The sequence below is a fragment of the Proteus sp. TJ1640 genome, from assembly GCF_003144445.1.
Lineage (GTDB): Bacteria > Pseudomonadota > Gammaproteobacteria > Enterobacterales > Enterobacteriaceae > Proteus > Proteus penneri.
Genome location: NZ_PENY01000031.1, coordinates 1 through 57,671 on the forward strand (window position 1 = coordinate 1; position 57,671 = coordinate 57,671).

Below are 57,671 nucleotides of genomic sequence, written 5' to 3' on the forward strand. Positions count from 1 at the left end.
TCCCCATGTGAGAGTAGGGAACTGCCAGGCATTAAATAAGACGAGAAAGCCAACCCAATGGGTTGGCTTTTTTGCGTTTGGGGGTTGTTAAACAGATCAATAAAACAAATCCACATTCAAGGTTTGATATTTTTAATCATTACTCTTGGACTTATAACCCATAATGTTTCGATATTAATATTATATTGCTGACTCATCATATCTTAAAGGAATACAGAATAGTTGTTCTATTATGAATACTATTTTGTGTTACTTTAATTGCTGATAAAGCAATGAACCCGCTACTGCCCCAGCAACATCGTAAGCAAAATCATGCCAGCTCCAACCAGTACCTTCAGGACGACTATCATAAAGCTCTTTCGCTACCCCTAGACTAATCGAAAACGAGAGTCCAATTAATAATCCCTCTCTATGACCATATTTTTGATGATCTGTATACGCATTTGCTCCCGCAGAGGCTGCCATAGAAAATAAGAAATGCTGAGCTTTATCTTTGCCTTGCCAATTATCATTGGCAAAATGAAATGATGTGCACCCATTTAAAGTCATTATTGATAATAAAATAATCAGAGAGCAATATTTGAGCTTTAATTTCATAAAAAATAAAAGCCTTTTCATTGATAAGAGTGTTTTTAATATAGAAGATTATTAAAGATAAAGGTTGATTTGAGAAAACAATATTATTAAACAAAAAAGCCTTGCTGTAATTTAGCAAGGCTTATCAAATGAAGCATTGGTTAAAGTATACGGCTAATTAATCTATCAACACGAATACGTCGTAACCGCTTGATTAATTTTTTCACTTTAAGTGGGTAAAGCTTAATGCTTTCTAACTCTTGGTAGTGTTTTACAATACGTGTTTTTTGGCGAATACAATCTAGCTCTTTATGCCGTTGTTCATGTAATTCATGTTTAGGATCATGAATTAATATCGCATTTTCTAAATCTAATCCCCATGCTCGTGGGTTAAGATTATTACCTGTAATCAATTGCCAATTATCATCAACCCACATACCTTTTAAGTGATAGGTATTATCACCGTCTTTCCAGAGCCTTACTGTTAACTGGTCATTATCAATAAACCGTTGGAAACGCTGGGTAAATTTACGCAGATTGATCTCATAGAGATAAGGTAGGGCTCCAATAATTTTAAACGGCTCTTCAGGTGGAATATAAAAGTCATTTGCCGTTTTATCACCAATAATAATTTCGACTTGTTTGCCATTTCTTAATAAATGGCTGATTTGACGAACAAGGATCGCTGGTAAATTAAAATAAGGTGTGCAAATAACTAATTTTTCTTCTGTAGAAGCCATTAGGTGAGAAATGGTCTTATTTAAGATATTTTTCTTACCTAAACCTACTAAAGGCGTGACGGCTAATTCATGATTAGAAGCATTGGTTTTAATATCATAGCCATCACGCGTGCGTAAATTAAAACGAAATTGACGTATGCAATTTTTTATTTCAGCACAACGAACTCTATCTTTAATATCAAGACGTTGAATCGCTTCAGATTGCAGAAGATCGTCCACAATAAACTGTTTCATTGTGGTTGCTAATTCACTATTTTGAATAATATGATATCGGTCATAGCGATATTTATCTAGCTTATGCAAATACACATTATTAATGCTTGCACCACTATAAATAACCGTATCATCAAAGATAAAGCCTTTAAGGTGTAATACACCTAGCGCTTCACGAGTATTAACAGGTATCCCATAAATAGGGAGCTCTATATCAGGATGCTGTTGTGCAACATGGTAATACCAATCTGCATTTGTCGCATCAGCAGAGACACCAATTCGCCCACGTTGAGCTCTGTGCCAGTCAACAATAACGGTAATGGATAATTCAGGACGTTGTTGTTTTGCGGTGTAAAGCGCATCAAGGATCTCTTCACCGGCCTCATCGTGCTCTAGGTAAAGAGCTGTAATAAAGATCTCTTTTTGGGCTTGAGCAATATATTTCAATAAGGTGCTGCGAAACGCGGATGTTTGATAAAGCGTTTCAACATCAGCAACTGACTGAGCTAATTTAGGCAGTTGTGCAAGGTGTTGTTGATGCTTAGCAAGTTTTAGTTTAGACAACATCACAGTGCTTAATTCTCTTGTTTATGATGGCAGATGGAGCCATCGTCCATGTGGATTTTCTTTAACCGATCTACTGATCATAACATTAGTTATATGGGATGTACGCATAAAATCATCATATATAGCTAATTTATCAAAGGATGCGTGAACAATCACATAAAGAAACTTTCTTTTATGATTATAGCATTAGGCTATTTTTTGATGGTTCAAGCTGCAAATCAAGATTGACTATTCCTTCATCAAATTGTACTTCAACAGAAAACCCTAGTTTTTTTGCTAAACTTATCATGTTGCGATTTTCAGGCATGGTTATTGCGGTTAAACGTTTAATGCCATGCTCTCTAGTATAGTTAATAAGTTTAGTCATAAGTTGATGGCCTAAGGTATTTCCTTTTAAATCAGAACGTACAAGGATAGCAAATTCTGCATGTTGATTATCTGGATCTGCCATTGCGCGGGCAACACCAATGATTTCAGGCTGATCTTCAGGATTTCGGATTGCGACAAAAGCCATTTCTCGATCGTAATCAATTTGCGTCATATTCGCGAGATCGTCATGTGTAAACTCACTGATTTCACTAAAATAACGATAGTAAAGATCTTCTTTTGTCACTTGATTAATAAACGTTTTTAGTAGAGGTTCGTCCTCAGGCAAAATAGGGCGAATAAAACAAGGATTGCTATCTCTTAAATAAAATATTTCTTCTAATTCATTAGGATAAGGGCGGATAGAGAGCCTTTGGTGAGGATCACCTTGCAGTGGAGCTAACTCCATTGCAACATCTAATAGTGTAAAATCATTGCCAGAAGCCAGTAATGGGTGAATATCTAGCCTAACTATTTGTGGACAATCTAAAAGTAGGTGAGAAACCTGTACCAAAAAATGGCTTAAACTTAAGATATTTAGAGGCTGTAAAGCACTTCTTGGTTGTATCTTTCCGCTTTTTATCGCATTAATAACCAGATAGCGAGCAAGCGCCATATTAAGAGGTGGCAAAGCAACTGCGGCTTTCGTTTCTATTTGCCACTCAACTCCCCCTTCACCTAATACAATTAATGGGCCAAAAATCGGATCTTGCTCTATTGCGACTCGTAGTTCTTGAGAGCCTGCTCGATTTGCCATACTTTGCACTAATAAACCCTGAATTTGAGCCTCAGGGTAGAGTTCGGTTACTCGTTCAATAATGGCATGGGCCGCTGATGAAACTTCAGTGCTGTCACGTAGGTAAAGCATGACACCTTGTACTTCAGATTTATGAGGAATATCAGGAGAACGTAATTTTAGTGCAACGGGATAGCCAATTTTTTCCGCTATATTTACAGCTTCTTGTGCATTATGAGCAATCCAAGTAGGAAGTGTATTAAAACCGTAAGCTTCCATAATGGGCTGAACTTGGTGTGTATCTAATCGATATTGCTTATTTTTTAATGCTTCTTCAATGCAACGATGTGCTTGTTGCGTATTCATTTTGACATCTAAAGGTAATGCTGGCGTTTCTTTTAACTGTTTCTGATTTCGACGATATTCCACCATATGCATAAATGCGGTAACGGCACCTTCGGGTGTTCGGTAGGTTGGAATTCCTGCTTCACTAAATAATTTACGCGATTGCTGAGATGAATATTCTCCACCCCAGTTAGTAAAAACGGTGAGCCATTTTCGTCTAGGATGCTGATTAATTGCTGCTATGACGCGTTGTGCTGTTTCAATACTAGGTGCAATAGCACTTGGGGTATGAATAAGTAATAAAGCGTCATGATCATGACTATCTAATAAGCAATTGAGCGTTGCAATATAGCGATCAACGGTTGTATCATCACCTAAGTTTAGTGGGTTACGAATGCTATTTTCTTCTTGAATAACATTTTGTAGTTTTTGCGTTGTTTCATCTGTCAGTTTCGCCAGCTTACCTGAATGCAAAAATAACTCATCTATCGCCATGGCCGCAGGCGCAGAGCCATTGCTCATAATCATCAATTTTTCGCCTTTTAAAGGCGTCATATAGCTAAGTGTTTCAACGGCAGAAAACATTTCATGGGTATCTTGTACTCGTAATAACCCCGCACGTTGAAAAGCTGCATCATAAGCGACGTCATAACTCGGCGTATCACCCAATAACAGTTGAGCTTTTTGAGTACGACCGCTTTTTATCACCAAAATCGGTTTGTTACGCGAAGCACTACGAGATGCCGACATAAAACGTCGTGCATCTTTGATATGTTCGAGGTGCAATAAAATAGCGCTGGTTTTACTGTCCCTTGCTAGAAAATCTAATAAATCATCAACTTGGATATCTTGGTTATCACCTAACGCAATAAAATAGGAAAAACCAATATTACGATAATAAGCCCAATCTAAAATCGTATTGGCGACAGCCGCTGATTGAGAAATAAACGCCAACTTTCCTTTTTTAACTGGCAAAGGTGAAAAGCTGGCATTTAAACCTTGCCACGGCGCTAACAGCCCCAAGCTATTTGGGCCAAGTAAGCGGATATGATATTGCTGGCAAAGTAATTTTATTGGTTGAAATTGTTCAGGTTGTGCGGAAAGCACAATAACGGCTTTACAACCCGATTCACCTAATTGTTTTAGTAGCTCAAGGTTGCGGCGATGATGTGTACAAATAATCGCGAGATCAGGGATCTGAGGTAATTTATCAATAGAAGGATAAGTAAAAACACCAGAAACAGAGCCACGAGAGGGATTAATCGGAAATACTGGACCATTAAACCCGCCGCTGAGCAGGTTTCTCATCATTGTTGTTCCTGCTCGACCCAATTTTTCAGAGGCACCGATCACTGCAATAGATTTAGGACGTAATAGTGCTTCAAGACCTCGTTGGCTCATATTCACTCCAGCGTTTCATTATCAACTGCTATTCAATGTAGCTGATTTGCTCTTCTTTTGCCTGACTTCGGTCTGGTTTTCCAAGTAAATATTGTTGACGAAAGTAACTAAAATGAGAAAAAAGTTGTTGTGAAGCTTGAATATCGCCGACATTCTCTAAAATAGAAGCCGCAACTTCTGCAGTACAATGTTGATCCTCCCTTGCTGCTTGGCGAAGTACATAGTCACATTTGCTGGCTTCATTTAAAGAGAAGATGGGCAGAGCATCAAGATAGGGGCTTTTGCGAAACATTTTTCGTGCTTCACTCCAAGTACCATCAAGAAGGATAAATAAAGGTGGTTTGCTATTTGCAGGGAGTTGGTTGTATACAATACGTTCTTTTGATGCATAGCTTTCAGGGAAGACAACATAAGCTTGCCTATCTGGTGTATTGATTAGATCAAGCAAGGCCGGTTCTTGAGTCGTTCGGGACCATAAAAAAGCCTGTGTGTCTGGTAGTACATCGGCAATTAATTTCCCCGTATTACTTGGCTTCATCACTTCAGTATCATACATCAATAAACAAAATCGGCTTTTTGCTGGTTGATTGACAATTGTGTCACAAAGACACTGTTTTTCTGGTAATAAGCAAAAAGTGCAACGTTTTGTACGAAAACCTCGCGCTTTAAAAGGGCGAGTTGAAATTGAAAGTCGATATTGACGAAGTCGAGAGACTGCATTGTCGTGCATAACAGATTGACCAATACTGATAAAAAAGAATCGAATATTATCATGATACCCAAAGGTCTACTATCAGTTGTTTTTTTTATGAAAGCTAATTTACAGGATGGCAATAGGATTATTATTATTTAATAAGTTGCGGGGATTTATGAACATAACACCAACTTCTTTCATCACTAATGAACAGAATATTGAAAGTAATGAAATTCAAAATTCATTTAATATCTTTGATATTGATCTTTGTAGTCTTGAAGTGGCCAAAAATCAAATAGATCAACTCGCTAATTCAGTAAGAAATCTAAGTTTAAAATATTTAGAAGATTTAGAATATTTAGCCAATATCATGTTTCATGAAAATAAAGAAATAAGCTTATATGCCACTAATCAACTCTATTTAATTTATTCAAAATTAAATAATACAATAAGAGGTGATATTAAAGAATTTATTAAATCACTCTATGAAATAAAAGTAAGAGACGATAAAGAATATTTCAAAGAGCGACCTTTATTAAGCGCCATGGCTTGTGGGGATGCGATTGCTGGGCAACAGGGAAAAGGGAATAATGTTTTTATCTCAGCGATTGATAATTATTTAAATATAGAATGTACTAAAAGCGTGTTTGCTAATAATGCTGAAAGCGTAAGTAATAATAATCGTTATATCTCTGCATCAGAATTACAGTCTTGGGTTTCACTTCAATCCTATCAATGTGATATTGGTCACTATGAAACAATACTTGAAAAAATAGAAAATAATAAAAAATCTGATGAGTTAAAAAATTATGTAGTTTTAGTCAATAATAACCATTGGGTTTCATTATTTACTTATAAAGATAACTGTTTTTTATGTGACTCATTGCCTTCAACCAAAGAAAAAAATGATGATCGTAATGAATTATTAACTAGGCTAGAAGAAAAAGGATTTAATACTTTTAATATAAAATTTAATTTACAAAAAAATGCACCTAATGGATGTGGCCTTTTTTCGCTTAATTATATTGATAGTTTACAAAATGAATTAAATAACTTAAATAATGGAAAAGAAAATGATTTAACATCCACAATAGAAACGGTATTACACAATACAGGGAAAAACTTTCTTAATCTGAGTGATGAAGAGCAAACTACATTTAATCATGATTTTAGGAAAACATTAATCATGGATACACTTTTCCATTTAGTTAAATTCAATGATAAATAACTCTCTTTCATGTTGATATATTGGTTGTTTTTTTGTTTATAAAAGGTTAAATCCAATCTTACTTTTAAAGCGAGAGTTTTTTGATATAGGTTTATCTCTTACTCTGCGTGATTCTCTCGGTGACAGTTGCTAAACTATCATGTAATCTGCGCCCCTATTGCAGTTGGAGAGACAAATGAACGATTCTTATGAAGGTAAAAACGGCAAAGTAAAAGTGATGTATGTCCGTAGTGAGGACAATGCCGATAATAAACCTAAAAAACCATCCCGTCGTCCTGAAGATGGTCGTGGAAATAGCCGTGACAACAGACGCGGTGATAGCCGTGATGATAAAAACCGCGATAACAGACGTGGTGATAACAAATTTTCTCGTCGTGATGACCGCGGTGCAGGTAAACCTTCAGGGCGTGGCACATCACGTAATGAATCAAAACCTTCTCGCGATAGCGAAGGCGGAAGTTTTTCTCCATGGAAAACGGTTTCTCGCCCTGCTGGTGAAGAGGCAATTAAAGAGCACGATGGCATTACTGGTAAGAGCCAAATCGATCCAGAACAGCTACGTCGCCAGCGTTTAGAAGAAACTCGCATTTATGGTGAAAATGCCTGTCAGGCAATGTTTAAAAATCGTCCTGACGCGATTGTTCGCGCTTGGTTTTTACAAGACGTTACGCCACGTTTTCGTGATGCACTAAAATGGATGGCTGCAAATCGTAAAGCCTATCACGTTGTTGAAGAAGAAGAGATGGTCAAAGCCGCCCGTACCGATCATCATGGTGGTGTATGCTTCTTAATTAAAAAACGTGTCGGTCATGATGCAGAAACTTATCTGAAAGATGCACCTGAACATGATTGCGTATTAGCACTTGAAGATGTGGGGAATCCACATAACGTAGGTGCAATTATGCGTAGTTGTGCGCATTTTGGTGTGAAAGGGGTTATTTCTCCTGATTCTGCTGTATTAGAATCTGGTGCGGCTGTTCGTACCGCAGAAGGTGGCGCTGAATATATCCAAGGTATTGATGCTGATAATTTTGCTCAAACTTTAGATAAATTTAAAAAGGCGGGTTATACACTAGTGGCAACATCAAGCCACAAAGGCAGTGTGCCATTATCAAAAGCACAATTACCAGCGAAAATGGTACTTATCTTAGGTCAAGAGAAAGATGGCTTAAGTGAAAGCACTTTAAATCAAGGTGATATGAGCATTTACATCGGCGGAACAGGGCACGTAGAGAGCTTAAACGTTTCTGTAGCTTCAGGTGTATTATTAGCAGAATGGTGGCGTCAGCACCAAGGCTAATCGCTTTATAGTGTTAAATAAAAAATGATAAAAAACCGCTTAGTCATGGTGATTTAAGCGGTTTTTTTATGTATAAGATCTACGTGAATTGCGTTATTTTCCTGGAGAGAATGGCGGTTTAGCAAACCAAACCACGATCATCATGATAAGGAAAATACCTGCAGCTAACCAGAAAATCTCATTGGCTGAAATAATTAATCCTTGTTCAGTAATGGTTTTCGCTAAATAGGCCGATGCTTGTTCATTTGAAAGACCAAGATCATTCATTTGCTGGAATGCCATTTGTGAATCAGGATCAAGTGGATTAATTTTTTCTACAAAGGTTTCATGGTGAAGTGATTCTCTTTGTGTCCAAATTGTCGTAGTTAACGATGCACCAATTGCCCCTGCCAATGTTCTTAAGAAATTTGAAAGACTTGATGCAGATGCCATTTTTTCTGGGGGTAATCCAGATAATGTCATTGTTGTTAACGGCATAAAGAAACATGCAACCGCTAAGCCTTGCCAAAATTGAGGCCATGCCACAGTGGCAAAATCCATTCCTGGTTCGAAGGTATAAGCTCGCCAATAAAAACATACAGAAAATATAATAAAGCTGAAGCTGATGATATAGCGTAAATCTACTTTACCACCAAACTTGCCTATAATCGGTGTGATAATTAAAGGCAATAAACCTACCGATGCAGATGCTAATCCAGCCCATGTTGCTGTATAGCCAAAGACTTCTTGTAAAAGTAGTGGCAGTAAAACAATGGTACCAAAATAGATCATATAGGCGAGACTGAGCGTGACACAACCAATGGTAAAGTTTCGGCTCTTAAAGAGTGAAAGGTCTATCACCGGATGGTCGTCTGTTAACTCCCAAACAATTAAGAAACTAAGTGCAACCACCGCCACAATGGTGAGAATTATAATTTCTGTTGAGTTAAACCAATCAAGCTCTTTACCCTGATCGAGCATGATTTGTAAAGCACCTATACCAACAACAAGTAAAACAAGACCAATGGTATCAATTGGTTTAATTTCGGTTTTTGTTTCTCGCCCAGCTAATGTGTTTGATATACACATAATAATCAACACACCAAATGGGACGTTAATAAAGAATATCCATCCCCAGTGATAGTTATCGCTGATATAGCCACCTAAAATAGGTCCTAAAATCGGTGCAACAACAATGGTTACTGACCATAGCGCAAGTGCCATATTTCGTTTTGCTGGTGGATAGTTATTCAATAACAGACTTTGTGATAAAGGAATAAGCGGTCCGGCAACTAAACCTTGAAGCACACGAAAGAAAATCAGCATTTCAAGGCTTTGTGAAATACCACAAAGCCATGAGGTTAACGCAAAAAGTGCCGTTGACCACATAAAAAGTCGAACTTCACCAATACGTTTTGCTAACCAACCTGTAATTGGGATAGAAATAGCATTTGCTACACCAAAAGAGGTAATAACCCAAGTCCCTTGTGAGTTAGAGGCACCTAAGTTTCCTGCAATAGTTGGAATGGCTACGTTAGCGATTGTAGAATCGAGAACTTGCATAAAGGTGGCCAACGCAAGAGCGATGGTCATTAAGGCAAGTTTTCCTCCTTGTAATGGCTCTTTAATCACCTTTACACCTCGCCTTTATTGTCCCGCATTCTGTTCAATAATTTCATTGATCAGTTTATTAATCGCTGACATATCAATAGTTAATGCATCAGTATGATAAGCAGGTACTTGGCGTTCACTGTGTGATAATACTTTTCCATCGAGGTTAATTGTATCAACGGTTACTTCAGAAGAAAGACCAATACGCAGTGGTTTTTCCGCTAACTCTTTTTCATCTAATGAAATACGAACAGGTAAGCGCTGAACAACTTTTATCCAGTTACCACTGGCATTTTGAGCAGGTAATAATGAGAAAGCACTCCCAGTTCCCATATCTAAACCTAATACAGTGCCATGATAAATCACTTTTTTACCATAAAAGTCAGTTGTAATTTTGGCTGGTTGGCCGATACGCATATTAGCGAGCTGAGTTTCTTTAAAATTGGCATCAATCCACATACCTGTTACGGGAACAATAGCCATTAAAGGTTTACCTGGTGCGACTTGTGCACCTACTTGAACGCTACGACGTGAAACATAGCCATCTATTGGACTTAAAATTTTAGTACGTTCTAAAGCGAGCCATGCATTACGAACATCGGTTGATGCTTGTAAAACGGAAGGTTGCTGTGCAATTGGTGTATTTAAGATAATTGCCTGATTAGCATTATATTGCTCTCTTGCAACTTCTAAAGCAGCTTTTGCAGTGGAAACAGCTTCTCTGGCGTGTTGAAGTTCTTCTTTACCAATCACATTGCGTTCGCCTAAAACTTCACGGCGACGAAGATCATTTTGTAATTTAGTGAGCTCCGTTTCGCGCAAAACGATGTTTGCTTTTAATTGGCGACCGTGGATGATTTGTTGATGCATTTGGCGAACACTATTCGCTAATGCTGTTTTTGCTTTTTCTAATGCCAGTTTTTCATCACTTGAATCTAATAAAACTAAGGGGTCTCCCGCTTTTACAAAATCGGTGTTATCCACATAAACAGTGGTAACAGAACCAGAAATCTGAGGCATTACCATGATTTGATTGCCAGTCACATAAGCATTATCTGTCGTTTCATGATGCCTTAGCACCATAAACCAATAAGCTGTGTAAGCTACGCCAGCAACAATAAATAAGATAGTTAGCAACAGTAGAACATTTCGGCGAGTTCGTTTTTTATTGCGAATGGGAGCCTGAGGGGGGGTATTTTCCTCATTAACACTCATTTAAAAGATCTCCATAAAACCAGAAAAACATCATTAGATATGTTTCCAGTATTAAAACTGGAAACATAATTATAAAGTCAATCTTAGAATAATTATTAGCGTGAGGGTAAATTATAAATGCTAATGGGTAAGTATGTTTGCCGATTTATGGCTTAAATAGGATTAGATCAATAAAACTATCTATTATGCTACTTATTCACAAGCTTTTTCAGCCAAAGTATCTAATTGTAATAATAGCTTACGCATTAGCGTTTCAAGCTGTCTTTGTTCAGATTGATCTAATACAGACCAGATTTGTTTTAAACACTGATGTTGCGGTGGTAATAAGCTATTTAAAAACTCTTCACCTGCATCAGTTAAATGGAGATGTAAACAACGACGATCATTATGACTTTCACGGCGTTCAATCCAACCTTGTTTTTCAAGCTCATCAGCAATACGAGTTGCGTTTGTTCTTGAAGAGCCTAAAGCCGCACTTAATTCTGATGGTTGAATACTACGATTTTCTGTCGTATCTAATATCATTAGTGCCATAAATAATGTCTCGTTAATACCCTGAGACTTCAACATATTATTACGACTTTCAAGAAGTTTGCTTTGAACATGCATAGAAAGTCGAGTTAACAAAATTTCTTGATAAGGAATATCTTTGTTAAGCGATTTCTGTTGTGTAGCGCGAGTGTTTAGTAATTCTTCTGTTGGCGTAAATGAGCTTTCCATTTTTAGACACCTTGTTAGTTTCGAAAATTAGGATAATGCTGTTATCAACATGTTAAATGGTATATTAAACACACAATTTAGCAATTTTTATTATTTATAGTCACTATGTTTTTTTGATTATGTTACCTGATTCATAAATTTTCTGAATGATAACACAAAAAAAAAGATAGGTACTTATCTCTTTGTTATAAGTTAATAAAATCAATTTATCACTTATCTGACAATGAATAGTAGTCTATTTACGAAAAAATGGATCATTTTTTACGATAAAACACGTAATAAATTTATTATCACTACCAATGGTTGTTATGCTTATGATATCGAAATGAAATTATTTATATAGTGCTTTATTGGGAAGATTGATATAATTTTCTTAATAAAGAATAGGATGATGATATACATTAATAGTAATCACGCTGTTAAAACATTCATATTTTATTCTGATTAGAGTAGGATTGAAGAAATAATATAACCCATCCTTGGGTCTGAAAATTATTCAGTGTGGATTATTGGATCATTTTTATAACCTAAAAACCAAACAATAAGACCAATAACACCAATGACTAATCCAGCGATAGAAACACCTGTCCATCCATATTGATGATAAGCATAGCCCGATAGTAAAGATCCTAATGCACCACCGATAAAATAGCTTGTCATATATGCGGCAGTTAGGCGGTTTCTAGCATCCGGTAAAATACGATATATGGTACTCTGATTGGTGACATGAACACCTTGAACCGCTAAGTCTAGCAGGACAACGCCAATAATAAAGCTGATGAGCCCAATCCAGTGATAATAAGGTGCAATAACGATAAAACCCCAAGAAAGAAAGAGGATGACTAATCCCACGGTAGTCGTTTTCTTGCCTTTTCCTTTATCAACTAATACACCCGCTTTACCCGCCATCAATGCACCTGCGGCGCCGACAAGACCAAATAACCCAATCACGGCATCTGAGTAATTAAAAGGATCAGAAGCCAATAAAAAAGCCATTGAAGTCCATAATAAACCAAAGTGAGCAAAAATAAGTGCACCAACTAATGAGCGAGTCCTTAACACGGGCGTTGTTGCAAATAATTTGAAAATAGAGCCTAGCAATTGGAAATAATTTAAGTCAGTTTCACTTTTATAAGTGGGTAAACAGCGCCATAAAGTGATCGCTAAAATGGCCAGAAAAATACTTGCCACCCAGAAAATACCCTGCCAATTAGTAAATGATGCCATTAACCCAGATGCAGTTCTCGCCAGTAAGATCCCGAGTAAAAGGCCACTCATAATCGTTCCGACGGCCTTTCCTCGTTGATGTGGCGCGGCAAGCGTAGCAGCAAAAGGAACAAGAATTTGAGCTACAACAGAGAACATACCTGAGAGCGCAGTTCCTATTAACATCACCCAAATATTAGATGCCATAGCGGTAATCAATAGACCACTCGCTGAAATTAATGTCATGGTAATAATGAGTGAGCGACGTTCAAAGATATCGCCAAGAGGCACTAATAACATTAACCCTATGGCATAACTGAATTGCGCTGTAGTGACAATAAATCCGGCCAAAGTAGCCGATATGTGGAAATAGTTTGCGATTGAATCAAGTAGAGGTTGTGCGTAGTAATTACTGGCAACAACCATGCCTGTGGCAACCGCCATAAGTAAAATAAGACTTTTACTTAGCGATGTTTGTGGTGCACTGTTTTCCATAATACTCATAACAAATCATTTGTAAGGTAAATGATAGTAACATGAGTCATTTTTTTGGGAAAAGAATTACTGTGATAGAAATGTTCAATTAATTTGATATAAACCTTTATATTTAATTGTTATAACATATTGTTTTATATAATAAATAAAGTTATTAACTGAGTCTTTTAATAACTAAAAAACGTAAAAAAGAGCATCGTCAAACACCATATCCATTGAACTGAAATACCAATCACAGCAACAGAAAACAGACGTTTAGTTCCTAACCAGCGGGCTTCCATAGTCTGTTTTTTCGGGCGTTTAGGAAATAATGTAGAGAGACTTTCATCAAAGCTAATATTGTCTTGATAGCGATAAAGAGCCTGAAAAAAATGACTATCAAGCCATAAACGAAAAAGATGATATTGCGTAAATAAAAATAAAAGAGAAGCACCAAAGAATGCTAATTTATTGTGAAAGTGAAGGCTAAAAACAGGCCATGTGTTTATATAAGGTAACAGTGATAACAGCAGTAAATAACGCCAACTTTGGGTTAAAGATACAATGACTTTACCGCTAGTTTTTGTTGTCAGCATCGTTACCTCGTGATCTATTTTGTTGGAAACGTGAATACCACATTTGTAATGCCTCTTGTGTTTCTAGATTTAAAATCACTTGAGGGCGAGTTTGATACACTTTTTTTATTGCGTCTTGCAAAGTATTTACTGTGCCATTATAAACGAGCCATGCAACCGCAATAGTTGCACTGCGTGAATAGCCTAATTTGCAATGAATATAAACAGTACCTGCTTGATTGAGTTGCTCCATTGATAACATTGCTTTGTTAATATCATCTGGAGATAAAGGCAATAAATCAATTTGAGGCTGTGCTAAATAAAGTTTATTTTGACTAAACTTATTTCTTGGCCATTCACAAGTTAAATCAAAGACAGCGTTCGCTTTTAATTTATAAAGAGGGCGTCCACCTAATAAAATACCTTCAGTGACTAAACTCGGTGTTTGGCACTGTTTTAAATAATAACGATAAGTACACCATGCAAAGAAGCGATAAGGTAATAGGATTATCTGTGCAGAAAGAGGGACTTCACCCTGCGCATTTTTTTGAAAAATAGAAGCTCCAGCACCTAAATAGCCTAACGTTACAAAAGTTAATGTGATTGCTGGCCATAGAAAGATCCAAAAGAATCCTTGCAAACCAAAAGATAACAGATAAAACACCATTGCGGATAACGCATAGTTTTTACCAATACGCAAACTACGTTTGCTACCAGTAAAATGCCATTTCCAACGCGAATTTATTGGTAATAAATAGCAAATAAATACGCCGACACCAAAACCCGTAATAATATCAATAAAGTGATGTTGCCACGTTGTTAGTACAGACACAGCAATAAGCAATGACCATAAATTTAAAAGCCATTGCCATGATTTTGGCGTATGAGCACGGAAACGTAACCAAATAATCCACAATAAAATAATATGTAAAGAAGGGGCTTGGTTATAAGGTAAATCGAACCCCTCTAATTGGGTAAATAACCAGCCAGAAAACCCTTCTGTTGTTGGGCGAATAAAGCTAAATTTTAAAGGGAATAATAAAAAACCAGTACAAGCAATAAGCGAGGCAACAATTAAACGTAGCCCATGTATAAATTGTTCTTTTAGCGTTGTACAAATAATCAGTGAAATACCATAGGCAATATTTACACTCCAATAAGGAATGATTGTCCAGGGTAAAAAGGGGATTGCTTTTTCCCACGAATAAACAAAAGAAGGAACATCAGATAAAGTGGAAGTATAAGTGTTAACTTGCATATAAGTTAAATAGAAAAATGGGGCAAGAAATAACAGCCATACAATACCAGCGAGCCAGATACTTTTTCTTGATGATGTTATTTGAGAGTGTTGGTTTCCCCCCATATAAAGATCCCTTTATTTGTTTATGTTTCTTTACAACGACTAAAAGCTATCACTATACAGTGACATATAGTGATAGCCCTGTATTGGTAGTGTATTATATTAGCGACGTTTTGCTATCGATACACTAAAAATCCCCCAATGATCAATTTGTTGATCTAACTTTTCAAATCCTGCTTCATTGACTAAAGCATCCATTTCACCTTGACTACGGCAACGCATGATCCAAGGTTGTCCGTTTTGGTGACTTGGTAATACGCGCGCAATCATTTCAAGTTGAGGGTGCCAAGGTTGACAGGTATAAATCAATAAGCCACCACTTGGAATGGCTAGCGAAAGTCCTTTTAAAGACTCTTTTAGCTGATGGTTTTCAGGGAATAATTCATAAAGTCCACTGACAATACCCAAAGTGGGTGAAGGTGAAACAGCACTCAAACTTTCTGCATCAAAAGCGTTACCTTCTTCAAAACGCACTTTGTCTTCTAAATGGCGTTCTTTAATGGCAAGTCGGCCTTGTTCAACATTAATCGGGCTATAGTCGCGCATTAAAATTGAATCGACCTTACCATAGTCATTAACCGCATCAAAAATATAACGGCCTTGTCCTGCAGCAATATCCATAATATGTACTGGCATATTATTTTGTGTTAATTGGCGAATAGCGTATCTGATCGTATTTTCAATATTGATTTTACGTTGGCGAATACCTTGCCAACCAATACTGTTTAAATATTGTTTATCAATGATACGACCAAATAAGCCTTTTCCCTGAGGTTGATTACGGTAGACATAATCCAGAGTCGATCCAGAATCAAAACCCTTATCGTAACCCAGTGCAACCCCTTCAGACGCTTTACCTAACGTGCTCATAGAACGGCTAAGTAATTTATAATAAAGTTTTTTTGGACAATATTTAGGAAGAGGGGTCTGTAATGCGCGATAAACATCAGCACTATGGCTCCATATATCTTCATTTTGATAATCGTGTTGATAAAGCGGTTGTGCAAATAATGTTTCAATAAAGTGACGCATTTTATTGATGGGGATTGCTCTGTCTTTCTCGCCCAATGTGTCGTGGTAAAAACCAGGTAAAACATGCTTTTCTTTAATAGAGGTATTTAAACGTTCATAGAAAAGATGTTGAGGTTTGGCGTGAACCACATGATCATTACCTGAAATAAATAATTGTGTTGGTAAAGTAATCGCACTTGCATCTTCAACCACGCGATCGGCCGTTTTATAAAGTTCTAATAAAATATTGACGGCAATAGGGCGAGTGATTAGCGAGTCTTGATTAAAAGAGTCGATACGACTTTGGTCATGGGTTAAGTATTTGGCTTTCACATATGAATTGACGTAAAAAAGGCCCCGAATTTTTTGCATTAAGGCGAGGCCGGTGCGTGCAAAAGGAACATATAACTTCACTTTAAATGCAGGAGAAGCTAACACCATACCACGGATCTTCGGGGCATAATCGTGTACCCAACCAGTAACTAAAACGGCACCGACACTTTGACCAACAACCAGAATATTCTCCATTGGAATACTATAGTTAGACGAAACGTAATGAACGAATTCGTCTATATCTTTTATTGATGTTCCCATTGATGGACTATAACCGCGAGCACCTTCATTTTTACCATGTCCACGAGCATCCCAAGCAAACATTGAAAAATCAGGAAGATCTAATTCATCAACTAGATGAGAAACACGCCCTGAATGTTCATGACCTCGGTGAAATAAAATAATTGCTTTTGATTCAGTGGTGATTTGAGCAGGCCAATGGCGATAATATAACGGTGTCTTATCGCTGGTGGTAAATTCAGACTCAATCATATTCCTTTGAGTTTGATATTGCGGTTGTTGATTCATAACGATGTATCCTTATCTTTATCTGTCATCGTTGCTTCTTTTAGTGCTCGATGAATACGGTGATAACAAGTCAACAAAAGTAATAAATTAATAATAATAAAAAGATAATGTATGTTTTCTGATAATGTCAGTGAGGGGAATATTCCGATAAAAAGCGCAATAGTACCGAAAATAAAGGCTCTATCACTTTTTCCCATGGGGCCATCATAACGACGAGACGCATGAATAGTTTGCGCAAGAACACCTAAAAATTCAGTCATTATCATTAAAAAAAGTGCCAGCATGATCCACCAGTAGGCCTGTGGAAAAATAAAAGCAAAAGGTAAATAGAGTGCAATGTCTGAAATAACATCGCTAGCTTCGTTTAATATCGCGCCAAGCGCACTTTTTTGATTATGTTCTCGCGCAAGCATGCCATCAATGGCATTAAGCGCCATCCGAAAAAAGAGGACAAAAGGGAGTAATAAAAATAAACGAGGGGAAGGATGAAGCAAAAGTAGTCCACCAACGGCAATGGATAAGAGTAAGGCAGAAAGTGTAACTTGATTTGCGGTGATCCCTTTTTTAAATAATTGTTTTACATAAGGGCGCAATAGAGATTGAAATTTGGGTTTTAAGTCATAAATTGTCATGACGCATCCTTGTGTTCAAAAGTACGTATACTATCTCAAAATTATTGATTTATTATTAGCTGATTTTTATCTCATTGAATATCTTTATTTCAAATATTTAATTTATTTACGATTTAGCCATAAAACTAATTTCTGAAATTTACCTGATTTAATAATTATTTAGCTCTAAAAATAAAACAAAAATCAAATGCATATAATTGTAATTATCGGATTGTTCTGTATTTGTGTTTATTTTTTTACTTTTAGAATGATTAATTTTTCTTTAGAAATGTGTACGTAATTATAATTAGAGAATTAAAAAGAAGGGGATGAAAATAAGGGATATTAAACAATTTATAACAGCTAATGAAGTAGTTTGATTTATTTTTAATGTATTGTTTTAAATATAATAGGAGTATTAATAGTGTAATCAATGAGTTACAGTGGCAAGATGTTTCGAATATTATGAAAATAAAAACGAATAAACCCCATAGATATTATGGAGTTTTATTGTCATTACGAGTTCATACTCAATATATTGAATTAATAACCTTGTGATGCAGAAGTTGCAATCATTGCCATCATGGTTGTGAAGAAGAAAATAAAGAAAAGAACAGCCATAACGATACTAATAATAAAGTAAACAAAGCCAGCTCTGTTCCATGTTTCTTGCACTTTCATAAAGGTTTCAACAGAATCGTAATCACCGTTTTTCCAAGCCCATTCATTTCCTTTAATACCACAGACAAAGATCCAAACCAGGTTAAGTAAAGGAACAAGCGCTAATAATGGAAGATAGGATTTATTACCAAAACCCCAAATAATATTAAACATGAAAGCACCCCAGTTCCAACGTTTAATTTCTTCAGGTACTGGTTTGTTAGTGTAAGACACAGTTTATTCCTTATCTAAAATAATAAATATAAAAATGAGAATGCCAAAATGGCAACTGGAGAAAACGATAATCATAATTGAAGAAATGAGAGAATGAAAGACAGGTATATCTTTGCCATTAATAAAAAGAATTATCTTAATAATGAAATAGTATTAAAATCTTTTTATTTTTATATAAATTAGCTCTGCCTAATTACATGTAATTATAGTTTTTTATAAATAAAAACAGGCCACAATAGTGTGACCTGTTTTGTGATAATCTTAATTTAAGATTATTTATTAATTACTTTGCAGCAGCCTGAGCTTGTTCAATCCAGCCATCAAAGGTTTTTTGATGTGCTTTGATCCAAGCATTAGCATGACGTTCAATATCTGCCTGCGATTTTTGACCATTATGCATACGTAAGTTTTGCGCATTAATATCGGCAACAGACACTTTCATGACTTCAAAGAGTTTTGCCGCTGCAGGGTTTTCTTCAGCCCATTTTTTATTCGCTGCGATATGCATAGTACTTGGCGGGAAACCATAGTTTTTACCATTTGCTAATGTAGTATCGGTTTTATCATCACCCGGTAATGAAGAGAAAGGCACTTGTAACCAAACAACATCTTTACCTGGTTTTAATACATCACTTATCCAGTAAGGCGTCCAGGTGTAATAAAAAATGGGTTTACCTTCTTTATAACGAGTAATGGTATCTGCCATCATTGCCGCGTAATTACCTTGGTTATGTGTGACAGATTTTTCTAATCCATAGGCTTTTAAGTGGTTGTTAATAGCTTCTTCACAACCCCATCCCGGATTACAACCCGTTAAATCGGCTTTGCCATCACCATCGGCATCAAAGAGTTTGGCAATTTTAGGATCTTTTAATTGCTCAATATTCGTAATGTTATATTTCTCTGCCGTTTTTTTATCAATCAAGTAACCTTGAGCGGCATTAACGACATAATCCCCTTTACGATAAAAGGTATTATCACCTCCTGCCGCTGCATATTGTGAATTATGAAGAGGAACCCAACTGACTGCCATAAAGGTCGCATCACCATTGGCGATAGAGGAGTAAGCAACGTTATAGTCTACTTCTTTAATTGGCTGAACAGTGTAACCTAATTGTTCTAATGCTTTGTTGACGATTAAAGTTTGAAAGGTTTCTTCAGAAATCGTACTTTGCACGGGTTGAACCGAAATCCCTTTTCCAGGTAAATCAGCAGCGGATAACTGGGTGCTTATCAGTGTGGCGGACAATACTGTTGCCCAGAGAACTGGATTACGCATAGTTTTTCCTTCTGTTGTTATGGTAAGAGATAAATAGCGACAGCGAACTGTCGCCTCTATTTCTTATATTGATTGAACGTGATGTTCTTTATTGATTTTTAATTAATAGTAAAATATTTATTACGATGCTTTTTTGCCAAAGAGTCGGCAAATTAAGCCAATAGGCCCTGTCATATACCAGCATCGATTGCCTTTATGACGGCTGTTTTGACCTAAAGATTGCGTTAATCGGTCAAGAATAATCGCGAGAATAACAATACCTGCGCCCCCTACAGCAGCAAGTCCCATATCAAGACGGCCTATACCGCGTAATACCATTTGACCTAATCCACCAACGGCTATCATTGATGCAATAACAACCATTGAAAGCGCTAACATCAGTGTTTGGTTTACACCTGCCATAATCGTTGGCATGGCGAGTGGTAATTGCACTTTAAACAGCATTTGGCGAGGACTTGCACCAAATGATTGTGCTGCTTCAATTAAATCTTCAGGGACTTGTTTGATCCCTAAAATGGTCAACCTCACAATAGGTGGCAAAGCAAAAATAATGGTGACCACAACGCCAGGGACGTTACCAATACCAAATAACATGACGATAGGCACTAAGTAGACAAACGCAGGCGTTGTCTGCATCGCATCCAGTAAAGGCCGGACAATTTTGGATGCTCTATCACTGTTAGCTAGCCATATCCCTAATGGAAGTCCAATAATAAGACAAAACAGTAATGAAGTGAGTACCAATGCAAGGGTAACCATGGCTTCAGACCAAGCACCTATTGCACCAATTAATATTAATGAGATAAAAGAAGCGACACCCATGGCTTTGCCTGAAAGTTGCCATGCAATCAGAGAAAACAGAATAATGGCGATAGGTGCAGGCATTGAGGTTAAGAAATTTTCAAAACCACTTAATACCAAATCAACGGGTACACGAATACCTTGGAAAACTGGGCGAAAGTGCAACACAATCCAGTCAATCGCATCGGTAACCCATGAATCTAATGGGATCAGTGTATTGTGAAACGGATCCATTAGATTGAATGAATCGGGAGCGACATCTGTCGGTGCGGCATCAAGCCAATCACTGCCAGAGGATGATGTATCAATGTCACCACCACCGCCTGCACCCCATGGATCGGCATCTGTTGATGAACTGTCAGTACTACTCCAAGGATCGCTTTCTGTTGTGCTAGTATCTGTTGTGCTAGTATCTGTTGTTGCCCAAGGATCATCATTGGCATTATTGGTTGCCTCTTGAGCTGTCTCGCTTGTTATGGTGTCTTGGATATCTGTATCCACAGTCGTATTTTTATCTGTTGTATTACTCATTTGGCGTCTCCTTATCCAGTGCTTGTAGTAACATTCCTTTAGAAATTAAGCCGATATAACGGTTTTTTTCATCAATAACAGGAATAGCACAGGGAGATTGTGCAACAGTTGAAATCAGCTCGTTTAACGGTGTATCCCCATTAATGGCACAAGGCTCAGGTAGAATAGCTGACTCAATAGGTTGTTTATTTTTGAGCGCCTCTTCAAGAGACGTAACGGAAACGATGCCAACAAATTTTCTTCCTCGTTCAATGAGATAGCCAAAATTTCTATCTTCATCTTCGAGTACTTTCAAGGCGGAGCGTGGGCCAAAACCTGGGGCAATATGCAGTAAGGTTTCTGGGCGACGTTTGGCAATATCTTTTGCACTAAATACATGGCTAATATCAACACCACGGAAAAAGGTACGTACATAATCATTCGCTGGATTGTTGAGTATTTCATCCGGTGTGCCCGTTTGAACAACAACACCACCTTGCATAATGGCAATGCGATCACCAATACGCATGGCTTCATCGAGATCATGAGAAATAAACACAATCGTACGCTGTTTATCGCCTTGTAAGCTCAATAACTCATCTTGCATTTCAGTACGAATTAATGGGTCAAGTGCTGAAAAAGCCTCGTCCATTAACAAGATATCAGGATCATTGGCAAGTGCACGAGCCAGACCAATACGTTGACGCATCCCACCAGAAAGTTCATCAGGCCAAGAGTTTGCGTAACTGCCTAAATTGACTTGCTCTAAGGCGTCCATCGCTTTTTTATAACGCTCGTCTTTGCTTAATCCAGCGAGATCCATGCCAAATGCAGTGTTATCAAGCACGTTCATATGGGGCATTAATGCAAATGATTGAAACACCATACTGATTTTTTTACGGCGTACTTGTCGTAATTCTTTATCAGACATGGTGGCAATATTTTCACCATCAATAAGCACTTCTCCCTTTGTAGGAGAAATCAGACGATTGAGAAGGCGGACTAGGGTGGATTTACCTGAGCCAGATAATCCCATGATGACAAATATTTCGCCTTCTTCAATTGCCAGATTTGCATTTTGAACGCCCACGGTAAGCCCTGTTTTATCAAAAATCTGATCTTTGTTCATACCAGACTCTAATAATTCAAAAGCGCGTTTAGGGTGCTCGCCAAATACCTTGTAGAGATTTTTTACTTCGAGTTTAATTGCCATGCAATATATAGTTTCCTATTTAAATATTGAAAGGAATAAATTAAATATTAATTAATAAGTGTTATTGTTTTTCCTAAATAAAATTTTAGTAAGGGAAATACCCTACCACAATGATTGAGTCTGACAACCCTATGTTAATTATAATTAACTAAATTATTTAGCTGTAATTTCTTTATTTTTTATATGATTAATAATTAAATAAAGTGAAATAAATAAAATTGATTAAAAGATATATTGCTATCTAACTAACTGAAATAACTTTATTTTTATAGATGTTATTATTTTGATTAGGATCTCAATAAAAATGAAAATTTAATCTCAAAATAGAGGGTAAAATAGATGAAAATTAAATGAAAAAAAACCAATAATCATTAGTGTAATTAATGTTTATTCTCTTGTAATAAGGTTTGTCTACGAAATTTAAGCTGAAATGATTCGAAAAAAATTGATTTTTTGACAACATTGAACGGCAAAAATCAATCAATTAGATTATTTATTGCTCAAATAAAAATGCACAAAAAAATAATCTATATTTTTCAGTGCATTATGTTTTATATGTGATACATAATCAAATTGAATGTATTGTGTTGTTTCTCTTACCTCCAATTTGGCTAATAAATCTTAAAAATCCCAATCATCGTCTTCAGTGTTAATCGTTTTTCCAATAACATAAGATGAACCGGAACCAGAAAAGAAATCGTGATTTTCATTTGCATCTGGTGATAATGAAGAAAGAATCGCAGGACTTACATCGGTTATTTCATCAGGGAATAAAGCTTCATACCCTAAATTCATTAATGCTTTATTTGCATTATAATGAAGGAATTTTTTGACATCTTCTGTCCAACCTACAGTGTCGTAAAGATCTTCAGTATATTTCACTTCATTGTCATATAAATCTAATAATAATGAGAATGCAAAATCTTTAATATCTTGTTTCTCTAATTCGGATTTATTTAATAACTGATTTTGAAATTTATAGCCAATATAATAACCATGAACGGCTTCATCACGAATAATGAGCCGAATTAAATCGGCTGTATTAGTTAATTTTCCTCGGCTTGACCAATACATTGGTAAATAGAATCCTGAATAAAATAAAAAGGATTCTAAAAAGACGCTGGCAATTTTTTTCTTTAAAGGATCTTCATCTTGGTAATAACGCAAAATAATTTCTGCTTTCTTTTGTAAGTAAGGGTTTTCCTCACTCCAACGATATGCTTCATCGACATCAGTTGTTAAGCAGAGTGTAGAAAATATCGAACTGTAAGAGCGAGCATGAACAGCCTCCATAAAACAGATGTTGGATAACACCGCTTCTTCATGTGGCGTCAATGCATCGGGCATCAATGTCGGCGCACCTACTGTATTTTGGATAGTGTCCAATAACGTTAACCCAGTAAAAACACGAATAGTGAGCTGTTTTTCGGCTTGAGTTAATGTACTCCATGAAGGAATGTCATTGGAGAGTGGAATTTTTTCAGGTAACCAAAAATTCATGGTTAAACGGTTCCAAACCTCTAAATCTTTTTCGTCTTCAATACGATTCCAGTTAATCGCATTAACATGACTTAATAAAGGTGATGACATGCTATGTTCTCCTTATTGTAATTATTAAAGTGCACACGAAACACAGCCTTTGATTTCAGTGCCTGCTAATGCGGATTGTCGGATACGAATGTAATACAAGGTTTTAATTCCTTTACGCCAGGCATAGATTTGTGCTTTGTTAATATCCCTTGTTGTGGCTTCATCCGAAAAGAATAATGTCAGTGATAAGCCTTGATCGATATGTTGTGACGCTTCTGCATAGGTATCGATAATCTTTTCTGCACCAATTTCATACGCATCTTGGTAATATTGGCGATTTTCATTAGTCATAAAGGGGGCGGGGTAATAAACCCGTCCAATCTTACCTTCTTTTCTAATTTCTATTGGCGCGGCAATAGGATGAATGCTTGATGTAGAGTGGTTGATATAGGAAATAGATCCTGTCGGCGGTATTGCTTGTAAATTTTGGTTATAGATCCCATGCGTCATAATAGATTGCTTGAGAGTCTGCCAATCTTCTTGTGTTGGAATATGAATATTAGATTGGCTAAATAGCTGGTGGACTTTTTGAGTTTTAGGTAACCACTGTTGTGATACATATTTATTAAAATATTCACCTGTTGCGTACTTTGAGTTTTCAAAACCTTTAAAGTACTGTTTTTTCTCAATAGCTAATTGATTTGAAGCGAATAACGCATAATAAGTGACGGTATAAAAATAGATATTGGTGAAATCTAACGCTTCTTCAGAGCCGTAATAAATCCTTTCACGAGCTAAGTAGCCATGTAAATTCATTTGCCCTAAACCAATCGCATGAGAAGCGAGATTACCTTTTTCAATAGAAGGAACAGACTCTATTTTCGTCATTTCAGAGACATTGCTTAATGCTCTAATTGCTGTGCTGACAGTATGAGCAAAGTTAGGCGAGTCCATTGCCATAGCAATATTCATAGAACCTAAGTTACAACTGATGTCATGACCGATATGGCGATAGCTTAAGTCTGGGTGATACTCACTTGCGCGGTTGACTTGTAAAATTTCAGAGCAGAGATTGCTCATGTTTATTCTACCCGCAATAGGATTTGCGCGGTTTACCGCATCTTCAAACATGATATAAGGATAACCAGACTCAAATTGAATTTCGGCTAATGTTTGGAAAAACTCCCTCGCTTTAATTTTCTTCTTACGAATTTGCGCGTTATTTACCATTTCACTGTATTTTTCACTAATACTGATCTCTGACATAGGTACGCCATAAACACGCTCTACATCATAAGGAGAGAAGAGGTACATATCTTCATTACGTTTCGCTAATTCAAAAGTGATATCAGGAATAACAACTCCTAAAGAGAGGGTTTTTATTCGGACTTTTTCATCTGCATTCTCTCTTTTAGTATCAAGAAAATGGTAAATATCCGGATGATGAGCATGAAGATAAACAGCGCCAGCACCTTGTCTTGCTCCTAACTGATTAGCATAGGAAAAAGCATCTTCAAGCATCTTCATAACGGGAACAACGCCAGAAGATTGATTCTCTATACGCTTGATGGGGGCCCCTGCTTCACGTAAATTAGTGAGCAAAAAAGCAACGCCGCCGCCACGTTTAGAAAGCTGTAATGCAGAATTTACCGATCGACCGATAGACTCCATATTATCTTCTATACGTAATAGAAAGCAGGAAACTAATTCACCGCGTTGTTGTTTCCCGCAATTTAAAAAAGTGGGTGTTGCGGGTTGAAAACGACCACTAATGATTTCATCAACAAGATGAATAGCAAGATCAGTATCACCTTGTGCAAGAGTCAGCGCTACCATACAGACGCGATCTTCATAGCGCTCAAGGTAACGCTCACCATCAAAGGTTTTTAAGGTGTAACTGGTATAGTATTTAAAAGCGCCTAAAAAAGATTGAAAGCGAAATTTTTTGCTATAAGCATGTTTGAATAGCTGTTTGATAAAAGCAAATTCATATTGTTCTAATACTTGAGCTTCGTAATAGTGTTGTTGTACTAAAAACTCAAGTTTTTCTTTTAAATCATGAAAAAATACCGTGTTTTGATTTACATGTTGGCGAAAAAAATGATGTGTCGCCAATTTGTCTTTATCAAACTGAATATTACCTTGCTCATCATACAGGTTTAGCATGGCGTTTAAGGCATGGTAATCAAGTTGTTCTATTGATTGTGTCATGTTAATTATCTCATAGCGCATTGGTCAGTAAGGCTTGACCAAAATACGCTTAAACCCGTTTTTACGCGGTTTACATCTTCTGGCGTGCCTAATAATTCAAATCGATACAAAAAAGGGATTTGGCATTTTTGTGCAATGATGTCGCCAGCCAATCCATAAGCTGTACCAAAATTTGTATTTCCAGAAGCAATAACACCGCGTATTAGTTGGCGATTTTCATAAATATTTAAAAACTGAATAACCGCTTTAGGTACTGCACCTTTAGTACCTCCACCACCGTAAGTAGGGCAAAGCAACACAAATGGCTGTGTTGCAAGCAATGTTTCATCTTCAAAAATTCTGGTCGCCTTTAAGTTAAGCTTTTGTACAAAACGATGACAGTTTTCAGAGCGACTTGAAAAATAGATCAAAGGTGCAGTTTGCATGAAATGCTCCTTTAGAGCGTTATCTGTCTGATCTTATCAGGACAGAAACCGGACCAATGTTGGTCACCATGAACAACAACGGGAACTTGGCGATATCCCATAGAAACAATGTGAGCGAGGGCTTGCGTATCTTGGGTGAGATCAACAGCAACAAACGGAATGTTTTTCTGTTTTAAGGCGCGCTCTGTGGCATTACATTGAACGCAATTCGGTTTGGTATAGAGGATAACAGACATAAAAATAACCCTTATAAAAATATGGATGCGTCTGTTTTCACATCCATAATGAGAAGTGATTGAATACTATATATAGAGTTATTTTTTTTCAACCACACAATATATGGTGATTTTTATTTTTGATAATGATTATCATTAAAATTAAATAGTTAGTGCATTAATTTTATTTTTAGATCGCTCGATTGATCAATTTTTATTAGATATACGAGTAATTAGATGATTGCTTTATCAATCAGGCATGATTTACTCTTAGTGCTACAGACAAATCAGCAGAGAAAATATTATGTACCAAGATTATCTCGATGCCCCTGTTGGCTTCCCAAAACCTTATATCTCTATTACAGCCAATGAAAAAGGGATCACTAGCCTCTATTTTGTAAATGACAAAGATGTTGCTGTGAATCCAAGCTCCGTAATTAATCAATGTATAAAACAACTCAAAGAGTATTTTGCGGGTAAACGTACCGCCTTTTCTGTGCCTTTGGCACCAGAAGGAACAGAGTTTCAAAGCCGTGTTTGGAAGACATTACAGACAATCCCTTATGGCGAAATTTGGAGTTATAAAAAATTGGCGCTTACATTAGGTTCAGTCAATTATTGCAGAGCGGTAGGAATGGCAAACTCACGCAATCCAATTTCTTTAATTATTCCTTGCCACCGAGTTATTGGTCATAACGGTAAGTTAGTCGGCTATACTGGTGGGTTAGATATTAAGCGTTGGCTACTTCAATATGAAAAAGTAGAAGTTGATGAATAGTTCAGATAGTAAGTATTAAGTATTGTTTCTTAAGTGAACTATGCGTTAAGGCATGGGATTTGTCTGAATATTAATCATTTAGCAGAAAAAAAATGTGAGTTTCGTGATCTAGGCTGTGGACAGGGAATCATCATTTTTGTTTTACTATAGTCAACGCAAAACGCTTGCGTTTATTTTCTATTTTAAAGGTAAACTTGATGTCTAAATTAAAAGGTAACGTTAAGTGGTTTAACGAAACTAAAGGTTTTGGTTTTATCACTCCAGAAGATGGCAGCAAAGATGTATTTGTACACTTTTCCGCTATTACATCAGAAGGCTTTAAAACCCTTGCTGAAGGTCAAAAAGTAGAGTTTGAAGTTACTGACGGCGCGAAAGGGCCATCTGCTGCAAACGTTGTCGCTATCTAATTAACGACTTCTTTGAGACAGTAAAAACCCGTTGTTTAACGGGTTTTTATATTCTGAGTATTACATTTCTCGTAGTAACCAAAACGCAAATGCGGTCATTAAAAATGAACCCGCTAAGTTAGCGCCCATCGTGCTTAATGCCCATCCTATCTTTCCCTCAGTTAAGAGTGCGACAACTTCGACAGAAAAGGTTGAAAATGTTGTCAGACCGCCACAAAAACCCGTAGTTAGCATAATTTTCCAAATAGGATCAATATTGGGGGCTTTGCTAAACCAAGCGATACCAAAGGCTATAATAAAAGCACCAATACAGTTAGCAACAAAGGTGCCTGTGGCAAAATGAGGAAAAATAGAATTTAGGCGGTAGCTAATCAGCCAGCGTAATACGCTACCTAAACCACCACCTATAAATACAGCAATTGCAATATTAAGCATGAGAAATTAATTGTTATTTAACCTCAATCCCTTGAGCTTGAAGATCAGCATGATAAGACGAGCGAACAAACGGCCCACAAGCAGCGTGGGTAAAGCCCATCGCGAGTGCTTGCTCTTTCATATATTCAAACTCGTCAGGACTGACGTAACGTTGAACAGGAAGATGATGACGACTTGGCTGTAAATATTGCCCTAAAGTCAGCATCGTTACCCCATGTTTACGCAGATCACGCATAACGTCAATAATTTCTTCGTTGGTTTCCCCAAGACCGACCATTAAACCTGATTTGGTGGGAATATTTGGGTGAGCTTGCTTAAAGCGCTCTAACAGAGTCAATGACCATTGATAGTTAGCGCCTGGACGTACTTGACGATAAACACGAGGAACATTCTCTAAGTTGTGGTTGAAGACATCAGGTGGGGTTTCCGTGAGGATTTCCAGTGCTTTATCCATACGACCACGGAAATCAGGAACTAATGTTTCAATACGGATGGTTGGGTTTTTTGCTCGAATTGCAGTAATACAATCCGCAAAATGCTGAGCACCACCATCACGTAAATCATCACGGTCTACGGAGGTAATTACGACGTAGCGTAACCCCATATCTTTGATTGTTTGAGCGAGTTTTTCTGGCTCTTGTGGATCGGGCGCATTTGGGCGGCCATGAGCGACATCGCAGAATGGGCAACGGCGTGTACAGATTGCCCCTAAAATCATAAAGGTTGCCGTTCCATGGTTAAAGCATTCTGCAAGGTTAGGGCAAGAGGCTTCTTCACAGACCGAATGAAGACCATTTTTACGCATTGCTGCTTTGATACCCTGTATTTTACTTGAGTCAGCGGGTAGTTTTATTTTCATCCAATCAGGTTTGCGTAGCAGTTGTTCTCGTTCTGTAGCGACTGTTTTAACAGGAATAAGTGCCATTTTATCGGCGTCGCGATATTTAACTCCGCGTTCCATCTGAATAGGTTTACTCATAATTGTGCCAGTTCCAGTTATCTAGAGTGATTAACACGATGTGACTGAGGTAATCAGGGTTTTAAAAAAATATGATAAATGTTAAAAAAATTATAGCATTTTTATTGCTGTGGTTGAAATCCTAGATGTGTACAAAAATGCTTAACTAATAACGGTGCTACCTGTGTCGTTGACGTATTTGGTGCAAAATCAATTAACTGCGTCATTTTGAGATCAGAATAACCACAAGGATTTATTCGTGCAAAAGGGGATAAATCCATATCGATATTGAGCGCAAGTCCATGAAAGGAGCAACCTTTACGAATACGTAATCCTAAAGAACAAATTTTATCACCTTTTACATAAACGCCGGGTGCATCAGCGCGAGCATAAGCTTCTACATTAAACTCTGCCAGCGTATCAATAACCGTGTTTTCAAGAGCAGTGACTAGTTGACGAACACCGATATGATTGCGTTTTAAATCAATTAAAACATACATCACTTGCTGACCGGGACCATGATAAGTTACTTGACCACCACGATCAGACTGAATAACAGGAATAGTTCCTGTATTTAATAAGTGTTCAGCTTTACCTGCTTGGCCTTGGGTAAAAACCTGTTCATGTTGAACGAGCCATATTTCATCAGGTGTGTGACTTTCCCGTTTTTCCGTAAACTGATGCATAGAATCAGAAACCGGTAAATAGGGTTTCACACCTAATTGGCGAATAATGATTGTCTTGTCTTGCACCGTGAAAATCTTCATTTGTAGCGTAATTGTGAAGGGCAGTATAACGCCCCAGCAAATGAACTACCAGATTGAGATGATGATTATTGCATATCGTTTTTTTAAAAGTGTTACATGGGGTGTAATTCATTATTATGAATTCAAACGAAAATATAATTATTAGATAGTAAGCTAAATAGATCATTTTCGTTCGAATAGATAAAAGGCCTAACGTCAGTAATATACTGAAATTAGGCCTTATAAACTTTAATTTACTCTCTTACTTAATCAAAGTTACCAATTATAAATCTGTTCTACAGACAGGTTCATATTGGTGATGCCCCGCGGCATATTGAATAATACCATTTGAAAAATTGATTGAGGCAACATCGGACCCTTCAGTTGTTGATGACCAAGCTTGGAATGATCCACCACCTTTACCCCATTCAGAGAAAACAGTTCCGATACCTCTATTATTTAGTCCTAAACTTAATAAATTAGCAGGAGAGGTACTTAGGTTGTTATTTTCACACACTTTCCATGAGCTTGGAGCTGACATATTTTGACCTGCATAGAAGGTAAACCAGTAAGATGGGGTGAATGTGTAACTAAATGCAGTTCCTTTACCATCGACGATAGGAATAGCAGTAATTGTTACCGTTTTATTCGCACTCGTTGGTGTACCAGAGAGTCTTACTTCGCCATTATTTTTACCTACAGTGACCCATGGTTGATTAGATGACCAATTATAATCATTGGTACGAGTTCCATTTTTCATAACAAAATTAAATGTCGCATTGCGATATCCCGTTGTTGGGAACCCTTCATCTAATTCGAATGAATAATTATTGGCGTTAATGTAAGCAATATCTGTTATTGGAACGACTTTATTTACAGTGACCGTTGCACTCACATTTTTCAGCATAGTTTGCTGAATAATCACATTGAATATCTCAGTCCCTACATTTTTACCTGTAAAAGTAGCTGAATAAGTACCCGTTTTACTGTTATAGGTTGTTTTACCTAGTAATCCATAAAGGTTATTTGATGATTGAGCAATACTGACATCATCAAGGTAAACTGCGGTGCCTTTATCATCTGTTATTTTAAATTCCAACACAGATTGGTCATTAATATAAATGGAGTTTGGCGTACTGGTCAGCTGATAATTAAAATTATCTAAGGATAAATCCTTAACCTCTACCGTTGTCTTAATTGACTCATCAACATTATTGTTAATAGAGGCATTAAAATTAGCATTAGTCGCTACTGTACCAGTAAATGTAGCGGTATAAACCTTTTGGGTTTTGTTATAAGTCGTACTAGTTAATTGTCCATCATCATCATTAAGTAAGATAATTTTCGCACCTTCTACTTCAATTGGCTTATTGTTAGCATCTTTAAACGTAAGAGTTAATTGTGATGTTTTGCCTGTATAAATTGAAGCAGGTTCTGCAACTAATGATGCGCTTTCATAAGGTTTTTTGATAATAACATTTGCAGTGATATCTGAACGCAAGATGCCATTTATAGAAACATTAAATTGTGCTGTACCCAATCCAAAACTATTAAATTTAGCTTTATAGACTTTCGCCTTTGGATCAAAGCTTGTTGAGCCTAATGTCCCCAATTTTGGGGTAATCAAATTGATACTGACATTATCATTTTGGATCCTAACGGGTTCACCTGATTCATTAAATAGCGCAAGCGTTAAATCAGAAGAGTCTCCCGTAATAATGCTACTTGGATTAGGCGTTAATGTTGCTGAATTATAAGCTTGATTAACTTGAATAGATGTTTCAGCTTGGCGAACTTTCCCATTAATTGTTGCTGAGAAATTAGCTTTACCTACCTGATTACCTGTAAAAGTCGCTTTATAGGCGTTTGTTTTACTATCCCAAGATGTTTCAGTTAATGTACCTAATGCTGGTGTATCGAGTACAATAGTCGCGCTATTACCTTTTATTGGTAAACCATTTATATCTTGGAGTGTTAACGTAATTTCTGATGTACTGTTTACGATTATGACACTTGGTGACGGTGTCAAATTTGGATTATAGAATGCATCAGGACTATCTTTGACCTCGATAGAGGTACTTACGCCATCTACCTTTTTACTCTCTACATTAGCACTAAAGTTAGCAATTCCAATCTGGGTTCCTTTAAAGGTTGCCACATAGCGTTTATTGACATTATCCCATTTAGTCAGTGTTAGATTTCCTAAAGTTGGGGTATCTAATGCAATAGACACATTATCAGTTTGGAGAGAATTACCATCTGCATCTTTTAATGTAAGATAAACATCAGATGTATTGTTTAGCGTAATAGGAGATGACTCCTTATCCATACTGGCTGAGCTAAACAGAGGTTTAACCATTACGTCTGCGGTAATATCATTATAGGTTTGACCATTAATGACAGGGATAAAATCTGCTTCACCTTCTTTAGTACCTGTAAAGGTTGCCTTATAGGTCATTAAATTTGCATCATAAATAGTTTCGCTGATATTTCCTTTCGCCGTACTGTTACTATTTTGCATAATAATTTGTACGTCATTACCAGCATTGACAGGCTTCCCCTTATGATCTGTCACTTGTAGTGATAACACTGAAGTTTCTTTGATACGAATTGAGCGAGGATCTGAACCTAATTTACCTTTATATAATTCAGTTACCCTAACGCTAGCACTCGTATTACCTTTAGTATAAGGTTGATTATTAACAAAAACTTCAAAATTTGCGGTACCTACATTTTCACTTGTAAATATTGCTTTGAAAGCTTTACCATCTGGTAAAGTTTTACTGACTTGACCTAATGTTGTTGAATCAGATGCTAAACGAATTTCAACAGGCTCAGTAGGGATAAATGGTTCATTGAGATCATTGTAGAAAATAACACTCAATTCTGATTTATCACTAACTGGAATGCTATTTGGTGACGCCACTAAATTAGCACCATCGATAAAATCATGCTTTAGTGGATCGACAACCACGGTTGCTGAAAGTGAATTTTGTCTCTCATTGTTAATAACGGCATAGAATGTTGCCGTATATGTTGTATTCCTTTCTGTTGGGGTATAGGTGACCTGATAGCGACCAGGGTTTAATTTATCTTCAGTGGCATCAGACACTCGTCCATTACGTGTATCTTTGATAACAATATCAATGGGAACATTGGGATGGAATAAATTACCGTATTGATCTTTGATATCTAAAGTAATGGTAGAGGTACGCCAATCGTTATCAAGGCTACGGGAATGTGGATTTTTTCCTTGCTCTTCTTTTGTTCCATAGATGTGGTTTGGATCAGACATAATACTGGCGTTATCTAAATCAACTTTAGATGAGCTATCAATCACCGAAATTTCAGCTGTGGTATTTAAGCGTACTCCTTCTAAAGTGACAAAGAATTTAGCTGTACCCACCGCAGTTGCATCAAAATTCGCAGTATATTGGGTTGAGTTAATTTTTTGAGTATTAGACAAGGTGCCGTAATTTGATGTCTCTTGTAAAATAATCGCATCATCTGTTGGTAATGGATTATTATTTTTATCTGTTAACGAAAGTCTTAATACTGTACTGTGATCCGCTTCTTTTAGATCTAATGATGATTTATCTGCAACAAGTTTTGCATTTAAATCATTCATTCCCCAGACTACAACATTTACTTTAGTATCATTGTTTTGAACATCATCAATACTAACGCCAAAAGTTGCTGTTGTCGGTTGTGTACCTGTATAGGTTGCTTGATAGACTCCAGGTTTCCCTGATACTGCGGTGGTGTTGCTCAATGAACCAATATTTGTTGTTAAAACGATTTCAACAGGTTTATCTGTGACAGGTTGGCCTTTATTATCTTGCACTTCTGCTGTGATAACAGAGGTTCTATTTTGGATAATTTGCTCAGGGGTGGCTTTTAAAGAAACAATCTTATATTTTTCTGAATGAGAAAGAATAGATGTTTCAGCTTTACTATCAGGATAAGGGGTATTTGCAACATAAGGATAGAAGGTTACTTTACCCGTTTCTGTTGCAGTAAATTGAGCTGAATAATATTTTTCAGCGGCATTATAGGTAGTCTCGGAGATAACACCGTTACCTGTTTGGTTATCTATTTTGACAATTTGGATTACTGCGTTATCAGCTTCCATTGGCTGATTATTATCATCCAATATTGTCATGATAACTTTAGATGAATCTCCAACATACATTTCATTTGCAGCAGTCAAATCAATATTTTTAAATGTAGATATTTTAACTTTCTCTTTGGTATCCGTAATAACTTCATTATTTATAGATGGTTGGAAAATAGCATCACCTACATTTTTACCAGTAAAGGTTGCAATATATTGTTTTGTTGCAGAGTCGTACGTTGTATTTGAGATCTCACCTTTATCGCTATTTATTAATAAAATATTTGCATTATCAACTTCTATTGATTGCATCTCTTTATTAAAGAAAGTGAGTCGTAATATTGTTGACTGTCCTAGCGTAATATCATTTTTATCTGCTTTTAGCGTCAGCTGATTATAAACAGGCGTCTGGTTTTCTACAGTCACTGTTGTGGAAATATCTTGATGAACGGTTTGGTTAAAATAGCCGTAAAAATGGACGATCTCAGGAGCTGTACTAATAAATTTAGCTTGATAAACTTTATCTTTTGCATTGTATTGTGTTTTAGACAATGCACCTTTAGCACTATTACTCATGATAATACTTGCATCATCAACTTCAATGGGCTCACCATCATTATTTGTAAAGCTTAAGGATACGATTGATGTATCATCGATACCTATTTTTTGTGGTGTTGCTGAGATAGTGGCTTTTTGCACTATACCACTTTTTAGAACAACAACTTTAGTCGTTTCAGATGAGGAAGCCCGACCTTTTTTATCATATGCTGTCGCTACAATATTATAGGTATTTGTTGCCCCTTCTTGTTGATCATAATAAGGCAAATAGAGTAGATAGCTATTTTGACCTTGTTCAATAATTCTACCGCCGTGTTGAAGAAAACGGCTACCGTCAATATCAATGTAATCAAGACCCGCACTAGATTCTACACTAATGGTGACAGTCTTTTGTTCATTACTATAACCTTCTATTAAATCAGGTGTTTTTAAAGAAAGATAAGACTGCTCTTGATAATCAAATACGATATTGTTATTTCTATCAACGAAGTCATATTTACTATTTTCAAGTAAACGTAATGGTTTTATATTATTTGGATCTAATTGAGCATTAATTGGTGTACCGAATTGGTAATTAAATGAAAGACCCAATTGAGTATCATTATCACCGCTTTTACCTAATTTATGTTCAGCATTAATTGTTAATAGTGGAAAAGGAGTGTAATTAAGCCCCGCAGTGATAGCGTATGGATCTTTAGATAAGTTTGATGTGTTATTAAAAAGGTCAACGTTATCACCATAATATTGTTCAAAATTGGCTTTAAAACCTAATTGAGGGTAAGCAGGAAGATAACTTTGTGTTCTAATATCCCAACCGTTTGCGGGACGTTCATTATAACCTTTTACAATACTTGAGTCTTTCCAACCTGTTATTCTATTATAATAATTTGAACTAATTGAAAAGTAATCTCGACGATATTCAAGACCAACCCCTATACGGCTATTTTTACCTGAAAAATCGTGGTCAAAATGCGTATTAAAACCATAGAGTTGAGTATTATCAAATTTACGGATACCAAAGCCTATATTACCTTGGTTTCTATCATAACTACGATGGAATGCTGTTTGATTAAATAAAAGATAATTGTCTGTTTCGTAAAAAGGAATAATGACTTTAGCTTCTGTGTTTTTTAGAGTGAAATGCTTATCTACACCTAAATTTATTTGAGCTTTACCATATTGATTAAACCAATTTTCAATTTCTCTATTAACTTTGCTATTAGCTTGATTTATTAGGTATTGTGAAGCAGCATCATGGGTGTTATCACTAGATAATATAGTCCCTAATTGACTTGTTTGCTGAGCAAGCCATCGCCCGTTATTATTTTCTGTGTTTGTTGATAATTTATTTTCTTCTACCGTAGCGGCATAAGATTGAATAGTAGGTGTTAATGATAGTGCAATAGGAAATGAAAATTGAGATGCTATTATAAAGTAAGAAAATATTTTTTTCTTACGTAATTTGTCTAGTAAAGTATTATTCATGTCTTTCACTCAAATAAATGATGAAGAGTAGTATTCTAAATAAGCGTACTAGATTAATAGTAGAAGACAATATAACTAAATACAACTATATAGAGTAAAATTAGAGTATTTGTTTATTCTTTGTTTATTGTTTATAAGCTTAATAAGACAAAAAAAGATGATATTAATAAGTGATAATACTAATACTAATTGTTTAATAATATTAAATTTTTTATTATTTTAAACTGTAAATAATTATTATCTTCTCTTTTGTTGTTAAATTAATTAAGTGGTTTTGCTTAATTAATTAGGTGATATAACTTAGCTTATTTGAATAACTTTTTATTATTATTTATTGTTCAAAAAATATATTTATACCAAAAAACATGAGATATCACCTAGTCCTAAACATGTGATTCTAAAAAAATGGGGTGTATTAGAAAGTTAATAAGTTAGATAAACGAGAGTGCATCTTACATGTTGAGAAAGAGAGGAAAGCGACTCTCCTCGAGAATAAATACGAGGAGAGTAAAAGAGATTATAGAACCATACGTACCAGTTCAAGTTCACCTAATTCTTTATATAACGTTTCTACTTGGTCGATATGAGTGGCGTTGATGGTAATAGAAACAGAGTGGTAATTACCTTTGCTACTTGGTTTCACTGAAGGAGTGTAATCACCAGGAGCATGGCGTTGAATGACTTCAACAACTTGATCCACTAATTCTGGTTTTGCATGACCCATCACTTTATAAGTGAAAGAACATGGGAACTCTAACAGCTCGTTTAATTTTGTTTTCATCATAATGTAATTCCTTAAGACAACAGGTGCTGTTGTTTTAATAATTTATTTCTATACCTAATCTTAGCAAATAAAAAGCGCATTCCCTACATAATAAGGAATGCGATACTAGTCATTAGGGTAAATATGGTAATGGTAAATGTGTTTATGCCAATATCTATATGTAAGTTATATGTGGTTACATTTACCTTTTTCAAGTCTTAGCCAAACCAGTGTGAGAATAATAATTTGATGTAATCGATAATACGACTAAAGAAGCCACCTTCTTTTACTTCATTCATCACAACAAGCGGGCGCTGCTCAATAACTTGTCCATCAAGTTGAAAATTAATCGTTCCTACAACTTGGTTTTTAGTGACTGGCGCATGTAATTCTACATTATCAAGAACATAGCTTGCTTTTAAATCTTTTAAACGACCACGAGGAATAGTTAAATAAACATCTTTATCTACCCCTAATTGTACTTTATCTGTTTCACCATACCAGATAGGCTCTGCCGCAAATTCTTTACCCACTTGCAATGGTTTTACGGTTTCAAAGAAACGAAAACCCCAAGTAAGTAGTTTTTTACTTTCGACATCACGACCTTTAGGTGAATGACCGCCCATAACTGCAGAAATTAAACGCATATTGCCTTCAGTTGCAGAGGCGACAAGATTATAGCCTGCGGATGCAGTATGACCTGTTTTAATACCATCAACGTTTAAACTGGTATCCCACAACAAGCCATTTCGGTTAGTTTGGCGGATATTGTTGTAAGTGTACTCTTTTTCTTTATAAATGGCATATTCATCCGGTACATCGCGAATTAATGCAGCACCGATTAGTGCCATATCACGTGCTGTGCTGTATTGTCCTGGGGCATCAAGGCCATGAACGGTTTGGAACTGTGTATTTTGTAAACCTAGACGCTTAACGTAATCGTTCATCATCGCCACAAATGTATCTTGGCTTCCTGCAACATAAGAGGCCATTGCAACACAAGCATCATTACCTGATTGTAAGTTAATACCACGCGTTAACTGTGCAACTGTAACTTGATCACCTGGTTTTAAGAACATTAAAGAAGAGCCGCGAAAAATAGGATTGCCCGTTGCCCATGCTTCTTCACCAATGGGTACAATATCGCTATTAGATATTTTACCAGCACGAATAGATTGACCAATAACATAGCTGGTCATCATCTTGGTTAAACTTGCAGGATCACGGCGAACATCAGCATTCATTTCAGCCAATACTTTCCCAGAATTATAATCAATCAGAATATAAGATTCGGCTTCGATACTAGGAACAGCGGGTATCATTGTTTTTAGAGAATCTTCTGCAATACCTTGATGACTGACTGTGAGTAAAGCAAAAGTGGCACTTAATAAGCTGGTTCTTAGTCGTTTTGCTGGGAGTATCTGTTTCATTCTGTTTGTTTTATCCAAAATTCAGGGAAAAATAGGAACCGATAAATAAAATATCAGCAAATCCGGATGATTCTACGCTTGAATTTGCTGATATAAAAAGAATTTTACGTAACATTATCTTTTATTGGGTAATAATAAACCCAGCGATATTTTTAACTTGTTTTAGCTTGTTTTTTATCGTTTCAGCTTGCTCTTTAGATGAATAAGGGCCGAGTTGCACTTTATATAATCCATCTGTTTTATTTATCACACCTTGTGTGTTAAATAATGACGATAAATCATTGAGCCAAAACTGTGCATTATTTTCGTTACTTAAAGCACTGACTTGGACATAAAAACCTTGTGCTATGGAGTTTGCCGATAATACTGGTTTTGACGCTTTTGTTTCCGTCTCTGCTGGCGTTGGAACTAGCACTGGAGTTGGTGTTTTTGCTGGAACTGGAGTTGGAGCAGGTGACTCAACTGGCATATTGTTGTTGGTAGGCGTTGATGTTGTTAATGGCGCAGGCGCAGCTGGTTGAGCATTAAAATTAGGGCGCTCAGGTAATGCCGTTGTCTTCTTTTCTATTTGCGCACCATGCGTACCAATACCACTCATATGGCCAGTTTGATCAACAACAATCCCTTCAATAAGTAATGGGGTTGTCGGCATTAAACGTAAGCTATCAGAAACCGCTGGAGTGACTTGAATTTGTTTTCCATTAACGTAAGGGCCACGGTCGTTAATACGTACAACCATTGTGCGCCCATTGAGTAAGTTTGTAATTTTTACATAACTTGGAATGGGTAATGTAGGATGTGCAGCCGCAAATTCATAGGGATTGACACGTTCACCAATAGTCGTTAAACGACTCATCGCTAAGCTATCATAAACGATAGCCTCTCCTCGCTCACTAAAGTTTGCAGGATCAGTCACAATACGATAGATCACACCATTTTTTCGGTAATCTTGATTTGCTGTTGGGTGATAAGGCTCGTAACGAGGTTCAGCACCAAGAACACGTTGAGCTGGCACATTGGGTAATGGTGCAGGCTGTTTATTCGTGTTCGGCTTATCAATAACACATCCTGAAAGTAGCAATGCACTGATACCTACCAAAACCCATTGCAGACGCATAGAAACCTCATTATAAACTTTTCGATAATAGTTTTCGGTGTGTATGAATAGACATAACAATGCCAAATCCTGCCATTAAGACAATTAGGGCTGAGCCCCCATAACTCATTAGCGGTAACGGAACACCGACAACAGGAAGAATACCACTCACCATTCCTATGTTGACAAAGACATAGACAAAGAAGATTAGCATTAATCCGCCAATCATTACTCTACCAAATGTATTTTGTGCTTTCGTTGCAAGGTAAAGGCCTCGCGCAATTAAGAGTATATAAAGAGCTAGCAGTATCAAAACACCAATTAATCCGAGTTCTTCAGCCAATACAGCAAAAATAAAGTCTGTATGGCGCTCAGGTAAGAATTCTAATTGAGATTGCGTGCCTTGTAACCATCCTTTTCCATGTAATCCGCCAGAACCAATGGCAATTTTAGATTGGATAATATGATATCCGGCGCCGAGTGGATCAGATTCAGGATCAAGTAGCATCATTACCCTAGCTTGTTGGTAATCATGCATAAGGAAAAACCAGAGTATGGGGATAAAAGCAGCAACAAGAACTATGGCTACAGTGATAAGGCGCCAACTCATTCCCGCAAGAAAAAGAACAAATAAACCCGATGCGGCAACAAGAATAGAGGTTCCTAAGTCAGGCTGTGCTGCGACTAATAAAGTTGGCACAAAAATAATTACTAGAGCAATAGCAGTATTACGCAATGTTGGAGGGCACACATCGCGATTCATAAATCGAGCGACCATTAAAGGCACGGCTATTTTAGCGATTTCTGAAGGTTGAAAACGCACAATGCCTAAATCTAGCCAACGTTGAGCCCCTTTACTGATTTGACCAAAGACATCAACAAGAATAAGTAAAATAACACAGAAGAAATAGAGATGTGGAGCCCAGCTTTCATAGACTCGTGGTGGGATTTGAGCCATGACTATCATGATCATAAAACCCATTGCAATCTGCCCTAACTTACGTTGCATCATTTCTGGATCTTGTCCACTGGCACTCCACATAATAAATGCGCTGTATCCTAATAAAGCAATAATACAGAGCAAGAATAAAGGGTCGATATGGATCCGTGTCCAGAAGGATTTTTTCTTGTTATTTTCAGTCATAAGTATTATTCCTCTGAACCACGCGGTGCGGGTGGAGAAGCTGGCAATACTGTGTTGTTATCACCAAGGAGAATGTGGTCAAGAATTTGTCTTGTAATATCACCAACAGAAGGGCCAGCACCACCATTTTCTAGGATAATAGAGATGGCTATGGTTGGGTTATCGTAAGGCGCAAAGGCAATCATCAATTTGTGGTCACGAAGATGTTCAGCCAATTGGCTCGCATTGTAGGTTTCGTAACTAAACACCTGTGCTGTTCCCGATTTTGCAGCTACTTTATAAGGTGCATCAGCAAAACTTCGGCGGCCTGTACCATTTGGGAAGTTAGCCACACCATACATACCGTGTTTTGCTAATTCCCAATAACCTGAGTTGATATCACCAATTTGGCGTGTTTCCTTATCAACATAAGGCAACATTTCATTGCCAAGTTTTGTACCATAAAGCAGGTGAGGAGTTTTAACTTGGCCGTCATTAATTAATGTCATTAAAGCTTTCGCCATTTGAATGGGCGTTGCTGTCCAATAGCCTTGTCCAATTCCTACAGGGATCGTGTCACCTTGATACCAAGGTTTTTTATAACGTTGCTGTTTCCATTCACGTGTTGGCATGATCCCATTACGCTCTTCAGATAAATCAATACCTGTATATTCACCATAACCAAAGCGACTCATCCAAGTTGATATGCGATCAATCCCCATATCATAAGCAACTTGGTAGAAGAAGGTATCCGCAGACTCTACGATAGATTTGGTCACATTAAGTTTTCCATGTCCCCAACGTTTCCAATCTCGATAACGTTTTTCAGAGCCAGGAAGTTGCCACCAGCCGGGATCATGAATTGTTGTATTGGCTGTGATTACACCTTCGCTTAATGCCGCAACAGACATAAATGGTTTCACGGTTGATGCTGGCGGATAAAGACCTTGGGTTGTACGGTTGATCAGTGGCCTATCTGGGTTATTTAGTAACCCTTGATAATCGGTATTCGAAATTCCACCGACAAATAAGTTAGGATCATAACTAGGGTTTGATACAAGCGCTAAAATTTCACCATTGCGAGGGTCGGTTACTACAACCGCCGCTCGGCTTGTGGTGAGTAATTCTTCAATATAGGTTTGCAGTTCAAGGTCGATGGTAAGATAGATATCTTTACCGGCTTGTGGAGGCTGCTCGTGTAATTGGCGAATAACTCGACCACGGCTATTAACTTCAACTTCCTCATAGCCCGTTGTGCCATGTAAAACAGACTCATAATAACGTTCGATGCCTAACTTGCCGATATCGTGAGTCGCTGCATAGTTAGGTGATAAACCTTCTTTATCAAGGCGTTCAACATCTTTATCGTTAATTTTCGCAACATAACCAATCACATGCGTTAATGCTGAGCCATAAGGATAATAACGACGCTGATAACCTTTAATTTCTAAACCAGGATAGCGATATTGATTGATTGCGAAACGAGCGACTTGTACTTGGCTTAATGTTGTTTTTAAGGCTATAGAGCTAAATCGGCGTGAGCGTTTGCGCTCTTTTTCAAATGCAGCAATATCTTCATCAGTTAAGTCAACAACATCTCTCAAACTTTCAAGTGTTTCTTGTAAGTTTGCTACCTTTTCAGGCACAACTTCTAATTGATAGATAGTACGATTGAGCGCAAGAGGGATACCATTGCGGTCGTAAATAATGCCTCTGCTGGGCGCAATCGGTACTAATTTAATTCGGTTATCATTTGAACGTGTTTGATAATCGTCATGGCGAGTGATTTGTAAGTGATTGAGGTTAAAAACCAAAATACCACTCAATATAATAATTACTGAAAATGCGACAATCACACGACGGATAAATAGCTTTGATTCCGCAGTATAATCTCGAAACGGGGTACGTTTTTTTCTTTTCATCCCATTTGACTTCACTTACTGACCCGCCAATTTATTGATTATTCACGATGATAAGGATGGTTTGTGGTAATGCTCCATGCTCGATAAAGGCTTTCTGCAACCACGACACGAACAAGGGGATGTGGCATGGTTAAAGGAGATAAAGACCAGCTTTGTTCAGCTGCAGCTTTACAAGCAGGTGCTAATCCTTCAGGGCCGCCAATGAGTAAGCTGACATTTCTACCATCAAGCTTCCATCGATCAAGTTGTTCTGCAAGTTTTGGCGTATCCCAGCGAGCGCCAGGAATATCGAGAGTGACGATACGATTCCCTTTACCTACTGCAGCTAACATTTGTTCACCTTCTTTTTCGAGAATACGTTTGATATCTGCATTCTTTCCACGCTTGCCTGCGGGGATCTCGATAAGTTCTAAAGGCATATCTTTGGGGAATCGATTAAGATAATCCATAAAGCCGGTCTGTATCCAGTCCGGCATTTTTGTACCAACGGCAATGAGCTGTAATTTCAAACTCAGCTCCAGAGTTTTTCAAGTTCATACATACGGCGACTATCTTCTTGCATGACGTGTACCATGGCTTCACCAAGATCAACGACAATCCAGTCAGAAACGCCTTGTCCTTCAACACCTAACGGTTGTAATCCCGCTTCGCGGCAATCATCAACGAGGTTATCTGCAACAGACATCAGGTGTCTGCTTGATGTACCCGTACAAATAATCATGTAATCAGTTACACTTGATTTTCCGCGGACATCTAATGCAATAATGTCTTGAGCTTTAGAATCTTCAAGTTTATCAATAATAAATTGCTGTAATTCAGAACCTTGCAAAAGGATCACCTTTAATCTAATGAGTTAATTCAACCGAAAAATAACATACTCGTGATACTTTAAGTTGCAGCGTTGTTGACTACATTTATTCGCACTAGTTATATACTTGGGTATATTCCTAGCGACTTACTTCAATTGTTGTCTAACTGCGCCTCAAATTATTTAGAATATGAATGCTATTTTAAAGGAATTTATACCAATAAATCTATTTTACTGGATGATTAATTCCAGTTAGCAATAACAAGAACATAAATCTCATTTTCTTGTTTTTCGACGTTTGATTTAGAAAAATTCATATATGTCCATTAACTGCGTCATAATAAATAACAAAAAGAAGGCAGATAAGAACTTTTCCATTTAGACGACAGTTTTACCTTACAGTTCCCTTAAGGGAACAGAGGGTGAGAATAACAGCTAAACCTCGTCTGTCAATGCTCATCAAACACCTAATTAGGTGTGTTTTACTTTGTTGTGTTCAGATTATACGGTGTAATGCTCAGACTTTTTAATTTGAGAGAAAAAGAATGGAAAGAAAAGTGAATTATCTCGGGATATCTTCAGAAATTATGAGTAATACCAATCACCAATTGCAAGAAAAGTTAGCTTTGCTTTGCGATACTGTTCAGGCAGAAAAAATAGGCATTATGCAGATAGAGGCTCAAAATAGAGATAACCTGTTGCCACTTTATGGTTATATTGGAAAAAAAGGAGACAGCCTTATCTCACCCGTGAATTTTACTTTACCTCAATTAAATATTGACCAACTTTTACAGCCTATTGTTTTTGATCATTTTCTTACCCAATTTTTCACACTGTTTGATTACCAACAACAGGTTAATCAATCATTAACTAAAGGGGCTTTAGTTAAATTTCATAGCCGATACAAATATTTAATTATGGCTTATTCACTAGCAGCTTATCGAGAATTGGGGCGTGATATTGCTAATTTTTCTGATGCCATTCCCATTGAAGAAGTTGCATCGAAATATCTGGAAAAGCTAATGAAGGCATTCAGTGTTGCAGCGAATAGAGAAGGGCAAACTAATGCGTTAATGCATATGGCAGGGTATTTTAAGCGAAATCTAAACTCACAACAAAAACAAGAACTGGCACAGACAATTTTGCTATATCGTCAAGGTGTTGTGCCTTTTTCCAAGCCTTATAATTTACTTCAATATTGGCTAAGTGTTTATCCTGATGATTATTTGATTCATCAACGCTACTTCTCACCTTATCCGCAAGCTTTTGATTATCTCAGAGAACAACTTTAGAAATAATAAATTATTTATAGAGTTGGTGTTGGCGGATATAGTTTTCAACCGCATTTGGTAGTAAATCATGGCAGTCTAATCCCGCTTTATGACGAGCCCGAATATCTGTTGCTGAAATATTATAAAGAGGTGTATCGGCCAGAAAAATTTTGCCAGAAGGTAGGCAGTGAATATCTTCTTGCTGTTTTGTCTGATGCTGGGTTAGCCAAGTTTGCATTTGGGCTGACTCGAAATGAGTTTGATAACCAGGGCGAGCACAAACTAACAAATGGCATACATCCAATAGTTCATCCCACTGATGCCATGTATTAATTGAAAGTAATGAATCTTGGCCAATAATAAAGGCTAAAGGTTGTTTATCGCCAATTTCTAGCCTAAAGTCTCTTAAGGTCTCAATAGTATAAGAAGGTGTTGGCTTCTCAAGCTCACGGGTATCCACTTTAAAAGAGGAATAGGGTTCAAGAGCAAGTCGCACCATCTCAAGTCGTTGTTGAGAAGATGCCTCTGGTTGAGGGCGATGAGGGGGAATATTATTGGGTAGCCATACCACTTCTTTTAAGCCAATTAATCCTGAAAGTGCTTCAACAGGACGTAAATGCCCATAATGAATTGGATCAAATGTGCCACCGTATAAGGCGATAGCTTGATTAATTAAAGGTGTAGGATCATTATTTTTAGGCATGATTTACAAATCCTTCTGGTAATGCTTTCCCACAAAGCAATAAGCCTAACGCGTTAAGAGATGGCCAAACAGTTTGACCATAATCTTGTTTGATGGTCATTTCGATACTGGCTAATAACCGTATTGCCGTTAGCAATTGATGCTCGGATAAACGCTGTAGTGCTGCTGTGAATATTGGGCGCCTGTTTTGCCAAATTCGATGCTTATCAAAAATCGTTTTTAACGAAGCTGTTTTAGATTCACGATGTAGTGTAATCAACTGCATTAACTCACGTTGTAAAGTTCTAAGTAAAATAACAGGTTCAGAATCTTCTCTTTTGAGTTGTTGCAAGATATGCCATGCACGTTGTGTTTTTCCTGTCAGTAATGCATCGACCCAGTGATAAGGGGTAAAATGTGACGCGTCATTAACGGCCGCTTCTACTCTAGGTAATGTCAATTTACCGTCAGGGTAAAGTAGGGAAAGACGCTCTATCGCTTGTGCTAATGCGAGCAAATTACCTTCATAGCAGTAGCAAAGTAGTTGGTTACCTTGTTCATCCAGCGCTAATCCTTTTTGTTTTGCTCGACGAGCAACCCAATTAGGTAATTTATCAAGTTCAGGCGTCAGACAAGAAATATACGTTCCATTCTGGCTTAATGTTTTAAACCATTCACTGTTTTCTTGAGCCTTAGTGAGTTTATTGCCACGTAAAATCAACAATAAATCTTGATGTAACTCTTGAGATAACCTTGTGAGTTTCTCTGACATGGCTGCATTGGGGCCATTTTCAGGCAAATGCAGCAAAAGAGATTGCTTTTGAGAAAAAAGGCTTAGCGATTGACAAAGTGAGTAAATTTCATTCCAGTCCGTATTATTATCAAGAGTAAATTGATAGTGTTCAATAAATCCTTGGGCTTTAGCAACAGATTGGATGGCATCTTGAGACTCTTGGAGTAACAGAGGTTCATTACCCCAGAGTAGATAACTTTGGCGCAGCCCCTCTTGGAGCTGCGCATTCAGTTGTTCTGGATATAAGCGGATCATTTGGCCGGAGAGATTATCTGTTTTGCTTGCTCAGCTTGTGCAGCTTTTTGGCGTTCAGCATTGTGAACAACCAATAATTTACGCACTAATATTGCTGTCGCTTGTTCACGCATCTCTTGCTTGATAATGTCATTTTCAGCATCTTTTGCGAGTGCTTCTAATGGGTTATCGAAGAATGGGCGTGAAACCTGTGATGAAATTGGGTAAATCGTTCCATCAGGCATAATCACTTGCGCATCTAGCACAAATGTTAGCTGACGTTCTGCTGATTTACCGTCTTGATACACAGAAACGGTCTCTGTACTCTCTGACGAACCGACAATTTTGAGAATAGGGATATCTGCTGTTGGATTTTCAACAAGCTGAACATCACTAAGTCTGAGTTGTTGACGCATTACACGAGATAATGGGCCATAAGGGTCACCAGAGCTAAGATAAAGCGTTTTTAATTCTGCTGGAACCTGAGTTTTCCCTTGTAAGTGAAAACCGCAGCCAGCGGTGATTAACACCGCTAAACCGAAAAATAGCGAAAATAGATATCGCACTAGGCCTCCTTATCAGCCAACAACGATGTTCAGTAATTTTCCTGGAACATAAATGATTTTACGAATAGTCACATTTTCCAAGTATTTAGCAACACTGTACTCTTTTGTCGCCATTTCCTGAACATATTCTTTTTCTGAATTAGCCGGAACAGTGACTCGACCACGCACTTTACCATTCACTTGAACGATTATTAGCTTGGTATCATCGATCATTGCTTCTTCATCAGCAACCGGCCATGGTGCAACATCAACGTCCTCTTTTCCACCTAATGCCTGCCACATAACAAAACAAGCGTGAGGAATGATTGGAGAAAGCATACGAACGATGGCTTCTAATGCTTCTTGCATTAATGCACGATCTTGCTCTGTATCTTGACTTGCACGAGTTAATTTATTCATTAACTCCATGATGGCTGCAATCGCGGTGTTAAAGGCTAAACGACGACCTACGTCATCAGATACTTTTGCAATTGTTTTATGTAAGTCACGACGCAAATCTTTTTGTTCTTCTGTCAGTGCAGAAAGATCAAGTGACTGTGTCGCTCCTTTTTGTGTATGTTCATGAACTAAACGCCATAAACGACGTAAGAAACGATTTGCACCTTCAACACTAGACTCTTGCCATTCAAGTGTTAATTCTGGTGGAGCGGCAAACATCATAAATAAACGGACGGTATCTGCGCCATAACGTTCAACCATCGTTTGTGGGTCAATACCGTTATTTTTAGATTTAGACATTTTGCTCATGCCAGCATAAGTCAGCTCATGTCCTTCACCGTCAGTCGCTTTTATGATGCGGTTTTTCTCATCACGTTCAACGATAGCTTCAGCAGGAGATACCCAATGACGAGCACCATCTTCACCGGTGTAATAGAACGCATCAGCTAATACCATACCTTGACACAGTAAACGTTTTGCTGGTTCATCAGAGTTCACTAAACCGGCATCACGCATCAGTTTATGGAAGAAGCGGAAATACATTAAGTGCATGATGGCGTGTTCAATACCACCAATATACCAGTCAACAGGTAACCAATAGTTAGCTGCTTTTGGATCTAACATGCCTTTATCGTAATCAGGGCAGGTATAACGAGCGTAATACCAAGATGATTCCATAAAGGTGTCAAAAGTATCTGTTTCACGCAGTGCTGGCTGACCATTAATGGTGGTTTTTGCCCACTCAGGATCAGCTTTAATTGGACTGGTTATCCCATCCATTTTTACATCTTCTGGAAGGATAACGGGCAGTTGATCTTCAGGAACAGGAACAACTGTACCGTCTTCTAAGGTAGCCATTGGAATTGGCGCGCCCCAGTAACGTTGACGAGATACACCCCAGTCACGTAAACGGTAGTTAACTTTACGCTCACCAACACCCATTTGTGCTAGTTTATCTGCAATTGCGTTAAAGCCAGCTTGGTTGTCTAATCCAGAGAATTCACCAGAGTTAATCAGGCTATTTTTCTCGGTTAATGCGCCTTCAGATAAGTCAGGTTGATTACCTTCAGCATCCGCAATAACAGCTTTAATTGGTAAATTGTATTTAGTTGCAAATTCCCAGTCACGTTCATCATGACCCGGAACCGCCATTACAGCACCTGTGCCGTATTCCATTAATACAAAGTTAGCAACCCAAATAGCTACTTTCTCTTTAGTTAATGGATGGATAGCATAAAGACCCGTTGCAATCCCTTTTTTCTCCATTGTTGCCATATCGGCTTCTGCCATTTTCATGTTACGGCATTCATCAATGAAGTGCTGAACTTCAGGGTTATTTTGAGCAGCTTTTTGCGCTAATGGGTGGCCTGCTGCAACTGCAACATAAGTGACGCCCATAAATGTATCAGGACGCGTTGTATAAACGGTCATTGTGTCGTCGCTGTCGGCCACATCAAATTTAATTTCGACACCTTCTGAACGACCAATCCAGTTACGTTGCATGGTCTTAACTTGTTCTGGCCACTCATCTAACGTATCTAAATCGTTTAACAGTTCTTCAGCGTAATCGGTAATTTTGATAAACCACTGTGGAATTTCTTTACGTTCTACAGGGGTATCACAACGCCAGCAACAGCCGTCAATAACCTGTTCGTTAGCTAATACGGTTAAATCATGTGGGCACCAGTTAACGGCGGAGGTCTTTTTATACACTAAGCCTTTTTCATATAACTTAGTAAAGAACCACTGTTCCCAACGATAATATTCTGGTGTACAAGTAGTGACTTCACGATCCCAATCGTAACCAAAACCCAGTTTTTTTAACTGGTTTTTCATGTAATTGATATTTTCGTAAGTCCACGGCGCTGGCGCGGTATTATTTTTTACAGCGGCACCTTCTGCAGGTAAGCCAAATGCATCCCAACCAATAGGTTGTAAGACGTTTTTACCTTGCATTCGTTGATAACGGGAAATCACGTCACCAATGGTGTAGTTACGGACGTGTCCCATGTGTAGTCGGCCAGAAGGATAAGGTAGCATTGACAGGCAGTAATATTTTTCTTTGTTATTATCTTCTGTCACTTTAAATGTGTTGTTCTTTTCCCAGTGTTCCTGGATAGTTTGCTCTATATCTTCGGGACGATATTGTTCTTGCATGGCACCGATAATCCTATGGTGAATTAATGGCTACCGGAGGGTAACCGCTATTATGAAATTAAGACTTGCATAGCATAGCTGATTTTGTCTAATAGCCACAACTATTGATCTTAATGAAAGCCACTGTTTGCATAACTTTTTCAAGACAATTGCGAGATATCTTGAAAAGAGTTAAAGCAAAAAGAGAATAAATGCGTATTTTCTGAAAAAATAATTTTGATATTGCGAGAAAATAAGTTTTTTTGATATTTAGTTGCGAGGTTAATCGAAATTATTATTTTGGGCTGACGTGCTAAAAAAGCACGCCAGCAGAGGAGATGCAGCGATTAATGCAGAATTTTAGCGAGGAAATCTTTGGCTCGTGCTGATTTTGGATTATCAAAAAAGTCATTTTTAGGTCTATCTTCCACTATTCGACCTTCATCCATAAAAATAATACGGTCAGCAACCTTTTTAGCAAAACCCATTTCATGGGTCACTACCATCATCGTCATACCTTCATTTGCAAGCTCTACCATTACATCAAGGACTTCATTAATCATTTCAGGATCAAGTGCGGATGTAGGTTCATCAAATAACATTGCAATAGGATCCATACATAAAGCACGAGCAATGGCGACACGCTGTTGTTGACCACCAGAAAGTTGAGCTGGGTATTTGTTCGCATGACTGGATAGACCTACACGTTCTAATAACTTTAAGCCTTTTTCTTTTGCAGCGCCTTTCTCTCTATTAAGCACTTTAACTTGTGCGAGTGTAAGATTTTCAATAATAGAGAGATGGGGAAAGAGTTCAAAATGTTGGAATACCATACCTACTTTTGCTCGTAATTTAGCAAGATCGGTATGCTTATCATTTACTTTGATTTCATTAACAAGTATCTCACCTTGCTGTATTGGTTCTAGACCATTCACTGTTTTAATCAGTGTTGATTTACCTGAGCCAGAAGGTCCACAGACAACAACAACTTCCCCCTTTTTAACTTCAGTGGAACATTCAGTCAGTACTTGAAACTGACCATACCATTTGGATACATCTTTTAGGGAAATCATCTAGGTAGTCCTTTTTTTAAGAAAGTTCACTAACATTGAAGCAGCGAAGCTAATGACAAAATAAACAAAACCAGCAAAGAGGATCATTTCAACTTGTGTACCATCGCGTTCACCAATATTTGCCGCCGTTCTGAAAAAGTCAGTGAGACTTAATACGTAAACTAAGGACGTATCTTGGAACAAGACAATTCCTTGAGTCAGTAAAAGCGGGATCATGGCTCGAAAGGCTTGAGGTAAGATCACTAAACGCATTGTTTGTGATTTGGTCATACCTAATGCAAGTGAGGCAGAAAATTGTCCTTTACTAACACTTTGAATACCTGCCCTTATAATTTCAGAGTAGTACGCAGCTTCAAATAATGAGAACGCTATCATTGCCGAAATTAAACGGATATCACTTTTTGGTGAAAGTCCTAGAACATTTTGTAATATGTTAGGCACAATTAAATAAAACCACAGTAATACCATGACTAATGGGATTGAACGAAAGGTATTAACGTAAGCGGCCGCAAACCAACTAATAGGTTTAAACGTAGAAAGGCGCATAACAGCAAGTACCGTTCCCCATAAAATACCAACTACTATAGCGGTGATAGTGATTTTTAAAGTGATTGCCATACCATCGACTAGAAATGGTAGGCTTGGAACAACAGAACTCCAGTCAAATTCGTACATTATTGACCTCCTGTTGTGCCAGGTAAACGCACACGTTTTTCAAGCCAACTCATGAGTAACATAATGATGACGTTGATAAAAACATAGGCGAGGGTAATTGCTGTGAATGACTCATACGCTTTCGCTGAATAATCGAGGAGTTTATTCGCTTGTGCTGCCATATCAATAAGTCCGATAGTAGAGGCAATCGCTGAGTTTTTCACGAGATTAAGCATTTCGGAGGTCATTGGTGGAATAATGACTCGATATGCATTGGGTAATAAAACATAACGATAAGTTTGAGGTAAGGTTAAGCCCAATGCTAAGCCTGCGGCTTTTTGACCACGGGGCAATGAGTTTATTGCAGCTCTGACTTGTTCACACATACGCGCTGCGGTAAATAAACCTAAGCAGAGTGCTGAAGAGACAAAAAATTGCACATTTGGCGCTAAGTCCATTTTAAACCAGTCGCCAATAGATTGAGGTAATAGTTCAGGAATGACGAGATACCACGTAAAGAATTGAACAATAAGTGGTACGTTACGGAATAACTCAACATAAACAGTACCTAAGCTTGAAAGCCAACGATTAGGGACAGTGCGTAAAATTCCGAATAAAGAACCAACAAGAAAGGCAATAACCCAAGCGCATAGAGATAAGGCAATAGTGACTTGGAAGCCAGAAATCAGCCATCCTAAGTATGTGGTGTTTCCGAAAGGGGCTTCTTGGAAGAATATCCCCCAATCCCAATCAATCGACATGATTTCACCTCCGGTGAAAAAAAGAGGGGCAGGGAACGACTGCCCCAAACTTCACTGATCTGTCTGTCCAACAGATACTTTATAATTATTTGTTTGCATCAACTTCTTATGTATTTTTAGTTCAGTGCCTTATCATTTGGTGATGCAAATAAGGCCTTCATTTCATCAGAGATAGTGAATTCTAAGTTAAGATTTTTAGGTGGGATCGGTGCATTGAACCAGCGATTGAACGATTTTTCTGCTTCACCTGATTTTTGTGCGTTAGCGATAGTTTCATCGATTAATGCTTTGAATTGAGCATCGTCTTTACGCAACATACAACCATAAGCTTCTTCAGATTGTGGGGTTCCTACAATTTCCCATAGACCTGGTTTTTTCGCTTTAGCACGCTCACCAGCCAGTAATGCGTCATCCATCATAAAGGCAACAGCACGGCCGGACTCAAGTGTACGGAACGAGTCTCCATGATCTTTTGCGCTGATAATGCGCATATTCATCTTTTTCTCGTCATTTAATTTGTTAAGTAACATTTCAGACGTTGTTCCTGATGTTACGACTACGTTTTTACCTGACAAGTCAGCAAAATCTTTAATTCCACTGTCTTTTTTCGCCAGTAAACGTGTACCTACGATAAAAATAGTATTAGAGAAGCTAGCTTGTTGTTGACGAGCTTCATTGTTGGTTGTTGAGCCACACTCAAAATCAAATGTACCATTTTGTAATAATGGAATGCGATTCTGAGAGGTAATAGGGATCAGGCGAACTTGCAGGTTAGGTTTGCCTATTTTGTCTTTTACTGCTTGTACAATCAGATTGGAATAGTCTTGAGAATAACCAACCACTTTTTGTTGGTTATCATAGTAAGAGAAAGGAACAGAGGATTCCCGATGTCCAACGATAATAATATCGTTATCATTGATTTTCTTTAAGGTTCCAGTGAGTTCTTCTGCCTGCACAGCTCCTGCAGCCCCTAAGATCATTAACGATAATGCTAGTTTACGCATGCGCATAATAACTCCTGTCGTGGTGATAAATGATATTTGTGTTTTGCTTTGTGTTGCTTTTTTGTTTTAATTTGTTTTGATAATGTTAATAGATAGAACAAATAACATACCGTTGGGAAGTGCAATTTATGAAATACGAGAGGTATCTCTCAATAAAAGAATGAAATCAAATGTGGTTGATTGTTTTTTTGGAAGTTGTTTTCAATATTTAAAATTATTGTAGTAGAAACCTTATAGAAATAAAGGTTAAAGATGAATATTTGAGATAATGCGAAAAATAGAATAAGTATGGATTTGTAAAGTTTGTCTTAAGGAGTTGTTTGTCTGTAGATTACTATTAAGATAGCGTGTCATATTGATGAGGAACATCTATGAGTAATTGGCGGTCAGGTCGCTGGCTAGTGGTGATAACAGTTTTGCTGATCTTGAGTTGCATTGTTCAGCGTTCATTAGGTGCCCACGTCATTAGTGAGCGCTTAGCGATGGCTGTTGCTCAAACACAATACCCACTATCAACACCAATTACTGATGAGAAGAGCGCAACAGATCATACTTATTCACTCTCTACCTGTGAATTAAGCGCTAAATCATTAATATCTGTTCCTCCATTAACAATAGAGCCATTTTTCCATTCGTGGGCTGTATTACTATTGTTAAGTATGGCTGGCATCTATGTATCGCGTCAGCGTAATCAGAAAAAACACCATCATCCACCGCCTCCAATCAGACTTCACCTTCATTATTGTATTCTGAGGGATTAGAAATTTCCTTTTAGCTAAAAAATTGTACGTCTATCTTTGGGCGTAGCTTTGTGTAGCGTTGTAGGAATTTTTAGGGAGTTGTTATGTTTCGTTCTTTTGTTATGGCGTTGGTATTAACGCTATTTACGTTATCTACATCTCAAGCAGCAGAGACAGGTTGGTTAACCACGCCTGATAATTCTCACGCACAAGTTAGGGCGACAGCACAAAAGTCACCAACGGGTGATGTGAAAATGTTACTTGAAGTGCAACTTGAGTCTGGATGGAAAACTTACTGGCGCTCACCAGGAGAAGGTGGTGTTGCACCTGAAATTAATTGGTCACAAGATGTGAGTGCAATGGTATGGCATTGGCCGTCACCTTCTGCTTTTGATGTCGCAGGTATTCACACTCAAGGCTATGACAAACAAGTTGTTTTTCCGATTGAATTAACCTCTGTTGATGCTGACCGTTTAACAGGCGTTTTAACGTTATCAACATGCAGTAATGTCTGTATTTTAACGGACTACACTTTAGATTTAGATCTTACAGAACCAGCACCTGCTGATTTTGAATGGCAATATAATCAGGCGATGGCAAAAATCCCAGTTGATACAGGATTAATATCATCAGTTTCTTCGAATTATAACAATAGCCAACTGACTATTTCTTTGCAAAGAGAGCAAGGTGCTTGGGTTGAACCTAATATTTATCTCGATCCCCCTGAAGGTATGCTTTACGGTATTCCAAAATTAAATCATCAAGATAAAAACTTATTTGTCACCGTTGATGTGACAGATGATTGGGGCGATGCAGCTGGTGATATCTCAGGTAAGGCACTTTCCTTTGTTATTACTGATCAAGATTTTTCTCGTCAAGTTAATGACACAATAGGGCATGGAAAAGAAGACATTGTTCCACCATCTAGTTCAGGTATTGGGCTTTGGAGCATTCTTGCTTTTGCACTATTGGGTGGTTTAATTCTGAATTTGATGCCTTGTGTATTACCTGTGCTGGCGATGAAATTGGGTTCGATTTTACATCTTGAAAATCGTGATAAAGGGGTTATTCGTAAGCAATTTTCGGTGTCTGTTTTAGGTATTTTAGTTTCTTTTTGGGCACTAGCGCTATTTATGACGGGGTTACGTTATAGCCAAGAGGCCTTAGGTTGGGGAATACAGTTTCAAAGCCCTTGGTTTATTGGTTTTATGGTGTTAGTTACCGCTATTTTTACTGCAAATCTATTTGGATTATTTGAACTGCGTTTAAGTAGCAATATGAATACTAAAATGGCAACGGCTGGTGGGCAGGGATATGGTCGCCATTTTTGGGAAGGTGCTTTTGCTACTCTACTTGCCACCCCTTGTTCTGCACCCTTTTTAGGTACCGCCGTCGCTTATGCTTTGATTGCTCCGTTAAGTGAGTTATGGCTTATTTTTACTGCATTAGGGATAGGAATGAGTTTGCCTTGGATCTTAGTGGCTATATTCCCATCTGTTGCAAAAGTGCTACCAAAACCCGGTAAATGGATGAATCGCCTAAGAGTGGTTTTAGGCTTTATGATGCTGTTGTCTAGCATTTGGCTTATTACACTTTTAATCCCTCATTTGGGCATGACAATTGTTGCTGGCATTTTTATTGTTATTACTTTGCTTTTATTACTCGCAATTGCACGGCACTATGGCAAAAAAACGGCTCTTATTTCTACGGTAATTGCCCTATTTTTGGCGGGAAGTACTTATTTGTTTGTTGCTCAACCAGCAAGCCAAACACTCGCAGGTCAAGATACGATAAATTGGCAACCTTTATCAGAAGAGGCAATACACCAAGCATTAGCAGAGAATAAACGCGTGTTTGTTGATGTTACAGCAGATTGGTGTGTAACCTGCAAAGCAAACAAATACAATGTATTATTGCGAGACGAGATCCAAGAGGCACTTTCAGCGCCAGATGTTGTCGCATTAAGAGGGGATTGGACTAAACCCTCTGACAAGATCACTCAGTTTTTAAAACAACGTGGTCAAGTTGCCGTACCTTTTAACCAAGTTTATGGACCAGGCCATAAAAATGGCGTGGTTTTACCTCCTATTTTAAATAAAGATTCAACATTGACAGTTCTTTCAGAGGCTAAAGGAGCCCAATAATGAAAAAAACACTTTCTGCACTGGTTATTTCTTCGTTACTTTTTGGTGCAAATGTGCAAGCAGCAGCATTAAGCGCTGATCAGGAAAAAGAAGTTCGTGCACTGGTGCGTGATACGTTAATCAAAAATCCAGAAATTTTGGAAGAAGCAATCACTGCATTACAAGCACAAAAAGCCGATGAACAACAAGCACAATTTCGTACCGCATTAAAGGCAGAACACGACGCATTATATAACGATGCAGCAAGTCCTCGTATTGGTGCAAAAGACGCTAAGTTAGTGTTAGTTTCCTTTACTGATTATAACTGCCCTTACTGCAAACGTTTCGATCCATTATTAGAACAAATTACAAAAGATTATCCAGAAGTAGCTGTGGTAATTAAACCGCTACCATTTAAAGGTGAAAGCTCGGCTAAAGCCTCTCAAGCGGTGCTTTCAGTTTGGAAAGAAGATCCAAAAGCATTCTTAGCATTACACCAACGTTTAATGCAGAAGAAAACAATGCTAGATAATGCAAGTATTGACGATGCAATGAAAACAACCAATACAAGCAAAGTAAAATTAACAGATGACAGCTTAAAAACGTTACAAAATAACTTAGAGCTTTCTCGTAAATTAGGTATCCAAGGTACACCTGCAACAGTTGTTGGTGATATGGTTATCCCTGGTGCCGTTGATTACGCTCAGCTAGAAGTGATTGTGAAAGAGCAACTGGCTAAAGTGAAAAAATAATGCGTAGTCGCTTACGAAAGTGGGGTAAAGAACTGATTGTTCTGGTTGTCATTTTCGTTGTAGCCTCTTTCGCGATGGATTGGTGGCGACAACCTGCGCCACCCTCTTTAACAAATTTACCTGAACTTTATACTGTTGATAATAAAGTTGTTTCATTAACAGAATTGAGCGCTGAAAAGCCCTTATTAATCTATTTTTGGGCAACTTGGTGTGGGGTGTGTAAACTAACAACGCCTGCGGTAAATTCGTTAGCGCAAGATGGTTATAACGTGACATCTGTTGCGATCCGTTCTGGTGATAACGCAAAGTTAGAGCGCGGTATCCAGTCTAAAGGACTGGTATTTCCTGTGATAAATGATAGTCGAGGGGATATTTCTCAGCAGTGGGGAATTAGTGCAACACCTTCATTTGTTATTATTTATAAAGGGGAAATGGTAGGCTTTACAAGTGGTTGGTCATCTTCGTGGGGATTAAAACTACGTTTATGGTGGGCTGGTTTTTGAACGGTATACCAACGATTATTTTAAGCTTTAGTCGATTAAAAATAACGGAATTCAATATAATAATGAATTCCGTTATTTTATTTTGCTTTATTCAACTCGACGTTTAATAAAGGCGATAATAAAAAATAATCCAACCAGTATCCACAATGGTGTATTCCCCCATTTATAATAAGGGGTTAACCCCGTTGTTGGTGTGATTTTTTCCGCTAAAGCACCTTCTTCAAACTGAGGAAGTTGAGAAATTACCTCACCATTGGCTGCAATAAAGGCTGTAATACCGTTATTTGTCGAACGTAATAATGGTCTTCCTAACTCAAGAGAGCGCATCCTTGCCATTTGGAAATGCTGCCAAGGGCCGATTGAATTACCAAACCACGCATCATTAGAAATCGTTAATAAGAACCGTGTATCGGGTTTAAAATTAGCACGGACTTGTTCACCTAAAATAATT

49 protein-coding genes (1 of these 49 running past the window's edge) are annotated in these 57,671 nt (G+C 37.6%); 9 read left to right on the forward strand and 40 right to left on the reverse strand.

Features of this window, described 5'->3' with window-relative positions; translation table 11 throughout:
* Positions 1 to 249: 249 nt before the first annotated feature.
* The 4 genes from DK861_RS14925 to DK861_RS14940 all read right to left on the reverse strand — a co-directional run bounded on the left by DK861_RS14925 (position 250) and on the right by DK861_RS14940 (position 5,674).
* The gene (locus DK861_RS14925) at positions 250 to 597 is read right to left on the reverse strand and encodes a YfiM family lipoprotein (RefSeq protein WP_072062976.1); all 348 of its coding nucleotides are present in this window, start codon (positions 595 to 597) and stop codon (positions 250 to 252) included.
* A 140-nt stretch (positions 598 to 737) separates the two neighbouring features.
* Positions 738 to 2,096, reverse strand: coding sequence for a CDP-diacylglycerol--serine O-phosphatidyltransferase (pssA, locus tag DK861_RS14930; RefSeq protein ID WP_109400636.1), 1,359 nt, complete (start codon positions 2,094 to 2,096; stop codon positions 738 to 740).
* 178 nt (positions 2,097 to 2,274) lie between these two features.
* Positions 2,275 to 4,944: a bifunctional acetate--CoA ligase family protein/GNAT family N-acetyltransferase gene (locus DK861_RS14935; protein WP_109400637.1), complete on the reverse strand. Its 2,670-nt coding sequence runs from the start codon at positions 4,942 to 4,944 to the stop codon at positions 2,275 to 2,277.
* A gap of 28 nt (positions 4,945 to 4,972) precedes the next feature.
* Complete coding sequence (locus DK861_RS14940) at positions 4,973 to 5,674, reverse strand: tRNA-uridine aminocarboxypropyltransferase (protein ID WP_109400638.1); 702 nt, start codon at positions 5,672 to 5,674, stop codon at positions 4,973 to 4,975.
* 139 nt (positions 5,675 to 5,813) lie between these two features.
* Here DK861_RS14940 and DK861_RS14945 point away from each other — a divergent pair, with 139 nt between their 5' ends.
* Both DK861_RS14945 and DK861_RS14950 read left to right on the forward strand, forming a co-directional pair.
* Complete coding sequence (locus DK861_RS14945) at positions 5,814 to 6,866, forward strand: hypothetical protein (protein ID WP_109400639.1); 1,053 nt, start codon at positions 5,814 to 5,816, stop codon at positions 6,864 to 6,866.
* A 175-nt stretch (positions 6,867 to 7,041) separates the two neighbouring features.
* Positions 7,042 to 8,166, forward strand: a complete 1,125-nt coding sequence (locus DK861_RS14950) for a tRNA/rRNA methyltransferase (protein ID WP_109400640.1) — start codon at positions 7,042 to 7,044, stop codon at positions 8,164 to 8,166.
* A gap of 93 nt (positions 8,167 to 8,259) precedes the next feature.
* On the opposite strand, the gene emrB is transcribed toward DK861_RS14950, so the two are convergent.
* The 16 genes from emrB to DK861_RS15030 form a co-directional block, all read right to left on the reverse strand.
* Positions 8,260 to 9,777: a multidrug efflux MFS transporter permease subunit EmrB gene (emrB, locus tag DK861_RS14955; protein ID WP_109400641.1), complete on the reverse strand. Its 1,518-nt coding sequence runs from the start codon at positions 9,775 to 9,777 to the stop codon at positions 8,260 to 8,262.
* Positions 9,778 to 9,792: 15 nt separating this feature from the next.
* Entirely contained in the window at positions 9,793 to 10,971 is a 1,179-nt protein-coding gene (emrA, locus tag DK861_RS14960) for a multidrug efflux MFS transporter periplasmic adaptor subunit EmrA (RefSeq protein ID WP_109400642.1), read from the reverse strand.
* 192 nt (positions 10,972 to 11,163) lie between these two features.
* A complete protein-coding gene (gene mprA, locus DK861_RS14965; protein WP_006537766.1) occupies positions 11,164 to 11,691 on the reverse strand; it encodes a transcriptional repressor MprA in 528 nt (175 codons plus the stop codon).
* A 492-nt stretch (positions 11,692 to 12,183) separates the two neighbouring features.
* Positions 12,184 to 13,392 (reverse strand): MFS transporter, encoded by a 1,209-nt coding sequence (locus DK861_RS14970; RefSeq protein WP_109400643.1) that lies wholly within the window; start codon positions 13,390 to 13,392, stop codon positions 12,184 to 12,186.
* 167 nt (positions 13,393 to 13,559) lie between these two features.
* Positions 13,560 to 13,967: a hypothetical protein gene (locus tag DK861_RS14975; RefSeq protein WP_109400644.1), complete on the reverse strand. Its 408-nt coding sequence runs from the start codon at positions 13,965 to 13,967 to the stop codon at positions 13,560 to 13,562.
* Positions 13,948 to 15,309 (reverse strand): phosphatase PAP2/dual specificity phosphatase family protein, encoded by a 1,362-nt coding sequence (locus DK861_RS14980; protein ID WP_109400645.1) that lies wholly within the window; start codon positions 15,307 to 15,309, stop codon positions 13,948 to 13,950. The genes DK861_RS14975 and DK861_RS14980 overlap by 20 nt, the downstream gene beginning before the upstream one ends.
* A 99-nt stretch (positions 15,310 to 15,408) precedes the next feature.
* Positions 15,409 to 17,178: a bifunctional alpha/beta hydrolase/class I SAM-dependent methyltransferase gene (locus DK861_RS14985; protein WP_109400646.1), complete on the reverse strand. Its 1,770-nt coding sequence runs from the start codon at positions 17,176 to 17,178 to the stop codon at positions 15,409 to 15,411.
* Positions 17,175 to 17,810 (reverse strand): CDP-alcohol phosphatidyltransferase family protein, encoded by a 636-nt coding sequence (locus DK861_RS14990; RefSeq protein WP_072062964.1) that lies wholly within the window; start codon positions 17,808 to 17,810, stop codon positions 17,175 to 17,177. Before DK861_RS14990 ends, DK861_RS14985 begins: the two co-directional genes overlap by 4 nt.
* Positions 17,811 to 18,332: 522 nt before the next feature.
* Positions 18,333 to 18,683 carry a ribonuclease G gene (locus tag DK861_RS14995; protein ID WP_109400647.1) on the reverse strand — a complete coding sequence of 117 codons (351 nt, stop codon included), beginning with the start codon at positions 18,681 to 18,683 and terminating at the stop codon, positions 18,333 to 18,335.
* Between the two features lie 283 nt (positions 18,684 to 18,966).
* Positions 18,967 to 19,962 carry a glycine betaine/L-proline ABC transporter substrate-binding protein ProX gene (gene proX, locus DK861_RS15000; protein ID WP_006537756.1) on the reverse strand — a complete coding sequence of 332 codons (996 nt, stop codon included), beginning with the start codon at positions 19,960 to 19,962 and terminating at the stop codon, positions 18,967 to 18,969.
* Between the two features lie 120 nt (positions 19,963 to 20,082).
* Positions 20,083 to 21,294 (reverse strand): glycine betaine/L-proline ABC transporter permease ProW, encoded by a 1,212-nt coding sequence (proW, locus tag DK861_RS15005; RefSeq protein WP_109400648.1) that lies wholly within the window; start codon positions 21,292 to 21,294, stop codon positions 20,083 to 20,085.
* Positions 21,287 to 22,486 carry a glycine betaine/L-proline ABC transporter ATP-binding protein ProV gene (gene proV / locus DK861_RS15010; RefSeq protein WP_072062961.1) on the reverse strand — a complete coding sequence of 400 codons (1,200 nt, stop codon included), beginning with the start codon at positions 22,484 to 22,486 and terminating at the stop codon, positions 21,287 to 21,289. The genes proW and proV overlap by 8 nt, the downstream gene beginning before the upstream one ends.
* A gap of 621 nt (positions 22,487 to 23,107) precedes the next feature.
* A complete protein-coding gene (nrdF, locus tag DK861_RS15015) occupies positions 23,108 to 24,076 on the reverse strand; it encodes a class 1b ribonucleoside-diphosphate reductase subunit beta (RefSeq protein ID WP_109400649.1) in 969 nt (322 codons plus the stop codon).
* A gap of 24 nt (positions 24,077 to 24,100) precedes the next feature.
* A complete protein-coding gene (nrdE, locus tag DK861_RS15020) occupies positions 24,101 to 26,227 on the reverse strand; it encodes a class 1b ribonucleoside-diphosphate reductase subunit alpha (RefSeq protein ID WP_109400650.1) in 2,127 nt (708 codons plus the stop codon).
* 5 nt (positions 26,228 to 26,232) lie between these two features.
* Positions 26,233 to 26,652 carry a class Ib ribonucleoside-diphosphate reductase assembly flavoprotein NrdI gene (gene nrdI / locus DK861_RS15025; RefSeq protein WP_109400651.1) on the reverse strand — a complete coding sequence of 140 codons (420 nt, stop codon included), beginning with the start codon at positions 26,650 to 26,652 and terminating at the stop codon, positions 26,233 to 26,235.
* An 11-nt stretch (positions 26,653 to 26,663) separates the two neighbouring features.
* Positions 26,664 to 26,888 (reverse strand): glutaredoxin family protein, encoded by a 225-nt coding sequence (locus DK861_RS15030; RefSeq protein ID WP_109400652.1) that lies wholly within the window; start codon positions 26,886 to 26,888, stop codon positions 26,664 to 26,666.
* 283 nt (positions 26,889 to 27,171) lie between these two features.
* On the opposite strand from DK861_RS15030, the gene DK861_RS15035 reads away from it, so the two are divergent.
* Together DK861_RS15035 and cspE are read left to right on the forward strand one after the other, a co-directional pair.
* A complete protein-coding gene (locus DK861_RS15035; RefSeq protein ID WP_109400653.1) occupies positions 27,172 to 27,645 on the forward strand; it encodes a methylated-DNA--[protein]-cysteine S-methyltransferase in 474 nt (157 codons plus the stop codon).
* A 197-nt stretch (positions 27,646 to 27,842) separates the two neighbouring features.
* Positions 27,843 to 28,052 carry a transcription antiterminator/RNA stability regulator CspE gene (cspE, locus tag DK861_RS15040; RefSeq protein WP_023581133.1) on the forward strand — a complete coding sequence of 70 codons (210 nt, stop codon included), beginning with the start codon at positions 27,843 to 27,845 and terminating at the stop codon, positions 28,050 to 28,052.
* A gap of 60 nt (positions 28,053 to 28,112) precedes the next feature.
* On the opposite strand, the gene crcB is transcribed toward cspE, so the two are convergent.
* The 11 genes from crcB to rsfS form a co-directional block, all read right to left on the reverse strand.
* On the reverse strand, positions 28,113 to 28,487 hold the full coding sequence (gene crcB, locus DK861_RS15045) for a fluoride efflux transporter CrcB (protein ID WP_006537743.1): 375 nt from the start codon (positions 28,485 to 28,487) through the stop codon (positions 28,113 to 28,115).
* 13 nt (positions 28,488 to 28,500) lie between these two features.
* Positions 28,501 to 29,466 (reverse strand): lipoyl synthase, encoded by a 966-nt coding sequence (lipA, locus tag DK861_RS15050; RefSeq protein WP_109400654.1) that lies wholly within the window; start codon positions 29,464 to 29,466, stop codon positions 28,501 to 28,503.
* A 101-nt stretch (positions 29,467 to 29,567) separates the two neighbouring features.
* The gene (gene lipB / locus DK861_RS15055; protein WP_006537741.1) at positions 29,568 to 30,212 is read right to left on the reverse strand and encodes a lipoyl(octanoyl) transferase LipB; all 645 of its coding nucleotides are present in this window, start codon (positions 30,210 to 30,212) and stop codon (positions 29,568 to 29,570) included.
* 262 nt (positions 30,213 to 30,474) lie between these two features.
* Positions 30,475 to 36,348, reverse strand: coding sequence for an inverse autotransporter beta domain-containing protein (locus DK861_RS15060; protein ID WP_109400655.1), 5,874 nt, complete (start codon positions 36,346 to 36,348; stop codon positions 30,475 to 30,477).
* Between the two features lie 517 nt (positions 36,349 to 36,865).
* Positions 36,866 to 37,129, reverse strand: coding sequence for a DUF493 family protein YbeD (ybeD, locus tag DK861_RS15065; RefSeq protein WP_036912266.1), 264 nt, complete (start codon positions 37,127 to 37,129; stop codon positions 36,866 to 36,868).
* Positions 37,130 to 37,329: 200 nt separating this feature from the next.
* Complete coding sequence (dacA, locus tag DK861_RS15070) at positions 37,330 to 38,541, reverse strand: D-alanyl-D-alanine carboxypeptidase DacA (RefSeq protein ID WP_109400656.1); 1,212 nt, start codon at positions 38,539 to 38,541, stop codon at positions 37,330 to 37,332.
* A 121-nt stretch (positions 38,542 to 38,662) separates the two neighbouring features.
* Positions 38,663 to 39,658, reverse strand: a complete 996-nt coding sequence (rlpA, locus tag DK861_RS15075; RefSeq protein ID WP_109400657.1) for an endolytic peptidoglycan transglycosylase RlpA — start codon at positions 39,656 to 39,658, stop codon at positions 38,663 to 38,665.
* Between the two features lie 10 nt (positions 39,659 to 39,668).
* Complete coding sequence (gene mrdB, locus DK861_RS15080; protein ID WP_006537734.1) at positions 39,669 to 40,781, reverse strand: peptidoglycan glycosyltransferase MrdB; 1,113 nt, start codon at positions 40,779 to 40,781, stop codon at positions 39,669 to 39,671.
* Positions 40,782 to 40,786: 5 nt separating this feature from the next.
* The gene (gene mrdA, locus DK861_RS15085; RefSeq protein WP_109400658.1) at positions 40,787 to 42,682 is read right to left on the reverse strand and encodes a peptidoglycan DD-transpeptidase MrdA; all 1,896 of its coding nucleotides are present in this window, start codon (positions 42,680 to 42,682) and stop codon (positions 40,787 to 40,789) included.
* A 38-nt stretch (positions 42,683 to 42,720) separates the two neighbouring features.
* A complete protein-coding gene (rlmH, locus tag DK861_RS15090) occupies positions 42,721 to 43,191 on the reverse strand; it encodes a 23S rRNA (pseudouridine(1915)-N(3))-methyltransferase RlmH (protein ID WP_004246050.1) in 471 nt (156 codons plus the stop codon).
* Positions 43,192 to 43,193: 2 nt separating this feature from the next.
* Entirely contained in the window at positions 43,194 to 43,520 is a 327-nt protein-coding gene (gene rsfS / locus DK861_RS15095; protein WP_006537732.1) for a ribosome silencing factor, read from the reverse strand.
* 515 nt (positions 43,521 to 44,035) lie between these two features.
* Between rsfS and DK861_RS15100 the strand changes: the two genes are divergently transcribed.
* Positions 44,036 to 44,782 carry a DUF1722 domain-containing protein gene (locus tag DK861_RS15100; RefSeq protein ID WP_109400659.1) on the forward strand — a complete coding sequence of 249 codons (747 nt, stop codon included), beginning with the start codon at positions 44,036 to 44,038 and terminating at the stop codon, positions 44,780 to 44,782.
* A 10-nt stretch (positions 44,783 to 44,792) separates the two neighbouring features.
* Here the strand turns inward: DK861_RS15100 and nadD are convergent, their stop codons facing one another.
* From nadD to DK861_RS15140, 8 genes are all read right to left on the reverse strand, one after another.
* Complete coding sequence (nadD, locus tag DK861_RS15105) at positions 44,793 to 45,464, reverse strand: nicotinate-nucleotide adenylyltransferase (RefSeq protein WP_109400660.1); 672 nt, start codon at positions 45,462 to 45,464, stop codon at positions 44,793 to 44,795.
* A complete protein-coding gene (gene holA / locus DK861_RS15110; protein WP_109400661.1) occupies positions 45,457 to 46,491 on the reverse strand; it encodes a DNA polymerase III subunit delta in 1,035 nt (344 codons plus the stop codon). Before holA ends, nadD begins: the two co-directional genes overlap by 8 nt.
* Complete coding sequence (gene lptE / locus DK861_RS15115) at positions 46,488 to 47,036, reverse strand: LPS assembly lipoprotein LptE (protein WP_072062948.1); 549 nt, start codon at positions 47,034 to 47,036, stop codon at positions 46,488 to 46,490. The genes holA and lptE overlap by 4 nt, the downstream gene beginning before the upstream one ends.
* Positions 47,037 to 47,048: 12 nt before the next feature.
* On the reverse strand, positions 47,049 to 49,631 hold the full coding sequence (gene leuS, locus DK861_RS15120) for a leucine--tRNA ligase (protein WP_109400662.1): 2,583 nt from the start codon (positions 49,629 to 49,631) through the stop codon (positions 47,049 to 47,051).
* Positions 49,632 to 49,957: 326 nt separating this feature from the next.
* The gene (locus tag DK861_RS15125; RefSeq protein WP_006537725.1) at positions 49,958 to 50,683 is read right to left on the reverse strand and encodes an amino acid ABC transporter ATP-binding protein; all 726 of its coding nucleotides are present in this window, start codon (positions 50,681 to 50,683) and stop codon (positions 49,958 to 49,960) included.
* Positions 50,684 to 51,358 (reverse strand): glutamate/aspartate ABC transporter permease GltK, encoded by a 675-nt coding sequence (gltK, locus tag DK861_RS15130; RefSeq protein WP_006537724.1) that lies wholly within the window; start codon positions 51,356 to 51,358, stop codon positions 50,684 to 50,686.
* The gene (locus DK861_RS15135; RefSeq protein WP_072062945.1) at positions 51,358 to 52,098 is read right to left on the reverse strand and encodes an amino acid ABC transporter permease; all 741 of its coding nucleotides are present in this window, start codon (positions 52,096 to 52,098) and stop codon (positions 51,358 to 51,360) included. The genes gltK and DK861_RS15135 overlap by 1 nt, the downstream gene beginning before the upstream one ends.
* Before the next feature lie 116 nt (positions 52,099 to 52,214).
* Positions 52,215 to 53,108 carry an amino acid ABC transporter substrate-binding protein gene (locus tag DK861_RS15140; protein WP_109400663.1) on the reverse strand — a complete coding sequence of 298 codons (894 nt, stop codon included), beginning with the start codon at positions 53,106 to 53,108 and terminating at the stop codon, positions 52,215 to 52,217.
* 365 nt (positions 53,109 to 53,473) lie between these two features.
* Between DK861_RS15140 and DK861_RS15145 the strand changes: the two genes are divergently transcribed.
* The 4 genes from DK861_RS15145 (at position 53,474) to DK861_RS15160 (ending at position 57,220) form a co-directional block, all read left to right on the forward strand.
* Positions 53,474 to 53,863 carry a metal resistance protein gene (locus DK861_RS15145; RefSeq protein ID WP_109400664.1) on the forward strand — a complete coding sequence of 130 codons (390 nt, stop codon included), beginning with the start codon at positions 53,474 to 53,476 and terminating at the stop codon, positions 53,861 to 53,863.
* An 83-nt stretch (positions 53,864 to 53,946) separates the two neighbouring features.
* Entirely contained in the window at positions 53,947 to 55,986 is a 2,040-nt protein-coding gene (locus tag DK861_RS15150) for a protein-disulfide reductase DsbD domain-containing protein (protein WP_109400665.1), read from the forward strand.
* The gene (locus DK861_RS15155; protein WP_072062942.1) at positions 55,986 to 56,717 is read left to right on the forward strand and encodes a DsbA family protein; all 732 of its coding nucleotides are present in this window, start codon (positions 55,986 to 55,988) and stop codon (positions 56,715 to 56,717) included. The genes DK861_RS15150 and DK861_RS15155 overlap by 1 nt, the downstream gene beginning before the upstream one ends.
* On the forward strand, positions 56,717 to 57,220 hold the full coding sequence (locus tag DK861_RS15160) for a protein disulfide oxidoreductase (protein ID WP_072062941.1): 504 nt from the start codon (positions 56,717 to 56,719) through the stop codon (positions 57,218 to 57,220). Before DK861_RS15155 ends, DK861_RS15160 begins: the two co-directional genes overlap by 1 nt.
* An 87-nt stretch (positions 57,221 to 57,307) precedes the next feature.
* On the opposite strand, the gene lnt is transcribed toward DK861_RS15160, so the two are convergent.
* Positions 57,308 to 57,671, reverse strand: the 3' end of a protein-coding gene (gene lnt / locus DK861_RS15165) for an apolipoprotein N-acyltransferase (RefSeq protein WP_072062940.1). 1,163 nt of this gene lie beyond the right edge of the window; only the last 364 of its 1,527 coding nucleotides appear in the window; its start codon lies off the right edge, out of view — the gene reads right to left on this strand; it ends in the stop codon at positions 57,308 to 57,310.

Bases quoted from the DNA above. Each gene is read 5' to 3' on its own strand.
- DK861_RS14925 (WP_072062976.1), bottom strand. From the start codon at position 597: ATGAAATTAAAGCTCAAATATTGCTCTCTGATTATTTTATTATCAATA.
- pssA (WP_109400636.1), bottom strand. From the start codon at position 2,096: ATGTTGTCTAAACTAAAACTTGCTAAGCATCAACAACACCTTGCACAA.
- DK861_RS14935 (WP_109400637.1), bottom strand. From the start codon at position 4,944: ATGAGCCAACGAGGTCTTGAAGCACTATTACGTCCTAAATCTATTGCA.
- DK861_RS14940 (WP_109400638.1), bottom strand. From the start codon at position 5,674: ATGCACGACAATGCAGTCTCTCGACTTCGTCAATATCGACTTTCAATT.
- DK861_RS14945 (WP_109400639.1), top strand. From the start codon at position 5,814: ATGAACATAACACCAACTTCTTTCATCACTAATGAACAGAATATTGAA.
- DK861_RS14950 (WP_109400640.1), top strand. From the start codon at position 7,042: ATGAACGATTCTTATGAAGGTAAAAACGGCAAAGTAAAAGTGATGTAT.
- emrA (WP_109400642.1), bottom strand. From the start codon at position 10,971: ATGAGTGTTAATGAGGAAAATACCCCCCCTCAGGCTCCCATTCGCAAT.
- mprA (WP_006537766.1), bottom strand. From the start codon at position 11,691: ATGGAAAGCTCATTTACGCCAACAGAAGAATTACTAAACACTCGCGCT.
- DK861_RS14970 (WP_109400643.1), bottom strand. From the start codon at position 13,392: ATGGAAAACAGTGCACCACAAACATCGCTAAGTAAAAGTCTTATTTTA.
- DK861_RS14975 (WP_109400644.1), bottom strand. From the start codon at position 13,967: ATGCTGACAACAAAAACTAGCGGTAAAGTCATTGTATCTTTAACCCAA.
- DK861_RS14980 (WP_109400645.1), bottom strand. From the start codon at position 15,309: ATGGGGGGAAACCAACACTCTCAAATAACATCATCAAGAAAAAGTATC.
- DK861_RS14985 (WP_109400646.1), bottom strand. From the start codon at position 17,178: ATGAATCAACAACCGCAATATCAAACTCAAAGGAATATGATTGAGTCT.
- DK861_RS14990 (WP_072062964.1), bottom strand. From the start codon at position 17,810: ATGACAATTTATGACTTAAAACCCAAATTTCAATCTCTATTGCGCCCT.
- proX (WP_006537756.1), bottom strand. From the start codon at position 19,962: ATGCGTAATCCAGTTCTCTGGGCAACAGTATTGTCCGCCACACTGATA.
- proW (WP_109400648.1), bottom strand. From the start codon at position 21,294: ATGAGTAATACAACAGATAAAAATACGACTGTGGATACAGATATCCAA.
- proV (WP_072062961.1), bottom strand. From the start codon at position 22,486: ATGGCAATTAAACTCGAAGTAAAAAATCTCTACAAGGTATTTGGCGAG.
- nrdF (WP_109400649.1), bottom strand. From the start codon at position 24,076: ATGTCATCACCTTTATTAAGTCATGTTAATGCGATTAACTGGAATCGT.
- nrdE (WP_109400650.1), bottom strand. From the start codon at position 26,227: ATGACACAATCAATAGAACAACTTGATTACCATGCCTTAAACGCCATG.
- nrdI (WP_109400651.1), bottom strand. From the start codon at position 26,652: ATGCAAACTGCACCTTTGATCTATTTTTCAAGTCGCTCTGAAAACTGT.
- DK861_RS15030 (WP_109400652.1), bottom strand. From the start codon at position 26,888: ATGTCTGTTATCCTCTATACCAAACCGAATTGCGTTCAATGTAATGCC.
- DK861_RS15035 (WP_109400653.1), top strand. From the start codon at position 27,172: ATGTACCAAGATTATCTCGATGCCCCTGTTGGCTTCCCAAAACCTTAT.
- cspE (WP_023581133.1), top strand. From the start codon at position 27,843: ATGTCTAAATTAAAAGGTAACGTTAAGTGGTTTAACGAAACTAAAGGT.
- crcB (WP_006537743.1), bottom strand. From the start codon at position 28,487: ATGCTTAATATTGCAATTGCTGTATTTATAGGTGGTGGTTTAGGTAGC.
- lipA (WP_109400654.1), bottom strand. From the start codon at position 29,466: ATGAGTAAACCTATTCAGATGGAACGCGGAGTTAAATATCGCGACGCC.
- lipB (WP_006537741.1), bottom strand. From the start codon at position 30,212: ATGAAGATTTTCACGGTGCAAGACAAGACAATCATTATTCGCCAATTA.
- DK861_RS15060 (WP_109400655.1), bottom strand. From the start codon at position 36,348: ATGAATAATACTTTACTAGACAAATTACGTAAGAAAAAAATATTTTCT.
- ybeD (WP_036912266.1), bottom strand. From the start codon at position 37,129: ATGAAAACAAAATTAAACGAGCTGTTAGAGTTCCCATGTTCTTTCACT.
- dacA (WP_109400656.1), bottom strand. From the start codon at position 38,541: ATGAAACAGATACTCCCAGCAAAACGACTAAGAACCAGCTTATTAAGT.
- rlpA (WP_109400657.1), bottom strand. From the start codon at position 39,658: ATGCGTCTGCAATGGGTTTTGGTAGGTATCAGTGCATTGCTACTTTCA.
- mrdB (WP_006537734.1), bottom strand. From the start codon at position 40,781: ATGACTGAAAATAACAAGAAAAAATCCTTCTGGACACGGATCCATATC.
- mrdA (WP_109400658.1), bottom strand. From the start codon at position 42,682: ATGAAAAGAAAAAAACGTACCCCGTTTCGAGATTATACTGCGGAATCA.
- DK861_RS15100 (WP_109400659.1), top strand. From the start codon at position 44,036: ATGGAAAGAAAAGTGAATTATCTCGGGATATCTTCAGAAATTATGAGT.
- nadD (WP_109400660.1), bottom strand. From the start codon at position 45,464: ATGCCTAAAAATAATGATCCTACACCTTTAATTAATCAAGCTATCGCC.
- holA (WP_109400661.1), bottom strand. From the start codon at position 46,491: ATGATCCGCTTATATCCAGAACAACTGAATGCGCAGCTCCAAGAGGGG.
- leuS (WP_109400662.1), bottom strand. From the start codon at position 49,631: ATGCAAGAACAATATCGTCCCGAAGATATAGAGCAAACTATCCAGGAA.
- DK861_RS15125 (WP_006537725.1), bottom strand. From the start codon at position 50,683: ATGATTTCCCTAAAAGATGTATCCAAATGGTATGGTCAGTTTCAAGTA.
- gltK (WP_006537724.1), bottom strand. From the start codon at position 51,358: ATGTACGAATTTGACTGGAGTTCTGTTGTTCCAAGCCTACCATTTCTA.
- DK861_RS15135 (WP_072062945.1), bottom strand. From the start codon at position 52,098: ATGTCGATTGATTGGGATTGGGGGATATTCTTCCAAGAAGCCCCTTTC.
- DK861_RS15140 (WP_109400663.1), bottom strand. From the start codon at position 53,108: ATGCGCATGCGTAAACTAGCATTATCGTTAATGATCTTAGGGGCTGCA.
- DK861_RS15145 (WP_109400664.1), top strand. From the start codon at position 53,474: ATGAGTAATTGGCGGTCAGGTCGCTGGCTAGTGGTGATAACAGTTTTG.
- DK861_RS15150 (WP_109400665.1), top strand. From the start codon at position 53,947: ATGTTTCGTTCTTTTGTTATGGCGTTGGTATTAACGCTATTTACGTTA.
- DK861_RS15155 (WP_072062942.1), top strand. From the start codon at position 55,986: ATGAAAAAAACACTTTCTGCACTGGTTATTTCTTCGTTACTTTTTGGT.
- DK861_RS15160 (WP_072062941.1), top strand. From the start codon at position 56,717: ATGCGTAGTCGCTTACGAAAGTGGGGTAAAGAACTGATTGTTCTGGTT.